Below are 57,001 nucleotides of genomic sequence, written 5' to 3' on the forward strand. Positions count from 1 at the left end.
GGCGTTCCCGTTCTGGTCCCTTATCGTCCCGGCGACGGTACCTTCGTCCTTGAGGGTGCTGAACGACCACTCCTGGTCGATCGAGTTACCTGCCAGGTCCTTGCCGCTCACCACGACCGTGTACGTCGTGTTGAACGTCAGCGCCGCCGAGGGCGTTATTGTTGCTACCTCACCGCTCCATGATAAGGTGCCAGGGATGCCGTTGACGGTGATGAGCACCGAGGTGATGTTCATCGTCTCGGAGAAGGTGACGCTCATCGTGACGTTCAGGGCCAACGCGCTTCCGGTCGGCGTGAAGGTGATGGTCGGAGCGACCGTGTCGACCATGAATGAGACCGTGGTCTCGTTGGAGTTACCGGCCAGATCGTAGGCCTGAACCATGACGGTGTGGTTACCGTTCTCGAGGCCATTGAACACCTGGCTCGTTCCGCTCACGGTGGTCCAAGCGGCATTGTCGATGCTGACATTGTAGTAGGCGATGCCCACGTTGTCACTGGCGGCCCATTGCACCGTCACGTTGCCGGTGTTGTTATACGAGCCGTTAGCAGGCGAGGTTATGGTCAGCGTCGGAGCGGTAGTGTCGACGACGAAGGCCACCGTGGTCTCGTTGAAGTTACCGGCCAAATCGTAGGCCTGAACGAGGACGGTGTGATCGCCGTCATCGAGACCGATGAACTCATAGCTCGTTCCGCTCACGGTGGTCCAAGCGGCATTGTCGATGCTGACATTGTAGTAGGCGATGCCCACGTTGTCACTGGCGGCCCATTGCACCGTCACGTTGCCGGTGTTGTTGTATGCACCATCGGCGGGTGAGACGATATCAAGGGCCGGAGCAGTGGTATCGTACACGACCGTCACGTTCATTATGGAACATCGACCGGTCGAATCGGTGGCCGTCAGGATGATATCGTTCACACCGAGGGCGAGATCGAAGGTGGCGGTCCAGGAATAAGTGCCGTCACATATCCCAGACCCACCCGTTCGCTCATTAGACCAGGTGATGACGTTCCCCCCGAAGCCGCCATAGGCGGTTCCGGAGATGGTGATGCTGGCCGCATTGGTATAGAACGGCGAGGATACCGGGCAGGTCATTTCTAGCGTCAGCAACGATGCGACCGGGAAGAGGTCCGAATTGCTCCCGCCATCGATCGCGTATGGCGTATCGACGATGCCGTCGCCATCGGCGTCCGGCGCGGTCCAGTCGCTCCAATGGTTGCCGTACGATGACGAGTTCCAATAGTTCGTGCATTCATCGTATGCCTGCACCTGCGATGAGTTGTACATTGAAGAAGCGCCATTGTTGTTCGTCAGCACATTATAGAAAATATGGTTGAAATTGCTCGATCCATACAGGTAGATGCCGTAGTCGGTGCAGGCGTTGCAGGTGTTGTTGGATATGATGTTGTTGCTCGATCCTTCCAGGACGATGCCATAGGAATTTTCGCTGCAGGTGTTGTTGGATATGAGGTTGTTGCTCGATCCGTCCGGGAAGATGCCTACGTGATCGTTGTTGCAATCGTTGTTAAAGATGGTGTTGTAGTTGCTCTGCATGAAGAGATAGATGCCGAAGCGACCATCATCGCTACAATCGTTGTTGGATATCGTGTTGTTGCTCGATCGGTACAGGTTGATGCCGCAGTCTGAATTTTCGGTGCAGTCGTTGTTAATTATAGTGTTGTTGCTCGATTTGTACAGGTAGAATCCGTAATAGTTACCATTGCAGTCGTTGTTAGATATGGTGTTGTTGCTCGATTGGTCCAGGCAGATGCCGTATGATCCACTGTTGTCGCAGTTGTTGTTGGATACGGTGTTGCTCGATCCGCACAGGTAGATGCTTACCTGATTATCGACGCAGGTGTTGGAGGATACGGTGTTGTTGCTCGATTCGTACAGGTAGATGCCGTAGATATTGTTGCTGCAGCCGTTGTTCGCGATGGTGTTATCGCCACCATTCTGGACGAAGATGCCATATTTGTTGTTGTTGCAGTCGTTGTTCGCGACCACGTTGTTCGAGGACGTCAGGTTTATCCCGGCCTCGGTGTTGTCGTGGCATTTGTTGTTCGAGATAGCGTTGCCGCTACCATCCAGGACGGAGATGCCGTTGGTGTTATCGTAGCAGTCATTGTCAGATATGATATTGCGGTCCCCTATCAGGAAAATACCGAAGAAATTGTTGCTGCAGGTGTTGTTGGACACGTTATTATCGTTGCTGCCGTTCGATAATGAGATGCCGCGGCCGCCACTATCGCTGCAGGTGTTGTTGGAAACGGTATTGTTGCAACCGCTCGATATTCTGATGTTGCTACAGGTGTTGTTCGATATCGTGTTGAAGTCGCACAACCCCTCCAGATCGATGCCATTACCGGTGCAGTTGTTGTTCACTAAGGTGTTATTGCTCGAAGAGGACAAGAAAATGCCATAGCTGCCACCGGTGCAGGTGTTGCTCACCAATGTATTGTTGCTCGATGAATCCAACCGGATACCGCTATCGCCATTGCCAGTGTCGGTGTTGTTGGATATGGTGTTGCTGTCCGATTGGTATAGGAAGATGCCGTTGGAGCTGCAGTCGTCGCAGGCATTGTTAGATATGACGTTGCTGCTCGACACGTACAGGTAGATGCCTATTTCATTTTCGCTGCAGGTGTTGTTCTTTAAACGGTTAGATTCACAGTGTTCGATCAGGTAGATGCCGTACGCGGTGTTGTCGTTGAGATCGTTGTACTCGATAACGTTGTTGTTAGAGCTGAAAGCCAGATGGATGCCGTTGGAGTTGTTGCCGCAGGTGTTGTTCGATATCGTGTTGAAGTTGCTGGAGGATGCCAGACAGATGCCGTGGTAGGGCGTGTCGTTGCAGACGTTATTATCTAACACGTTGTTGCTTGATGTATCCAACCGGATACCGTTTTCGCCATTGCCAGTGCAGGTGTTGTTGGCAATATCATTGTTCGAGCTTGATTGTATCAGGTTGATGCCGCTCACTAGGTTGTCATCGCAGTAATTGGAGGAGACCATTATGTTTGTAGAGGACCGAAGTAAGATCCCGTTGATGTTATTATTGCAGTCGTTGCTGGTGACCGCACTGCCGATGGATTGGCGGAGGAATATTCCCCCAGAATAGGTGAAAGTAGAATGATTGCTAAAGGTGCACGTGTTGTTCGTCAGCTGGTTATTATTGCTCAACAGAACATAAATGCCACCTTCGGTGTTATTGATACAGTCGTTGTTGGTTATGACGGTGCCATCCGAATACCATATGTAAATGCCCCTATAGACGTTATCACTGCAGACGTTGCTCGATATGGTATTGCCCCATGATTGTTCTAAATAGATACCTTCGTTAAGATTTCCATTACAATTGTTTCCCGAAATGGTGTTAACCGACGAGCGGGTTAAATAAATCCCATTGATATTGTCATTGCAGACGTTGTTCATTATCAAGTTGCCGTTGCAAGATGATATGATAATACCAACAGCGTTGCCGTTACAGGTGTTGTTGATCAGTTTAACGTTTTCACATGCGCCGAGATAGATTCCAGCTTTGCCCCCACCGGTCGCCCCGTAAAGGTGGCAGTCGCGGATGGTCAGGTAAGCGTTCGTGTTGTGAATGTAGATGGCATAGCTACCATTGCCGTTGATCTCGTAGCCTTGGATGAGATAGGGATTGTCCACCGTACCATTGCCAGGAAATCCCGCTGACGCCAGCGCGCCATTACCATCAATGGATATGGGATCGTGCACCTCAAAGGCGGCGGCCGTTCCCACCATTCCGGAAGAAAGGAATATTGCGGTGATCAACAACGCTATTAAAAGCCCAACCGATCTAGCTAACACTTTACTCAAGAGAATGCTCCCCCAATCGAGATGAAAGGGGGGAACAGTGACCAATGTCCTAATGCTTTCCTTTGTTCTTTCCAAACTGAGAATTCTATGGATCATTAGATCGGTCGGCTTGGAGACGGCTTTCAACGAACCTACGTCCATCGCCCCATTGCTCACTAAAGCTCTTCTATGACAATTCTTTAATAGTAATTTAGCCAACGGTGGAACGCATGCGATTGAAGTTGCCATATGGGGAGAAGGGGACCATCGAGGCAGAGGTGCCAGATGTCAATCTGGCCAGGATAGCCGGGCCCAATGAGGTCTGTGGGTCTGCCAAGAAGATCGACCATGCGCTTTCCCACCCCTGCGGCGAGCGCTCCCTGGAATCGTTCCTTGAAGGGGGAGAGGACGTCGTCTTCATCGTCAACGACGGTACTCGCCCCACGCCCACCGCCAAGGTCCTGGACGCCCTGGCCGATCACATGAACCTGCACCAGGCACGTTACCTCATCGCCACCGGCGCCCACCGCGGCCCAACGGAGGAGGAGCTGCGATTCATATTCGGAGATCGTTTGGAGATCTTGCGCGATCGCATCTTGGTCCATGACGCCCATCTTTCTCCGACCGTACATCTGGGCATCTCCAAGAACGGCACGGACATGGACGTGAACCAGGTAGCGGTGGATGCTGACCGCCTCATCATAATCACCAGTGTGGAACCTCATTACTTCGCCGGTTACACCGGAGGAAGAAAATCGTTCCTGCCGGGCGTGGCCTCGTTCAAGACCATTGAACAGAACCATAAGTTGGCCATGAGACCGGAGGCAAAAGCGCTCGTCCTGGAGGGAAATCCAGTGCACGAGGACATGATGGACGCCTTATCGGTGGTAAAGAAGGACATCTTCTCTATCCAGGTAGTGCTGGACCGTCATCAGGAGATCTACCGGGCGGCGGCCGGTGAACTGCATGATGCGTTCCACCAGGCCATCGTCTGGGCCGATCAAGTGTTCTCGATCGATATTCCGAAAAGATACGACGCGGTGATCACCGTAGCGCCGTATCCAATGGACGTGGACCTGTACCAATCACAGAAGGCCATCGACAATGCCAAGTGGGCCTTGAAGGAGAGCGGAACGCTCATCCTGGTCTCCAAGTGCCGAGAAGGTGTGGGAGACGATACTTTCGTGAAACAGCTCAGCCGTTCCCCGGACCCTCGGACCATCCTGCAAGCTCTGACCGAGGAGTACAGATTGGGATATCATAAGGCGGCCAAGATGGCCGAGATCATGTGCCAGGCGGAGGTGTGGGCGGTCACCGATCTGCCGACCGGAGTGCTGGAGAGAATGAACGTCACTCCCTTTCCCAGTCTGCAGGAGGCGGTGGACCGATTGCTTTCAAATAAGCCTGACGCAGAGATACTGGTCCTGTTGGACGGCAGCGTGACCGTACCGAAGGTGCGTGAACATGAGTGATACCATCGATGCCAAGAACCTGCAGAAGGTGAAGAAGGAACTGATGACCTGTACCTATTGCGGGTTCTGCAAGAGCGTATGTCCGACGTTCAAGATTATAGGCTGGGATGCCAGCGTGGCTCGGGGAAGGATGGTGTTGGCCTATGGGCTGCTGCAGAAGGAGGTGCCGGCCGACCCTTCAGTATTGGAATACCTTTACCAGTGCACCACCTGCAAGGATTGTGAGCGCCGCTGTCCCTCCAACATTTCCGTGGTGAACGTGGTGGAGAGCGCCCGCCGTGACCTGGTGGCCGCCGGACACATGCTGCCCCGCCATCGCGCCATCGTCGAGAAGGTGGTGAGGACCGGCAACCCGTATGGAGAGACGGATAGCGTGCCGGAGACCTTGGGACGCCATCCAAGGAAAGCCAAGATAGGCTATTTTGTCGGCTGCACTGCCACCTACCGGGACAGGGAGCTGGCCGAAGCCACCATATCCATACTGGACAAGCTGGATGAGGACTATACCCTGCTGGACGAGGTCTGCTGCGGTAGCGTACTGCAGCGCATCGGAGTTCCCGAGGAAGAGGTGGAAAGACTATGGGAAAGGAATCTGGAGAAGATCCGTTCTCTGGGGGTAGAGAAGGTCATCTACTCCTGCGCTGGCTGCTACCGCATGTTCAAGGAGGAATATCCTAAGCGCTTCGATCTTGGGTTCGAGGTGCAGCATATCACCGAATATCTGGCGGAGAAAGAATTGAAACTTCGTCCGATGAAAGGGGTGATCACCTATCACGACCCATGCCATCTGGGTCGGCACTGCGGTGTCTACGACGCTCCCCGAAAGATACTGTCCAGCATACCGGAGGCGGAGTTCAAGGAGATGGGTCGGAACCGGGAGACGGCGGTCTGCTGCGGTGGAGGGGGTGGCGTTCGTTCCGCTTACCCTGAACTATCAAAGGCCATCGCCGGCCACCGCGTGGACGATGCCTCGTTCGCCGACCTGCTGGTGACCACCTGCCCGTTCTGTGTGAACAACCTCAAGGCCGGAGCGGAAGGTCGCCCCGCACCTGAGATCGTGGACCTGGTCCAGCTGGTGGACCGACTCTTGTGAGAGGTGGACATGGCCAGAGTTCGTACCTATGGCGGCATCACCGAGGCCCTGGCGGAATGGCGGCGCCTGGGGGTTCCAGAAGGTACCTTTGGCCGTAGTGACCTGACGAGCAAGCGGTTCATCTTCTTGGACGACATCGTCCGGAATGACGCCTTGACGCTGGTGCAGGAAGTGAAGGTTCGGGGAGGGCAGGGATGCCTGTGCAAAGGGGAGAGGGCGCTCATAGCCATCACCCCAGTGGTACTGGAAGCGATGCTTATGGGGGGAGCGACCCCGGAGAAGGTTCAGGAGATGACCTTGGCCTGGAAGCGTCGTGATCAGGAGGAGGCGCCGGTCTTCGAATGGTCCGGTGGGTCAATGGACCTCTCCCGACCAAGAATAATGGGCATTTTGAACGTGACACCTGACTCTTTTTCCGATGGGGGGAAACATTTTGATGTCGAAGCGGCAGTGGCGCGAGCGGAGCAGATGAGGTCCGAGGGAGCCGACCTGATCGATGTCGGCGGAGAGTCCACCAGGCCCGGTGCGTCGGTCGTTCCGGCCGATGAGGAATGGGCGCGCATATCCAAGGTCATCGCCAGGGTGAGCGAGGAGGTCGGCCTCCCTGTATCGGTGGATACCAGGAGACCGGAGGTAGCCCGGAAGGCCTTGCGCGCCGGGGCTTCCTTGGTCAATGACGTATCAGGGCTAGGCGAGGAGATGACGACAGTCGTACGGGATGCTGGTGCCGGAGCCTTCATCATGCACATGAGGGGAGAACCGGCCAACATGCAGTCTGACACTCAATACGTGGATGTGGTAGGGGACACCTATGCTTTCCTCGAGAAGCGTGTGGAGCAAGCTGTCCGCAAAGGGGTTCGATGGGAAAGCCTGGCGGTCGATCCCGGGCTGGGTTTCGGCAAGGACCTTAAGGGCAACCTGCAAATAATGCGACGACTGGACGAATATCGCTCCCTAGGGAGACCTGTCCTGTTGGGTGCGTCGCGCAAATCCTTCGTGGCCCGGGTCCTGGATGGGGAATCTACCGATCGTTTGGAAGGTAGCCTGGCCTCGGCAGCGGTGGCATGCTGGCAAGGCGTTCGATTGTTCAGGGTGCATGACGTCAAGGAGACGGTTAGGACCGTTAAGATGGTCCATTCGATAATGGAAGGTCGTTAACCGAAGCTCACTAAGAGCGTTATGGCGATCAGCACCACCGCGACGATGGCGAACATGAACATGTTCCTATTGCGCTCCTTTTGTTGCTCGCCTTTCATTATGGCTTTACATTCTTCGGAGCAGTATTCCTGACCCTCGTCCACTGGTTCATCGCAATTCAGACAGTGGGAATGCTCTGGTAGAAGGGACAACTCGATCTCCTCGTACTTGGAAAGGAAAGGGGGGAGATAAGGGTTTAGGCTGAACGAGGTCGCAGAAAGAGCATAGCGATGCTCGATGCCATTACGACCTTCAGAGCGTCGACCAGCAAAAAGGGCAGTACGCCTAGGGCGAGAGCCTCCCAAAAGTTAAGGCCGAGCAGTAGGGCCAGCTGCCCTGCTCCCAGAGCATAGATGACCACCATGCCCAAGGTCATGACCGCTAGGACCTGTCCACCGCTCCAATGCTGCCTCCTCTCCACTAGTTCACCCATTATGCCGGCGGCCAATACAAAACCGAGCAGGTATCCCCCGGTGACCCCTAACAGGGCGGCCGTCCCCATCATCCCGGTGAACCAGCCGAAGGACGCACCCATGCCCAGGTACATCACCTGGCTCAAGGTTCCGAAACGTCCCAGGACCGCGGCCCCAAGCAACACCATCAGGATCTGGCCAGTAAGCGGCACCGGTGTGAAAGGGAGAACGAAACGCACCTGAGCGGCCAAGGCCGTCAGCAAAGCGAAGAGCAGGGCCGCGCTCAGCTTGGTGATCAAGCTGGACTCCTCCCTCCAGCGGTATAGCGGAGCAGAGGCCGATAGGCGGAATCTCATGACCGTTTCGTTAATATGCATCGGGGAAAGGGAATGACCGTGGCGTTCATAAAGATTTGCTGCGTCATACCTGGTCCAGTTGGTGATTGTGGAGGACAATTAGGCGATAATCTGTGTTATTCGCATAGAAATTACGAAAAATAGATAATGTCAACATAGTACAGCGGAGCTTTCATGTGAAGGTCGACGGAAAGTTGGATGGCAAGGTTTAATTGCCATCAGGGGGTTTTTGGGGAACATGTGGAAGGTGTTCGGCGAAGAAGGTGTCATGGTCCAATTCGGGTCCATATGGGCAGAAAGGATGAGGGAACTGTCCAAGAGACGCAAGGACCGACCGCGCTTCCTAGAATTACTGGAACAGGCCGAATTCAGCCATTACCTGGACATTCACCAGAAGTTGCATGTCTTCAAGATGAAACTGCCCGAGACCTGTAACGCCGATGATGTGCAATTCCTTAAATCATTCATACAGAGGATCATCAAGAGCGTGGAATATCCCATGGTCGAACTAGATGACGAGGAGCAGATGGCGGCCCTGATCATCACTGCCGTGGAACCGGAGGACGAGCACCGGCAACGCATGTCTGAATGGTATAAAATGAAAAAGGCAGAGGATAAGAAGATGAAAAAGGATTGATGGGTTAGACGGCGTAGGCCGCCCCCACCATGATCTCCAGTTTTTCCAGCTTAATTCCGGGGTCCTCGGAGTTCTGGACCCGGACCCAGTCCCTCAGTTTTTCCAAGGCCTTGCCACTATCCATGATGTCCATGGCCCGGGCGACGCCCTCGTTCAGACTGGAAACGTTGCCATTGAGGTATAGTATCGGAGCCGTGTTCAGGGCCACGATGTCCCGACGGGCTCCCTTCTCCTCTCCGGACAACACCCTGATGAATCGAATGGCTTCCTCTTCCCTGTCCAAACTGCTGAGGATGACCTTCTCCTCCCCCGTGGACAGCCCCATCTTCTGCGGGGTGATCTCGTAGTTGGTGATCTCCCCATCCTGGTGGAACTCGGCCATGATGGTTCGGCCCAAAGTTGATAGCTCGTCCATTCCCCGTTGGCCGCTGCCGTCCAGACCGTGGGCCACTATGCCCTTCTTGTACCCCATCTCTCGCATGGTCTTAGCCAATGGCCGCACCAGGTCAACGGAGTACACTCCGCGCACCCCGATCTCAGGTGAGGCGGGGTTGGCCAGAGAACCGGCCACGTTGAGGATGGTGCCGAAACGTATCTGCGATAGAATGCGGTAAAGCGCCTGGGGATGCACCTTGGCGCTCATGCCGTTGAAGAGCCCGATACCGGCCACTTCCACGCTGCGCTTAACTACTGACGGGTCGCATTCCACGTCCACGCCCAGGGTCTCGGCGATGTCGACTATGCCGCATTTGGATGTGATCGCTCTGGCTCCATGCTTGGCCATGAAGACCCCGTCGGCAGCCGCGACCACCGATGCCAAGGTGCTGATGTTGAAGGTCTTAATGCGGTCCATACCGGTGCCGCAGTTCTCAACCAGCGGTCCGGAGACCTCCGGTCTGACCTTGACAGTGTCTATCTCGTATATCGCTTCCCAACTACCGGCGATCTCCTCCGGCGTGGCGCCTATGGCGGTCAGAGCGGCTAAGAAGGCGCCTTGCTGCAGATCGGGCTGCTTGTTGAGCAACACCTCACGGAACATATCTCGGGCATGGCTTCGCCCGATGTGCTCTCCTTTGATCAGCGCGTCGACCTTCGCTCCGAAATCCCTCAGATCATTTTCCATTTGTAGCACCTTTCTTCAGATCGTTATCACTGCCTTCATACCCTTACGGACCGAGGCGTATGCGAAGGCTTCCCTCGCACCTTCAAGTGAGAATCGCCCGGTCAGTAGCCAGTTAAGATCCAGTTCGCCTTGGCGCAGTATCTCCACCGCCTTACGGTTATGCCGGCTGGAATTGCCGTAGCTGCCGATCAGGGTCTGCTCTCGATAATGGATCTCACGCACGTTCACCGGCAGAGGTGAGTTCTCCTTTCGGGGACCGGAGAACACACATATCCTTCCGCCTGAAGCCAGTAGAGCGAACGTATCATGGTCCAAGCGGACGTTGGGTGTGCATGGGATGATCACGTCCACCCCCTCTCCCGAGGTCTCTTCCATGATCATCTGCCTTAGGATCGTGGGATCGGGAACCGACAAACGGTCGTAGAGCCCTTTCGGCGCCGCTTTGAGACGCTGCGGCTCCATTTCAGTGACAAGTACTTTTTTTGCCCCCATTAGCCTGGCCAATTGGGCGTTGATGCATCCAAGCGGTCCAGCTCCCATGATCAAGACCGTGCCCCCTTCGCCGACAACGAGCTTTTCTTGGGCATTGATGCAGCACGCTAGAGGCTCGGCCAGGGTGAGATGTACCGGATCCGCTCCGCCTATGGGTACCAGGCGGGAAACGTCCTTGACCGCCAGTTCCTCTGCCATGCCCCCGTCCTGATTAAAACCCATGATACCGATCTTGAGACACAGATGGTCGTTGCCTGAGAGGCAGTGACGACAATGGCCGCACGATTCTCCGGGCCAGACCTGCACCCTGTCCCCTTCTCTGAGAAGAGAGCTAGGATCGCGCATCTCCATTATCTCAGCGGTGACCTCGTGGCCTGGTATCCGGGGGTACCTTAGGTCGCGGTGGCCGTTCTCCAACATCTTGACGTCGGTCCCGCAGACCGCGCATGCCAGGACCCTTAGCAATGCCCCTCCGGACGGACAGACTGGGTCTTCCGTATCAGTGATCTTCAGATCACCCGGGGAACACATAATGGCCGCCTTCATACACCCACCTTAAGTTGAGTTGGATATATCATCCAATTATTTAATTGATATGAACGTTCAAGGATTCGATAGATATCGGACGGCCATTGCGTTCATTATCTGCCATGACCGCTCAGTGAAGTGATTTAAACATGGAGCATCCTAGGTCGTGGCATGGGTTCCGCCACGCGCAGGGCATTGGTCGTGACGTTGATATTGCTGACGCTCACCGTATGGTCATCCAGCTACTTCGATGGTTCAATGACGAATGGAACGCCACAATTCAATTTCGAAACCTTTGACCTGAATACTGCGGTGGATTCGGAACCATATACCGACCTTTTCCCTCTTGCGGATGTGGAAATGCACGCGGAGGGAGCGTTGTATACTGTGACGGTCACCTTCCGCTTCAATTTGCTCGACACGACCGAGATGGATGTCTGTGATGGCGCATCGGTTGACCTGAAGAGGATGGTCATCAACTCCTACCAGACCATCCAATCGGGCTACACTGACGATCAGGGTACGATCGTTTTCAACAATGTCAGCGGGGGCACATATCTGGTGCGGATCGAGTCTGATGACGACCGCTGGGTACGGGTAGCGGATGGCAGCAAAGCCCTGGACCCCAATTACTATTGGAACACACAGCAGTTCACATTGGTTGGAGACCGACAGCTCGAATACAGCATCTCTGACCAGACCAGGGGGGCCTGGGCCATCTACCACGACCTTCGGGAAGGAGCGGACTGGTTATGGGAGCAGACCGGTTGGCAGCGTTCATCGGTCACGGTGGTGTGGCCGGAAGGGGATTGGCCCCACTCCCATGGGGATGTCATTCACATACCATCGGACGAGGACGTCGCGGGAGCGATCTGGAGGAGCGAGATATCGTTGCATGAATATGCCCATTGCATCCATTACGAGCTTAGGGGAGGTAATTTTCCGTCCGGGGACGGTCCCGATCCCCATTATATTGACAGTGAGTCCTCACCAGGCTTCGCCTTCAGCGAGGGTTGGGCGCAGTTCTTCGAACGGGCGGTAGGGAACGATCCGGAGCGTAGTGACGGAAGCTCGCTCGAGAGCACCTTGTTCGCGGATGGCCCCTTCGGGAACGGCGACGAAGGGGACATGGATGGTGCTGTGGTGGAGGGAGCGGTGGCCAACCTGTTCTGGGACATCTACGACGGTGTGGACTCGGAGGACCGGGCTCCAGAAAGTGAACGGGGCGATCAGGTCGACAGGGAGTTCAGCGTTCTCTGGGACATCATGTATCGAGAACAACCTAACGATGTAAATGACATCAAGAGAGCGTGGCCACTGCGTGATGCGGACGTTCAGGCCATATTCCAAAACGCTCGTATACCCATGGAGCTGGACCCGCCCTCGAACCCCACGTCCTTCTTCTCCAGCCATGAAGTGGATGTGGGTTCCCTCGACAGCACCCTCTACCTACGATGGCTGGGGGCGGCGGACGATGGGAGCGGTGTATTGGGGTATTCGATCATCATCGATGGACAGCCCCATTCCGCCCCGGACAAGGTCATGGACCAGAACAGCGATCATCTGACCACCGTGTCCCTGACCCCGGGGGTGTACTACATACACATCAGGACCGTTGACCAGGACGGCAATTGGGCGGAGGACGTCTACAGCATCGGGCCGTTCGTCATCTCCGAAGGGGCGGTCCCGATCGACGAACCGCTAATTCCCGAGGGCAACGATCTCAATGCCCTGCTAGGGCTGGTGGCAGTAGTGAGCATGGTCGGCTTGGGACTGTTAATGATATTTTCGTTGGATAAAAGAAGGGGGCGATCGGCACCCCCGGCGAGGATCAATCACCTGGCAGGCAACTGTCCATACTGTGGGCGCCTTGACCAGGGAGGATCGTTCTGCCCTTACTGCGGCGGACGTTTGAGGTGATCAAGTGAGAAAGTCGGAGAGGGAGATCACGGACCTGGACGAGCTGGATCAAGTGATAATGAGGGCGGAGGTCTGCAGACTTGGAATGGTGGACGACGGTGAACCATACATCGTGCCCATGAACTTTGGATATAGGCGAGGTGTTTTTTTCTTCCATTGCGCCCAGGAGGGTAGGAAGCTGGACATCATTCGCCGCAACCCTGGAGTATGCTTTGAGCTGGAGAGCGATGTTCGTTTGATCGGCGGTGACCGACCATGTCAATGGACCAGCAGTTTCCGCAGCGTCATTGGTATGGGAAATGCCACCGTGGTGTTGGATGATATAGGGAAGAGGGAAGGTTTGGAAGCGATCATGGATCACTACGCCAAGGGACCGTTCGACTTCGACGAGCACCCGCTTTCCTTGACCGCGGTGATCCGCGTGGTGGTGGAAAGAATGAGCGGCAAGCGTTCTAAGCACTGACCTTGACCACTTTACCACCGTAGCGCTCCACGATGTATTCCTGCAGAGGCAGCTCTTTACCACTGTGCTTGAGCGCTTCGTGCACCAGATGCTGAAGCCCGCCGCAGCATGGCACGTCCATGCGGATCAGGGTGATATCCTTGATATCGTTGCCTTTGAATATCCTGGTCAACTTTTCTACGTAGGCCTGGAAATCGTCCAGCTTTGGGCAGCCGATTATGGCCACCCGTCCAGCGATGAAATCTCTCTGAACGTTTCCGCAGGAGAAGCCGGTGCAATCGGCCGCAATGAGCAAGGACGCGCCCTTGTATGCCGACGTTACCTCCGGGGCAAGGTTCAATTGGATGGGCCAGTTCTGTAACTGAGAGGTAATCTCACTGGCCTCGGCAGGTTTTGATGGCATGATCACCATGGGGCGGGAGCTGTTGCAGGAGTGCGCCTCCTGATCACGAGTGGATGCCACCCACTCCTTGGCCGCTTCCTCGTTGAAGGGTTCGGCCTCTCTCTCCTCGATGGAGAGCGCTCCTTCCGGACAATGTCCTAGGCAAGCTCCGAGGCCATCGCAGTACATGTCCTTGACCACCTTGGCCTTGCCGTCCTTTATGACAATGGCGCCCTCGGCGCAGGAAAGTATGCACTCTCCGCAACCGGTGCACTTCTCCTCGTCGATCTTGATCATCTTCCGTTTAATCTTTGACATTACCTTTATTCAAACACATTGTCCATTTAAGGGGTTTACCATCCTCGGTCCTGAACGCACTAATGAAACCCCTTAACCGGCGGCTTATCTGTGGTCTAAATGAGACCGCCCCATACTTTTACCCCAGGCTCCAGAACTTATGAGGCCGGGATATCAACCGCTGGTTAGGATCGGGGAGCGTCCGACACGGCTTCTGTAGTGCTATTACATTGTGTAAAGACAGGATGTTGAGGACTTGGGCCAAGTCGATAAAAGAAAGAATGCGGGGGTGGCAACATGGAGATATTGCCTTTTACACATACCTCTCCCTGTAGCGCATTAGCTCTTTCCAGAAGACCGGTGTGAACAATACGAGGACGGCTATAAATTCAAGACGTCCAGCCCACATGGTGAATATCAGAACCAATTTGGCCGGGTCCGGAAGCAACCCGTAGGTTCCAAAGGGACCGATCATCCCTATTCCCGGACCGCCGTTGGAGAGCGTGGCGACCGCTGCGCTCATGGATGTGGCAGGGTCAACTCCAAGAATGATCAGGGTTACTACCGCCACCAAGGCGGTGGCGAAATAGCACATGACCATGGCCATTACCGAGGACATGGCTTCTTGGCTCAGTGGTCGGCCGTCGATTTTTACATTGAACACGGAACGGGGATGCACAGTCTTGTGCAGAGCTGACGCGATGAACTCTCGAGACAGATAGAAACGGGCGGTCTTAATACCACCAGCCGTAGAACCGGTGGAGCCACCGATGACCATAAGGGCGAACAGCAGGAACACCACGGCCTTGTCCCAGATCGCAAAGTTGGACGTGGCAAAGCCGGTTGAGGTGAGCACGGAGACCACTTGGAACATAGAAATGCGCACCGTGGTCTCAAGATCGTGTAGCGCCCCTCCCCACATGACGAATGTGATTATGGCCGTGGCGGCCAGAATAAGAAATACATAGATCTTGAACTCGGAGCTCTTCCAGTATCTTTTTGGGTCCCGGGTGGTCATTGCCTGGAAGTGCAGATAGAAGTTCGTCCCTGCCAGGAACATGAAGGCTATGACGATCCACTCTACTTCCGCCGAGGCGTAATATGCGATACTGGTGGAGTGGGGTGAGAAGCCCCCGGTGGACATGCTGGAGAACATCACACAAAGTGAATCGAAAGCACCGATGCCGGCCAGCAGAAGCAGGCCCAGCTGCGCGGCTGAAAGTAATATGTAGATGTAATGGAACTTCCGCGCCTCCTCCTGAATGCGCATAGAGAAGTTCTGGACGTCCAAACCGGGAAATTCGTTCTTGAAAAGGTTGCGGCCTCCCACACCCAGCATGGGGAAGATGGTTACGAATATCATGATAACCCCTGCGCCGCCAAGCCACTGGGTGAAGCTCCTCCAGAAGAGTATGCTCTTCGGCCAGGCCTCAATGATCGCCGCGTTGTCATAGCCCATGATGGTGGAGCCGGTGGTAGTGAACCCGCTCATGGTCTCGAAAAGGGCATCAACAATGCCCATGCCGTGAAGAACGAAAGGTATGGAACCCATTACTGTTAAGGCCAGCCAACCGGTCGCCACTACGAACATCGCCTCCGTCGGCCGAGTGTTCTCCGGTGCCCGGTAACGCATGAGCAGGAGTATCCCGGAGATGAGAGATAGTAGGAGGGGGAATATCCAAGGACGGGGATCCTCGTGGTATATCATGGAAACAATGTAGGGAAATATCAGGGCGATCCCCATGTAGACCAGCAATATACCGAAAATGTGTGGGATGGCGCTCTCCTTACGCGCGATCTTGTTGAAGAGGTCGCCCACGTCCAGGTCGAGACGGTCGAATAAATATGCCAGACGACCGAAGCCCCTTCTCAACTTCTCATAATTGCTGGCCATAGTTTTTCCTCTACGGACCGACCGGAATATTGGCCTTGAACATCCACTCCAGCTTGGCGATGGCTGATTGAAGGGCGTAGATGAAGACCTTGTCACCTTCTTCGATGACCATCTCGGCTTTAGGTATGACAGCGACCTTATCCCTGACCAGCAGGGCGATGGAGGACATCTTGGGCATGTCGATCTCGCTCAACTTCTTGCCGATTATGCGACATCCAGGAGTGACCTTCAGATCGAAGAACTCCTCGGAGAACTTTTCCAACAATAGCATGACCTCGTAGTTGTGCACCGTCTCCTTGATGATCTCGTTGGCCACCACGTGATAGTAACCGACCGAGGCGTCGATACCGGTCATACTGAATATCTCCTCGTACTCTCTCTTGGAATACCTGGATATGACCTTGGAGACCCCCAGGTGCTTCCCGATCAGGGAGGCCAATAGATTCTGCTCCTCATTGTCCGTGGCACAGATCAGAACGTCGGCCATGCTTACGTTCTCGTTACGCAGAACGGAAGGGTCAGAGCCGTTGTCATTGATGATCACCGTTCGATTCAGCCTCTTAGCCAGTACCCGGCAGCGGTCCTCGGAGTTCTCAATGAGCTTAACCGACAGTTTCTCCTTCTCCAACATGGTGGCCAGGTGTTCGCCCACTATGCCGCCGCCCACTATCACCACGTCCTTGGGATCGCGTACGATGCCTAACATTTTATTGAACTGGATAACGGCGTTCTCCTTTCCGATGATGGTGACCTCGTCCCCCTTCATCAGCACGTCGTGGCCATTAGGAACGATCACTTGTTTCCCGCGGTGAATGACCAATATCTTACACTCTTCGGGCAATGGCAATTCTCGCAGCGGAACCATGACCACCCCTTCCTTCCTGCCCGTCACCCTGAACTTAGCCAGTTCAACGCCTAACGAGGGGATGCTCTCACAACCGATGGCGTTTTCGAACATGGCGATGCGCTTGAGCTTGACCGCCGTTAGGTACTCAGGGGAGATTATGTGATCGACATTAAGGAACTTGGAGGTCAGAGTGCCATCTATGTAGTCGGGATTTCGCACTCTAGCCACAGTGATGATCTTTGAGTTGATCTGTTTGGCCATCATGCATGTGAAGATGTTGGTCTCGTCCCTTTCGGTCACGGCCAGTAGAAGGTTGGTGTCCTCGTTGATTATGCTTTTTAGCACCTTCGGACTGGCTCCGTTGGCGTTGAGTGCGCCTACATTGAGGTGGTTCACCACATAATCATAGCGTTTTAGGTCGTCCTCTATGACCATTACAGAATGTTGTTTGGAAAGCATCCTGGCGATAGTATAACCAACATTTCCCGCCCCTACCACAATGACATGCATCCATCAACGCTCCGAACCCTAGAGATGTACCTAAAACGGATACTGAATAAAGAAAGTATTCCCCTTTATGAAGTATTTGGTTTGAAAAAAGACTATGCGGCCACACGCCGCCTTCCCATTAAGTTTGAAAGATTTTCAGGATCGATCCTTAAGACAGGTTCATTCCTTCTCGATGGTCCATTCGCAATATGGATCGCCCTTTGTCGGCTAGGGCTTAAATCTTTGTGTCGGTGCCGCTTCGTTGTTCAAGTGCCTTCTTTTGAAGTGCAAGCATTGTCCATGCCCCCATTTTAGGCATGGCCTAGGATCGACCCAATAGCTCGATCTTGCCGATCAACGCTTGGGTAAGCTCGCTTGTGGTGGCCTTCCCACCCAGGTCCGGGGTCAACATCTTCCGATCGGCCAACATTTCGATGACGGCACTTTCTATCTTCTCTGCGACCTTGCCTTCCCCCAGATATCGCATCATGTTCACCGAGGAAAGGATGACCGCTAACGGGTTGGCCATGTTCTTACCGGCGATGTCCGGGGCGCTACCATGGGCGGCCTCGAACACAGCTAGGTTCACCCCATAGTTCGCCCCAGGGACCAGTCCTAATCCTCCAACCAGCCCTGCCCCGAGATCGCTGATGATGTCACCATAGAGGTTAGTGAGCACCAACACATCGAACTGCTGAGGTCGGATGACCATCTGCATGGCGCAATTATCCACGATGATCTCCCCGTACTCGATCTCTGGATATCTACTGGCAACATCCTGGCAGCTTCTTAGGAACATTCCATCGCTCTTCTTCATGATGTTGGCCTTGTGCACTGCCTGCACCTTCTTCCGGCCATTATTTCGGGCGAACTCGAACGCGAATTCAGCGATTCGGTCCGATGCCTCCTTGGTGATGATCTTAAGACATTGTGCCACGCCTGGCGCGATGTCCTGTTCCAGGCCTGAATATACGTCCTCGGTGTTCTCTCGGAATATCACCATGTCCACACCAGAGAACTTATCGCTGATCCCGAACCGGGAGTTGATCGGGCGTACGTTAGCATAGAGGTTCAGTCCCTTCCTCAATGCCACGTTCACGCTGCTGAAACCTTTCCCGATCGGAGTGGTGATCGGCCCTTTCAGTGCGATACCGACATCCCTGATGGTTTCCAGGACATGCTCGGGCAGCGGTGTGCCGAACTCTTTAATCGCCCCCTTCCCAGCCTCTACCTCGACCCAGTCGATATTGACCTCGCAGGAGCACAACACTTGTTTCGCTGAATCAATCACTTCAGGACCTATGCCGTCACCTGGAATTACCACTATTCTATGCTTCATTGACGGTGTATGATTAGATCACGAGCATTATAACCCTTTACCGGACCGACAAATGAGATGTTCCGTTGGTTCTAGAGAATAAAAAATAGAAAAGTGTGGTGGGTCCGTCCGAATTTGAATCGGAGTTACCTGCACCCCAAGCAGGAAGGATACCAAGCTACCCCACGGACCCATTTGTAAAGGGGTTTTTAAATGGTTTAACCCAGGGGGATCAGCTCACCGAGCAGGTCCGAGTGGGAGATTATCATACGGCGGCAACAGTACCGTTTGATGCCCAGTTCGTCAAGCACTACCTGGGGGTCCTCCCCCATCTGCACTCTTTTAACGAAGGGTTGGTAGGAGCTTCCTACAACCTTGCCGCACGTGAAGCATCTAACCGGCATTATCATTTCTGCTCACCTGTACGATTTCTGCCTCTTCTTCCTAGCACCGCGACCTAGCGGTTTCTTCGGGAGCTTACGGCGGATGTCGCTGATCAGCAAGGACCTATCAAAGTGCTTGAAGGCCAGCTCCATTTCGTCGTTCTTGAAATACTCCACGATTGCTTTGGCGATGGCGGTCCTGGTAGCCTCGGCCTGACCCATTACACCGCCGCCAGCCACGCTGACATCGATATCAATCTTGGCCGCCATCTCCGGCACCAAGGTCAAAGGCTCGGCCATCTTCAGCCGGGCCAGCTCAGGAGTGATGATACCCAAGGGCACGCTGTTGATGCGCACCATGCCGGTGCCTTCGCGGGCAACCGCGCGGGCCACTGCCGTCTTCCTCTTTCCACTGGTATTGACTATCTCGGACATATCACTTCACCCTCGAGCCTAGGAATTCGGCGATCTGACTGAGCGTGACGAACTGTGTCAGCCCGGTCTTGATGGCGACGTCCACTTTCTCCTTATCCTGTTCCACGAACTCCTTGGGCACTCCTACGTATACCGTTAATCTTCTGTAGGCTTCCCTTCCAGAAGTGGTATACCAGGGGAGCATGCCTCTGACGGTCCTCTTCATTATGAGGTCCGCACGGCGTGGGAAGAAGGGGCCGCTCTTCATGTTTCCGCGGTCCCTCTTTACTTTGTAATGGTTCAGGACAGCGTCGCGGTCGCCGGTGATTATGATCTTCTCAGCATTGACGATAACTATCTGCTCGCCCTTCAAGAGCCTCTTGGCGATAACAGTGCCAAGTCTTCCTGCGATGTGGTTCTCAGCGTCGATTATAGCCATCGAAATCACCTCATTATCCTGACCCCGGTCCCCTGAGGCATCTCTTTGGCCAAATCCAGAATGGTCAAGTTCCTGCCCCCGGCAGCCTCGATCTTGTTCTTGGCAGACTCGGAGAAGCCGTAGGCGGCTACGGTCAATTTCTTATTCAACGCTCCAGACCCCAACACCTTACCGGGCACGACCACTATGTCGCCCTCGGAGGCGTATCGCTCCAACTTGCTCAGATTGACCTCGGCCCAATTGACCTTGGCCTTTTCCAACCTTAGAGCAATGTCTCGCCAGATCCCTACCCCACTGGCTCTCGTCTCCGCTTTCAGCGAATCGATGGTGGCCACGAGGTTAGGGTCAGTCTTTTTAGTTGTCATTTTCTGACTCTCCCGACATTGGTAAGCCCCTCTAATATGGAAGGGTATTATATACCTTTGCCATCCAAAAGCTTCATTAAAACGACATCCAAAAGAGCGTCTGGCTTGAACAAGTTGAACAGTTCAAGCCCTTGGTCATTCGTTAAGGTTTATTTAAGAGAAAGTACATACTTTAAGGGACGAAATAGATATTGAGATGTGTATTTTAAGATAACATGTGCATATATTAATTAATTTTAACAGTACTTATATACACTATTAGACTTACGGTATAGTTTGCTCGGGGTTATTGATGATTCGATTTGGTCCAGCTGGTATTCCACTTTCTTGTAAGGGTCGCACTTTGAAGGATGGCATCGAGGATGTCCATAATCTTGGTCTTAACGCCATGGAGGTTCAGATGGTCAGGGTGAATGTTATGCCCCGCTCTCCTGATGATGAGGAGGTGGGGATGACACCACGCGACCTAGAGGGTGACCTGATCGTGGAGATCCACCGACGGAAAGGTAAGAAAGAGGTGCAGATCACGAATCTGGACGAGAAGATCAAGGAGGACGACACCTTGATCAGCCTTTCCTCAGGATTGGTGCAGAACTATAACGAATTGGCCGAGCTGGGGTTGATGGGAAGTGAACTCGATGTGCAATTATCGATGCACACTCCTTATTACATAGATCTTACCAGCAGTACCGATCTCGCCCGCAAGAGCATGGATTCCATAAGGTGGGCAGGTCTGATGACCCAGGAGATGGGGGGCAGCGTGGTCGTCACCCATCTCGGACTCTATGGCAATGATAGCCCGAGGGTGGCCTCCGCAGCCATAAAGGATAAGCTTGAGGAGATCGTGGGCTGGTGGGACAAGAACGGCCTGGAACCCGTGCTAGGACTGGAGACCTCTGGCAGGAAGGAGGTCTTCGGAAGTTTGGAAGAGATAATGAACATCTGCGATGATATGGACCATGTCGTTCCTGTGGTCAACTTCGCTCACCTACACGCTCGTACCAATGGTATGCTCCGGGAACCAGAAGATTTCAGCGAGGTCTTCGACCGGGTCAAGAGCTATGTCGGCGACCTGTATTACACACATTTCTCAGGGGTAGAACACGACGGAGGCAACGAACGCCGGGTGACCCCCATCAAGAAAGGTGACCTGAGATTCGAACCAATGGCCGAGTTCTTGGCCGATGCCAATCCCAATTCGGTCATCATCTCCAGCTCCCCTCTGCTGGAACATGATGCCATGTACATGAAGGTCATCTATGAAAGGGTGCTGACCAAGAAGATATCCAAGGACAGCAAGGTCAAGAAGGCCAAGGGTGGCAAGGACGATGATGATGATTGAAGGACACGACCGTCTATATCCTTGACGAGGTCAGGCGGACCATTGAGAGGGTGGAAGAGACCGTGGTATCAGAGATCGTCGAGACCTTGGCGGCCTCACCCAAGATATTCATTTACGGCGTTGGACGATCGGGATTAGTCGGAAAGGCCTTTGCCGTTCGCCTGGTTCAAATGGGTCTAAGCGTGCATTTTGTCGGCGACACCACCACCCCCATAGTCAAGAAGGGCGATCTTGTTTTCATCATATCCAATACCGGGGAGACCATGTCCGCGGTGCAGACCGCGAACATCGTCCGGAGGATAGGTGCCATCGTAATCTCGATCACCGGCAGCACTAACTCCAAATTGGGCATCGCCAGTAACATCGTCCTGGAGCTGGTCCAGCCCCGTGACGATCAAAAGAAGCGCATGGCCCCCTTAGGGACCATATTCGAGCTGGCCAGCATGGTGATGTTGGATTCGATGATCCCTTTGTTGATGACCCGCCTTAATCAGGATGAGACCTCATTGAGGCGAAGGCACGCCATCTGGGTCTGAGTCACTCGCTAAGCTTGCGCGACCTCACGCTCTCCCCATAGTAAGGGTTCTGATACTCATCCCAATAGACCAGGAACTTACGCCGTTGGACTTCCCCATTGCGCAAACAGAACGCCTCCATCTCTTTGCGGACCGGGTCCACGACCAAGGCGGTGTGATAGGGACGATCGAACATGCCCTTCTGAGTGGCTATGTCAGTGGACGAGAGGAAACACCCGTGACCAGGGTGGGAATGGTACCAGCCCACCAGCACGTAGCGGAAGCGAGTGGATTCAAGAGAGGTGAACAGCGATTCAAAACCTTCGGGATCGAATCTAACGCTGACAGGAGTGGCTTCAAGATCGGTCGTAGCGACATCCCTCACCACCGTGTATTCACGACCTTGATGAGTGAACACCTCCCCCAGCAGCAGACCCATGACCTCCAGTCCGTCCTTGGTGCGGCTGAGGGCGTGGTTGCGCACCTTCTCTTCGGCCATCTTGAACAAGTACATCTCCGTTCCGTCATTTTCGGAGTATAGGCGACGAGCATCCTTGGACAGCCATTTATGCGGTAATGTACGCTCGGGAGAAGGAGGGTCCCTCTCTTCCACCTCCATGTCCTGGCCCCCGAGTATTACTGGAGGGCGCCTCAAGATCGCACCACCTTAGGGGGAGGGGCGGTAATGATGGGGATGGGTTTCTTTTTTCCAGAATTATAATACTGGGCGGCCGAAGTGCAACTATCTGTTCCGAACGGACTTCCCCCATTGGGCGCGATCAACATGGATTCCAGACCTTTGATGAACGTTGAAAGGGTGGAATTAAAGGACCATTCGGAGAGCAGCTTGATGCAGACATGGCCCCCGTCCTCCGGCATCATGATATTGGGATGAAAGATGGGCGTCCTCCAGATCACCAAAGGCTTCTCAAAGGGATATTCCCGACCAATGATCAGTTGCAAGCGGTGAGAATATCGATAGGTTACCTTGTCGTTCTCCATTATCGGACCGGGCGTGTGCTCCAGACTGATGTCAACTTTAAGTGGGAAGGATGTTAGATGCTCCTCTCCAAGATCGAACTCGGCCGGAAGGTAGTTACTGCAAACCTCGAGCTCGTTCCTCAAACGAATGTAGAGTATCTCCAAGGGCAAGGTCATCTGCTTCCGCCTTCGGGGTCGGGTATCAGTTCCAGCTCTTCACTGGACGTAAGGTCCAGGTCCTGGACCTTCTGTTGCCCGCGTAAAAGACGGCGCCCCCTGCGTATCACATATGCACCGGGATCCTTTTCCCAATAGGCCGAGACACCTTCGATTATCTCCTCCACGCTGTTCTCGCCCTCTAGTTCCATGTCCACCGTGGCCCCGGTCTCCGCGTTCCTGATTCTTACTCTTACCACCATGATATCGAACTGGTCAATCTTGAGGTAGGGCGTATAATCCTTTCCATTAGAATCAGCATAATGATAATGCCTATACCAGATGATTGGGGCACCCAGGGTCCTTTTCCAACAGGAGCACGTCGGAAGTGCCTTTCAATCCATCGTAATACATGACATGTTGAACGACATCCATGCCTGAGAGCGATTTCACCGCCTCCCGGACCTGTATGGCGGCCACTACGCTAGTCGTTGTTATCTCCGCGGCCATCTTGGGCTGGTAGAAGACGGTGTCCTGACCAGTACAACTGAACCTGTGCTCCATCACCCTGAAGTGGCTGCGATTCATGGTGCATTGCAAACATGGTGTCACCGGAGGTATGATCACCTGGACCTTACCCCGGAAACCATCGGTCCCGCCGTCGATATACGGCACTTTGGAGTAATAGGAATTAGCATTGAGATGCAGGCGAGCGGCAATGTTATCCAAGCACCCCAGGACCATATCGTAACTGGTCAGTTCCTTCGGACCCAGCGATTGCACCTTTCCTTGTAGAGGTTTGATCTCCACGTCGGGATTGAGCATGCGAGCCCTCTCGGCCACCAGATCGGATTTGCCTTTTCCGGATAACTGGTCCCCTTCTCTGAAAAGTACACATCGGTTGAGATTAGAACGGACCACCTGATCCATGTCCAGAACGTCCAGGTGCTTGAACCCGAACAAGACCAGGTCCTTCACCACCTCATTGCCCAACGCTCCGGCGCCGACCACCAATATCTTGGACCTCTGAACCGCATCCAGGTCCACCCAGCCTATGCGCCTTGTCCTATCCAACCGGTCAAGGTCCGGTTCGCCAGGGCGGATCACGTCTTCCATGCCTTGGAAATATTTGCCCAGCATATAATAATTGAACAGTACTAGTACATAATATGATAATGAAATAAATCAGTCTGGACTGCTAACTTCATATATCCTGCGGTCAGTTATAATATGGATAATCATGCCCTCTGGGAAGAGCAAAGAAGGTAAAAAGGGAACGGCCAAGCGAAGCACTGGAGTCGAATCCCTGAAACCAGATTCCACAGGGTCGTTCCTGAACAGGGAGATCAGCTGGGTGAAGTTCCATCGTCGCATCCTGGAGGAGGCACTGGACGAGGAGCACCCTCTCCTGGAAAGGGTCAAGTTCTTGGCCATCTGCGGCAGCAATCTGGATGAATTCTTCATGGTCCGTGTCTCCGGGCTGAAACGACAGTTGAAAAAGGGGGCGTTGGAAGCACCCCCGGACGGACTGACACCTTTGGAGCAGATGGAGATCATAAACCATGACCTGCTACCGTTGCTGGAGCTGCACGGCAAGTGCTGGTATGACGACATTCTACCTAAGCTCAAGGCCCAAGGCATCAGCATTCGTCGCATAAAGGACCTTGACCCGCAACAGCGGGAGGGTCTGCGAGACTTCTTCGAAAGAATGGTGTTCCCCGCGATGACGCCTTTGGCCTTGGACTTCAATCAGCCATTTCCTTTCATTTCCAATCTCAGTATCAATCTGGCAGTGGTCGTTCACCATCCCCAGAGAGGCGAACGTTATGCCAGGGTGAAGGTCCCGGTGGACCTTTTCCCCCGCTTCGTTTCTTTACCTGGAACCAACCCGGGCCGCTCACAGGACTTCGTATTGCTCGAAGACCTTGTGACTGACAATCTGGACCTGCTCTTTCCGGGCATGAAGATCAAGGAAGTTCATACTTTCCGCATCACTCGGGACGCGGACATCGAGATAACCATGGACGAGGCTGAAGACCTGCTGACCGCCATCGAGGAAAGCGTGGAGACCAGGAGGATCGGTTCACCGGCCAGGCTAGAGGTGGACAAGGACATGCCCGAGAGGATGGTCGATCTCTTCAGTAATAAGTTGGGGCTTCACCCGTTGGCCGTATTTCGCTCGTTCGCCCCCCTGGCCCTCGGCGGTTTCTGGGACCTCCTTTCCATCAATCGCCCGGACTTGAAGGACCCGCCCTTCCTACCTTATGTTCACCCGGACCTCGCGCCGGAAAAGGATATCATGACAGCCGTGGACCGACGTGACCGGCTGTTCTACCATCCCTACGATAGCTTCGTGCCCTTGGTCACCTTCCTGAAGCAAGCAGCTCACGACCCCCATGTGCTTGCCATTAAGATAACCCTCTATCGTATTGACAAGCACTCCCCCATCATCGACGCCCTGATGGAGGCCAGAGAGAATGGCAAGGCGGTGGCCGCCGTGGTGGAATTGAAGGCTCGCTTCGATGAAGAGAACAACATCGTCTGGGCCCGGGCCTTGGAACGAGCAGGTGTCCATGTGGTGTATGGTCTGCTGGACCTCAAGGTGCATGCCAAGGTGTTGCTGGTGGTCAAGAAGAAGGGCAATGACATCGTACGATACACGCACATGGGCTCGGGTAACTACAACGCACAGACGGCCAGGGTATACGGGGACATCGGATATCTGACCAGCGATCCGGACATTGGGGCGGACGCTGCCGATCTGTTCAACTCGTTGACGGGGTATGCGCAAAAGGAGAGCTACCGCAAACTGCTGGTTGCCCCGGCGACCTTGAAGAGGGAACTGATATTCAGAATAGACCGGGAGGCCCAGAGACATAAAGATCATGGCGACGGCTACATAGCCTTCAAGTTGAACGGGTTGCTGGACAAGGAGGTCATATCGGCCTTGTACCGAGCGTCCAATGCCGGGGTCACGATCGATCTGAACGTGCGCGGGCTCTGTGCGCTGAGACCCGGTATCAAAGGCATTAGCGAGAACATCAAGGTCAGTAGCATCGTCGGCCGGTTCCTGGAGCATGCCCGCATATTATATTTCCGAAATGGGGGGGAGGAAGAGGTGTTCCTGGGCAGCTCTGACCTTATGCCGCGCAACCTCCACCGTCGAGTGGAGGTGCTATTCCCGGTCCTGGACGAACAGTACCGACGAATGCTGGTGGACAAGATCTTACCCATTCATCTTCGGGACAACGTGAAATCGCGCGACCTGCTACCGGACGGAAGCTATGTCAAAAAAAGACCTAAGAAGGGAGAGGAAAGGGTCGATTCTCAAGAATGGCTGATCAAGAATCGTGGTATCTGGCACAAGGAGGAGTGAGAATGAGGCAGGAGGAACTGTGCCATTTCGGCCAAGAGGTGACGAAAGAGCGATTGACCGCCCTACTGGCGGAGGTTGACGGTGTTCGCAAAGGTGAGGATATCGAATGCGTACATCGCATGCGCGTGGCCAGCCGACGTCTGCGCTCGGCATTGCGCCTGTTCCAGGAATGCTTCAAGGAAAGGAAGGCCAAACGTTGGCGACAAGCGGTCAAAGAGATCACCTCCGCCCTAGGCGAAGCGAGGGACCTGGACGTCCAGATAGATTTTCTTGAGGAACTCGGTAAGAATTGGGAAGGAGCGGAGAGAGACGGACTGCGGGAGATCGTCCGTACCTTCAGGGACAGGAGGGCGACGTTGCAGCCTGACATCGTAGCGCTCATGGACCGTATGACCGCTGAGAACCCCCTCAGGGAAATGGAACGGGAGCTGATGGGTGTGGAGAAGTGGCAGGGAGACCTTTCCGCGATCAGCTCCCACGCCTACGCTCATTCGGCCATTGCCGTGGAGGAACTTATGGCCCATTCGTATTCGGTGCCGGTCTACGAGGACTGGGAGGGCCATCATGCCCTTCGAATCGCTGGGAAGCGCCTGCGCTATGCCCTGGAGGCGTTCCGAGGGGCCTACTCCGACGGTCTGACCGAAGAGATACGCACCCTCAAGGGATTGCAGGACGTCGTAGGGGACCTGCATGACTGCGACATATGGTTACAGCGCCTACCGGAAATGCGGGAAAGGATGCCGGAAGCGGAAAAGGCATTGGACCGTCTGCAAAGTGACCGCGAACTGCGTCGAAGGAAGCTGCATGGGAAGCTGATGGAGAGCTGGAACGTCCTGTTGCAGGAAAGGTTCTTCTACCGCGTATTGGACAAGCTAAAAGAACATGGGACGGAGGAGGTCTGCCCTATGAACGTGGCGCTGATCTCGGACGTGCACGGGAACGAGTTGGCATTGAGGGCGGTCATGTCTCACGCGCGCGAAAGGGGAGTGTCGGCGATACTCCACGCGGGTGACGCCGTCGGTGCTCCGAGGCCCAACCAGGTCATCGATCTGCTCAGGGGTGCGGACGTGCTCAGCGTCGCTGGGAACATAGACAGGACCGTTCTGGAGGCCCACCATAGGCGCGGCAGATGCTTCGACGCCTCCCTCGAATTCCTGGTCAATGATCTGAATGATAAGGGCTGGGAATGGTTATCTTCCCTGCCCACGGAGGTACGGTTAGACATTTGCGGCCGGACGGTTCTCATGACCCACGGTTCCCCTGGCAATGATCGGGAGAAACTGCTCCCCGCCACACCCGAATCGCGATTGAAGTGTGTAGCCCAGGATGCCAAGGCGGACGTGGTGATCACTGGACATTCCCATATCCCTATGCACCGGGAGGTGTCGCACACCCTATTTGTCAATCCGGGGAGCGTAGGGCGGCCGAGGGGTGGGACTCGGGCCTGCTACGCCATACTGACATTTCCGATGATGGAAATACAGCACTATCAGGTCAAGTACGACTCCCAAAAGATGGCCGATGAGGTGCTGGCACAGGGATTCCAGGACCAGGCCAAGGATATTGGCGAGGGGAGGAAGGAGGATAGGGTGGAGGCCGTAGGTCAGTGGGCCATGTTGCTCCAACCAGACCAGGGGCATATAGAACAGGTGCGGACCCTGGCACTTCAGCTCTTTGACCAAACGAAAGGATTACACCGATCGAAAGAAGGTGACCGCGAGCTGCTGGAGATGGCCGCCCTGGCCCATGATGTAGGATTATATCAGGGCGGGGAGGGACACCAGCGGAGAGCCTTGGACCTGATCATGGAGGCCGAACTACCCCTGGACCGGAGAGATCAGATGATGGTGGCTTGCATCTCCCGCTACCATGGTTGCCGCTCACCGCGGGAGAACGACCGCGTCTTCAGAGACCTTAAGCAGAGGGACCGTAGACGTGTGCGAAAGCTCGCTGCCTTGCTGGCCATCGCTGATGCCCTGGACCGGGGACACGATTCCCGGGTGACCGGCGTGACCGCCGTGGTGTCGAAAAAGGAGGTCCGCCTTCAACTGGCAGGTAGTGGACCGTTCATACTGGAACGGGAATGGGTCGGGTATAAACAATGCCAGTTCGAAAGTGTGTTCAGTAGGAGGGTCTGCCTTGAACAATGAGGCGGACAAAGGGAAGGTCACATCCTTCCTCGACGTGGGCACCAATTCCGTGAGGCTGCTGGTAGTGCGCATCAACGCCAATCGTTCCTACACGGTCATCAGCGAACAGAAGGAGATAGTAAGGCTTGGGGACACCGAGTTCGGGGAAGGTGTGTTGTCAGAGGAGGCCATCGATAGGACGATCAGGGTGGTAAAGAACTTCTGTGATCTCTCCCGGACATATGGCGCCACGGAGTTCGTGGCCATGGCAACCTCCGCCACTCGTGAGGCCATCAACCGGATGGACCTTGTTGACCGGTTAAAGGATGTCACTGGACTGGAACTGGAGATCATCTCCGGAATGGAAGAGGCACGTCTGATATACCTAGGAGTATCCAGCGGACATCACATTGGACGGAAGACCTCCTTGTTCATTGACATCGGAGGGGGAAGCACGGAACTGGTGCTGGGTGACCAGCTTAACTACTCGTACCTGGAGAGCTTGAAGGTCGGGGCCATCCGCCTCACCACCATGTTCGTGAAGAAGGTCGAGGGACCGGTATCGGAAGACATACTGAACAAAATGCGCAAGTACGTGAAGAGCGCGCTGGTCCGTGGGAAGAGAGAGATCGTGCAGAGCAAGGTGAGTCTGGCCTTCGGCAGTTCCGGTACCATCGTCAATCTCTCGGAGATCTTAGCAAAACATGACAGTTCCGCCCATCTAGGCATTATCCGTCATTCGCAGTTGAAGAAAATTCTTCCCTACCTGTCCAACATGGACCTGAATACCAGGCGAAAGGTGCCAGGGATCAATCCTGAAAGGGCGGACATCATCGTGGCCGGTGCGGTGATACTGGAGATGATCATGGAGGAACTGAAGCTGAGCGAGATCGCCGTAAGCTCACGCAGCCTTCGTGATGGGATGCTCCTGGACTATCTCGGAGGTTTGCAGGAGTTCCCTGGATATCGCGAGCTATCGGTGAGGGAAAGAAGTGCGATACAGCTCGGACGGACGTGCTCTGTGGACGAGGAGCATGCCCGAAGAGTGATGACCATTGCCCTAGAGCTGTTCGACAGCGCCGCCAAGAAAGGGCTTCATGGTTTCGGTAAGGAGGAACGGGAGCTACTGCATCATGCCGCGTTCCTGCACGATGTGGGGGATTTCATCTCCTTCAACGATCATCATCTTCATTCGCATTACATCATCTGCCACGCCGAGCTCTTGGGATTTTCGAGCCGCGAGGTGCTTATCATGGCCAATGTGGCCAAGTATCATAGGAAGCGCACCCCCAAGGTCCGGTCGGTGGACCTGAAGGACCTGGATGACATCGATAAGCGAGTGGTGCTGCACCTTTCCACGTTTCTGCGGATGGCCGAGAGCCTGGACAGGTCTCACTCCAACCTGGTGCAGAGCGTGCACTTCAGCAAGGTAATGAAAAATTCGGTGAGGCTGATCGTGACCGCCAGCGGGGACCCGCAGCTTGAGATGTGGCGTTTGGAGGAGGACCGCAAGGCTTTCGTGAAAGCTTTTGGAAAAGAATTACAAGTGATACTGAACCGCATCGAAAGTTAAAGAATAAAAGGTAAAATCGAATTTAAAGGGTTTGGCTGGGTAATAAAAAAAACCTACTTGGTCTTCTTCATTATTTTCATCCAGCCGCCACTCTCGAACACCGCGAGACTTCTCTTTCCCAAGGTCTTTTCGAACTCGTCCCAGGAAACGATCTCTAGCCTTGCGTTGTTGCCCTTCGTGAACTGAATTCCGTTAGTGCCCTTCACGCGACCGGGCTTGAGACCCTTTTTCTTCGCGATGTCCTTGGCCTTGTCTAAACTAATCTTCTCCATCACCAAAGAATTACCTCCTCGATAATCGACCACTCTGGCCTATTACCCAGTAAGTAATGGAAATATTCTATATATAAAATTTATCGTATAAAGAATTAAATCCAGCGTTCATTTACTTATATAATATGCCCTGTTAATTCTCAGGTAACCCAGATAATTATACACACTGTATGAATTTGAAAACCATGCTGGGTCGATGACTGGCTAGTGCTGGAGGGAGCAAGGTTATATGCCCCGGTTGGGATAACCTCGGGAGCATTATGAGCCTCTTCGGTTCTTCTGGTATACGAGGTTTGGTCGGAAAGGACATAAACGTCGAGCTTTGCGTCAAGATCGGTCGTGCAGTTGGAGAAATGGCCGGCATTGTCGTACTAGGAAAGGACCCGCGGACCAGCGGGGATATGGTGATGAACGCGCTTATGGCCGGACTTATCGAGGCAGGGGCTGAACCATACCGAGCGGGAATGATCCCCACACCAACACTGGCCTACGCCGCTTCCCATTTCGACTGTGGGCTAATGGTCACCGCCTCACACAATCCCCCGGAGTACAACGGGGTGAAGATGTGGAACCAGGATGGCAGTGCCTTCGATGGAGATCAGACCGCAGAGGTTGAACGGCTCATAACTAGCGGAGGCAAGAGGACCGCATGGAATTCCATGTTCCAGGAGCAGAGATGGGAGGGAGCAGTCGATGAGCACATCAACGCCATCCTCGAAGAGGTGGGTCAGGCCGATCGCCCTTTGGTGCTTGACTGCGGTTGTGGGGCTACTGGAACGGTCAGTCCCCGCACGTTCAGTGAGATGGGCTGCGAGGTCTTGACCCTCAACGCCAATCCAGATGGTATGTTCCCTGGTCGGCCCTCGGAGCCTTCTGAGGAGAACTTGAAGGACCTTATGAACTTGGCCAAGGCCAAGGGCGTGATGGGCATCGCACACGATGGCGACGGGGATCGCATGGTGGCTGTGGACGAAAAAGGTCACTACGTCAGCGGAGATCGTCTTTTGGCCTTGTTCGCCTCCTTGATGGAGATCGACGATATGGCCGCACCGGTCGATGCCTCCATGGTATTGGATGATATCGTAGGACGAACGATAACGCGCACCAAGGTGGGGGATGCGTTCGTATCTGAGGTTATGAAGAAGAAGGGGCTGCCTTTCGGAGGAGAACCTTCTGGTACGTTCATCTTCCCCCGGATCAGCTACTGTCCCGATGGTATCCTGGCCGGAGCCACCTTGATAAAGCTCCTTGAAGGGAGACCGCTCTATGAAATGGTAAATGCTCTGCCCAGTTATTGTTCGGCACGCTCATCTTTCTCTTTCAATTCCGAGGATAGGGAGAGAGTGCATACCAGGCTGGCAGAGGAGATGGGGTCCGTGGAAGGGGACCTGAGCACTGTGGACGGATTCCGAGTCGACCTCGGCCACGGTTGGATGCTGGTCCGCCTCTCCGGCACAGAACCTAAGATCAGGCTCACCGCCGAGGCCCGGGACCAGAAGGACCTGGAAGCGATCGTGGACCTGGCTAGCACGCGAGTGAGGAAGGCTTTGGGCTAAGCAGACATTTAATAGATAGCACCTATTGACAAGTGGAAGGAGAGAAATGAAAGCCCTCATCCTAGCCGCCGGCGATGGCACCCGACTCAGACCCCTTACCAGCAACAAACCCAAGCCTCTGCTCACTGTGGCGGGGAAACCTTACCTGGCACACCTTGTACAAGCTCTGAAGGACGCGGGTATCAAGGACCAGACCATCCTGGTCGGCTGGAAGAGCAATAAGGTGAGGGAGTTTTTTGGCGACGGACAGCATATGGGGGTGGACCTAACATACCTGGAACAGAAGGAAAGGTTAGGCACCGCCAACGCTATCGGCGTGGCCGAAGGGATCATCCAGGAAGATTTTGTATGCGTCAACGGGGATGTCGTCATGGCCCCGGAATCGATAGCAGAGCTGGTAACCGCGTTCCAAAAGGACCGGCGGCCTATCATGGGGACGGTGGAGGTCCCCGACCCCTCCCGCTTCGGAGTGGTCGAGCAAAAAGATGGGAAACTGGTACGTGTCTGGGAGAAGCCGTCGAACCCTCCGTCCAACCTTATCAACGGCGGTATCTTCGGTCTCACTCCCGAGGTCTTCGATCTGATCCATAGGACAGAACGGTCCTCCCGGGGCGAGTACGAGTTCACAGACACCTTGAACATGATGTCCGCTGAGATGGACGTGAGGGTCCATCGCATCGTGGGGGAATGGATAGACGTAGGTTATCCTTGGGAATTACTACGAGCCAATGAATACCTCATGGGGCGTTTGAAACGGAATGTCCGTGGCACGGTGGAGGAAGGCGCTGTGATCAAAGGCAACGTCGTCGTCGAGGAAGGCGCTGTGATCCGCAGCGGGAGCTACATCGAAGGACCGGTCTACATCTCCAAGGGATGCGATGTCGGACCGAACTGTTACATCCGCCCTTCCACCTGCCTCGGTGAGGGGGTCAAGGTAGGGAACGCGGTTGAGGTGAAGAACTCCATCATCATGCAAAGGACCAACGTACCGCACCACAATTACATAGGGGACAGCGTGATCGGTGAACGGTGCAATTTCGGCTCAGGGACCAAGGTGGCCAACCTGCGTTTTGACGACCGCGCTGTCAGGGTATCGACCAGGGGGCAGCTCATAAACTCCGGAAGAAGGAAGTTAGGCGCCATCATCGGTGATGATGTGAAGACCGGAATAAACGCCATGATAGAGCCCGGGGCCGTCATCTGGGAAGGTACCATCATCGGGATGGGGGCGTTGGCCCGGGGGAACATAGGGCCGAACAGCAGGGTCCTTTAAAGGTCCACGACTGGAAGCTCTATACTACTACCTTGATGATCGTAGGCCTGCCAACTATTTTCATCGTACGGCAAGCATGTGATGATGTGGACCATACCATAGCGACGGAAAAGTTCCAGGTCCTGCCTGGAAGGTCGGTTGCTGTAACCGGGGTGAGAATGGATGGTGCCGACCACCGTATGATCGATGGGCAGCATGTGCAGCATCACCAGCGCGGAGTCCTTCCCCTGAAGTGTTCCAGGCACCAGCAACAGTTCCGAGATAACGCCTTCCTCGACCCTCAGCATAGCCATGAACTCGTTCGGCAGGCTGTCCCTTGACGCTTGGTTCACCATTTCCATGAGGGAGCGGTCGATACTTTTGACCCTCTTCAGCACAACGCCCCCATGAGCTTTTCACGTGTGCGGGCGTAAAAACCTTTGCCGAAATTGACGAAACGAGCCTTATCGGGCGCTGCCTGGAACTCCACGGTCTCATTCCCGGCCATCATCATCTCCTGTTGCCCATCGACCACGACCACGCACTCCTTCGGCCGGACTATCTGCACTGATATACGACTACTGGCCGGTACCACCAATGGGCGAGCGGCGAACTTGAACGGGGCCATAGGGGCGATGACAAGCGCCTCCACCCGTGGGTCGATGAGGGGAGCCCCCAGGCTCATGGCGTAACAGGTGGAGCCGGTCGGGGTCGCCACCACGATCCCGTCCGCTCGCACGTTGACAGCCATCTCCCCGTCCACGAACACCTGGAAGTGGCGGATCTTGGCCACATGGGCCGTGTGCAGCACCGCCTCGTTCATTGCGTCGAGCATGCGTCTGCCCCCGACCACGGTCTGCAGCTTTGTCCTCCACTCCAATTCGTAATTGTCGTTCAGGAGGTTGTCGATCCCCTCTTCCATCTCTTCCTCCGAAACCACCGTCAGAAATCCTAGATCACCAGCGTTGATACCGAACATCGGTGCCTTATTGTGCTGCAGTGCACGCAGGATGGTGCCGTCACCGCCCACGGTGACCATTATGTCAACGTCCATATCATCGATGCGGTGCCCTTTGACCTTGAATCGCTGGGCCATCTCATTTTCCAGCAGCACCTCGTGTCCTTCAAGGAGATCGATCGCTTTCCTTGCAATGCGCGGGGCATCGGGAATGTCCATGTTCACGCTCATACCGAACTTCATAGTAACCACCTCAGAGCCTCGGGGTCGCCAACTGCCAGCGTGTTCGCTCTGGACTTGAGGTCCAACGGCATATCCAGCACGGACCCGTTCATATCGTAGAGCTCCCCACCGGCCTCCCTAAGGATCAATGCACTGGCGGCTATGTCCACCACTCGCAAGGACCTCGCATAGATCTCGGAATTGAGATAGAAGCCGTCAGCCAGGCCGGCAGCCACCAGGCACATCTCCAAAGAGGAGCACCCCATCGAACGGGTCCGCCGTGCCTTATGGACCACAGCGTTGGTGGCCTTGGAAGAAAATTTTCCTAGATAGACCATGAGCACCGATCCGTCCTGTTGGAATGGGCGAGCGTGGATGGTACGCCCGTTCCAAGTGGCCCCTTTCCCCTTCTCCGCGTAGAAAGTATCCTCGGTGACCAGGTTGCGTACGATGCCGTGGGTCACATCGTTCATGCTCTTTGTCCCCACGGCCAAGGAAACGCTGTAGAACGGTATGCCCATCAAGGCGTTGTATGTGCCATCGACAGGGTCCATGATCAATGTTCGATCAAAACCACGATCGATGAAGCCAGCCTCCTCGCTAAGCACATTGAGGGGGACATTCCTCTCGTCCATCATCCTAAGAAGAGCTTCTTCGGCCACCTGGTCGATACGGCAGGTGGGGGTGCCATCCGCCCCCATGCTCACCTCTTCTGCCCTTTCTTCGAACTCGCAGTGGCCATCGATCTCACCGGCCACCTTCTCGGCCAGCCAATACAATGTCTCCTTCATCGCTTTGGATATTGACGGAGGATTATACATAATTGCACCAGTGGAAATAGCTAATACATTGCAGGGCGTTGCCTCAATGCCTCAGGGGGCTTGAGGGATCTTTTGAGCGAGGACATCATTTCATTATCTGGAAAAGGGGAGGTCAAGGACATCGGCGGGAAAGCTCGCAACCTGACGGACCTAATGGCCGACGGGTTCCCGGTCCCTGAGGGGATCGTCATCGGTACCGCAGCCTACGAACGGTTCCTGAACGCCAATGGACTAAGGCCGCGCATCGAAGAGATACTACGGACCCTGGATCACAGCGACGGTCTGAAGGTGGCACGCTGTGCGGAATCGATCCGCGGATGGGTGCTATCGACGAAAATGGAAAAAGGGTTGGTGGACAACCTTCACATGGAGATGTCAACCCTTGGACCAGAGGGCCTATGGGCGGTTCGTTCGTCGGCCATCGCAGAGGACCTGGAGCAGGCATCCTTCGCCGGCCAGCAGGACACCTTTCTGAACGTTTCCCTTGAACTTGTAAGCGACCATATCAAAAAGTGCTGGGCCTCATATTGGAACGACCGGGCGATCAACTACCGTCACGACAATAAGATAGGACATCTGGACTCCGGTATGGCCGTCATAGTCCAACGCATGGTCAATGCTGACTCCTCGGGCATCATGTTCACATCAGACCCTGTCAGCGGAGAGGAGCGCATCATCATAGAATCGAGCTGGGGATTGGGAGAGTCGATCGCCTCCGGCCTGGTGACGCCGGACCGTTTCGTCTGCGACCCTCGAACCGGCGAGCTTAGGGAATCCGTCATCGGCAGTAAGGCCAAGGCCATTTTCCTCTCCCCCGAAGGGGAGAAGGTGGTGGACGTTCCTGCCGCTGAGCAGAAGCGAGCCTCCCTGAGCCGAGCGAACGTGGAGAAGGTCGCCAAACTGGGGCGTGCCCTTCAGGAACATATGGGGAGCCCACAGGACATCGAATGGGCGGCCGAGGGGGATAAGATATATCTGCTACAGTCCCGCCCGATCACCACCATCGGCGGGGACCACACCTTGTGGACCCGAGCCTATGGTGATGAGTATTGGGCGGACGTTACCTCGCCCTTGTTCTTTTCCGTTTTGGGACCATGGTTGACCAAGTACGTCAATTGGGAAGGCAGCGCCATCATGGGCTATTACGAGCTGACCGATAAAGAACTACTACACATCCACAAAGGACACGTTTATTTCAACGCCGAGGTACTGGAGGGAATGCTGGTCTACAACCCTAAGTTCTCACGCACCAAAGAACTGCTCAATTACTTCCCGGAAAAGGATCAGGCTCGCATAGCTAACGCCAAGACCAGGACGTTCAGGAGGTTGCTGGCGGAGGTCAGGATCGCCCTGCTGGACCGGGATGGCGTCATACTTAGCACCGACAAGGCCTATAAGAAATGGGCCTCTGGCTTCTTGGAATGGGCCGAGACCTTCGATGCCATGGACCTAACGGAGATACCGGACGAGAAGCTGGAAGACCTTGTGTGGGAAATGGAACGGCGGATCGTAAAGCATTATCGCCTTATTCGTTACGGAATGGTGACCCACTCCATAGGCACCAACATGATGGTCAAACGCTGGCTGCAGGATTGGCTAAATGATAGCTCAGGTGCTCTCTACTCCAGGGTGATCAGCGGCCTTAAGGGCAATAAGACCATCGAGACCAATATAGCGCTCAATAAACTAGCCGATGTGGCAAGGGATGACCCATACGTTCGAGGCAACGTCCTTGGTCTGAGCTCCAGGGAGATGACGGCCAAGATGAATGATGACCCCAAGATGAGCGGTTATCGGGAAGAGTTCGTTTCTTTCCTCACAGATTACGGTCATCGCTCGCATACCAGGGAGCTGTACTTTCCTCGCTGGGGCGACGATCCTCGATTGGTCGCGGACATCGTACGTTCGCTGGTGTCCTCATCCCGCTTGGACCTGAAGGAAATGGAAAGACGCAGGATCAAGGAGAGGGAGGAAGCGGAGAAGGACATCCTTGCCAAGATAAGGGACCTCGATAAGGGCTACTTCAAGGCCGGCATATTCCGCATCGTCATGCATTTCGCTCAGACCTACCTTATATTCCGGGAGAACCAGCGCTACTTCCTTGACCATATTTTGTACAGAGAGCGGAGGATATACATGGAATTCTCCCGAAGGTTCTTGTCCAAGGGCTGGATAGGAGAAGGAGAGGACATATTCTTCCTGAGCAAAGAGGAGATATTCGCCCTGGCCAAAGGGATCGGTAAGGAAGCGTTGGCGATGATACCGGAGCGCAAGAATGTGTTCCATCAGTGGAAGGGAGAGCTTCCGCCCAAGTTCCTGAAGGGGAGTGTAGAGTTCGACGATACCGTTGTGGTGACCGGGAGCGCGGTCAGGCTCACGGGGACATCTGCAAGTCCGGGGATAGCCTCCGGCCCGGTGCGGGTGGTTGAGTCGATAGAACAGCTCTCCGAGGTGAAAGAGGGGGAGATCCTCATCACTTCCAACACAGACCCCGGATGGACCGCGGTCTTTTCCAAGATCGGGGGGCTCATTACAGAGACTGGCGGTATCCTTTCCCATGGAGCTGTGGTTTCCAGGGAATACGGAATTCCGGCAGTGACCGCGGTCAAGAGCGCCACAAAAATATTCATAACAGGTCAGTGGATAACCCTTGACGGCAACGAAGGCTTGATCTATATCAGGGAAGGATGATTCCAGTGGAAACGGATATAATTCACGAGCATGGCGAACAGAAGAACTGGAACGAAAGTTTCTATTTCAGCTTCTATGACCGCGGAAACGACATTTGCGGCTTCATGCGCCTGGGCTTAATGCCCAACAAGAACGAGAAGATGCTGTTCTGCTTCTTCATGATGCCCGACGGCTCCATAGTGGGGACCAAGGACAACGTGGAGTTCGATGGCAGCGAACTGAACGCCAAAGGCCTGACCTTTACCAAGGTGGAGGATGAAAAGGTCTGGAACTTAAAATTCGAAGGTGAACTGCCCACGCATATGAAGGGCGAGGAAACCGTCTCGAAGGTCGTGTTCGATCTGAGGTTCGAAGGTGTAAATCCTATGTTCAACTATCGCGAGTGCGTCACCGGCGACAAGGAAGCCATGGCGGCGTCGGTAGCCTCTGAGCATCTGGAGCAGATGGGCAAGGTCCTAGGACAATTGACCATCGACGACAAGGATTATTACATCAAGGGACTGGGCGAAAGGGACCACTCCTGGGGCGAGCGCGATTGGACCGCTCCCAGGGCATGGGTATGGCTGACCTGTCAGTTCAACGATGGCTATGGCTTCAACGTGACCAAGATGTACATGGACAAGGGCGACATCGACGCCGGCTTCATCTATGTGGACGGAGAGACCCTGCCCATCGTCAAGGTGGACATGGTGACCGAATATGACGCTGACGGAAGCCCCAACACGCTGTACATGGCCATGTACGACAAAGATGGCGTTGTTTACGGTGTAAAAGGCGAGGTCAAGAGGAAGGTCGTCATGGAGTTCAAGGGCGAAGACAACCGCGGCTCCATAATGTTCGAGAATCTGGCCCGCTATCGCATCGACGACGGCAGCGACGAGGTCGGTTTCGGCATAGCCGAGTATCTGTTCAGAAAGTGAACCGGCCCATCCCCTCCCTGATCAGCCTGACCAGGGAGAGGTTGGAGGAGTATTCGTCGGCTAGCTCCCTAGCATGGTCCTTGGGAATACCGTCCCGGACCAGTGCCAGGTAGAATTGTCGACCCTCCTTGTTGGCCCGTCGCCTCATGCGCAGGTACGCTATCGTCAAATGCCACATCAATACTGGTATCGCCGCGGCCGCGACTATCACGGCCTGGCGGTCGCCAGTTTTTTTATTTTTTTTCGATGACATCGGCTTGGCGCCTCATTCATCTTTTTTGCTCGCCCCGCCCACTATGTTCTTGAGCATTCCACCCAGGCTCAGATTGGACATGTACTCCTTGGTCAGTTCGAACGCTTGATCCTTGCTCATTCCCGCATCGTTTAAGGCCTTGTAGAAGGCTGCCACAGACTCTCCGAACTTGGTACCTTCCTGAGCTCCGTAAAGGACCTTGGTCACACTGTCGAGCAGCTTCGGCACATGCTCCGACAGCACAGCGAATATCTGCCCTAACTGTTCCGCATCTGGCATTTCTTTGTCCGTCATCTTTCTCACCTCATCGATATCGTGATCTGCACTTGTTTCTGTATCTCGGCCCTATCTTGTTCTCGCTTGTGCCATGTTTTCATACATCTTCGTATGAGTGGTCACTTTACTTGGAGAGACCGAGCACCTGTGACCACTTCCTGACCACCTCTTCCGATAGCCGATAGGTCTTTTCCTGCCTACCAGCTTCCTCGATCACCAGCTTCTGCCTCACCAGATCGCTAAGTTTTCCTCTGACGATCCGCCTTGAGGAGCTTCCGCGCCGCGCCTTGAGCTCTTCTGTCAGCTGAGATATGTTCAGACCCGGGTGGTCCAGCAGTAAACGAAGAAGGTCCTTGGATATGGGGTCCTTGACCTCTGGAACGATCGTTTCGACCGAGACCACTCCGAATTTCTGGTACAGGTCCATGAGACGGAAGTACTTTCCAACCGTTTCCTGGAAATTTGCAAGCTGAGACACCAGCTCGCTGTAGGGCACGGAAACCTGACGGACGGCGTCCTCCAGATGAGCGATACGCTCGGTCAGCTCCTCGATCCGCTTGGATTCGTCCGTTCCCGCCACGGTGCATCATGCCACTGAAACGCTTAATAATTTGTCAGTTATGGCGAGAACATGAGCGAGGCTAAACTGCCCATCGAGACCACCGCGTTCCCTGGAGTGTTCCGTTCCGGCGAGATGCTGTTGACCCGGAACCTGACCCCTGGACGGAGGGTTTACGGGGAGAGGCTCTTCTCTCAGGATGACCTTGAATATAGGGAATGGGTGCCGGACCGAAGCAAACTGTCCGCCTATCTTAGGAAGGGGGGTAAGTGCTTTCCTTTCTTGCATGATTCCCACGTCCTTTACCTGGGGGCTGCTAGCGGCACCACCTCCAGCCATGTCTCCGATCTAGTGCCTGAAGGACGGGTCTATTGCGTGGAGATATCCCCCAGGTCCTTCCGAGACCTGGTCGGGGTCTGCGAAGGACGACCTAACATGATGCCCATACTTGGGGACGCCACCAAACCGGACGATCTGGCATTCCTGGTGGAAAGGGCGGACGTGGTCTACCAGGACGTAGCCCAGAAGAACCAAGCCGGCATCTTCGCCAAGGCCATGAAGCGGTTCCCAGCGAAATGGGGCATGTTGGCAGTGAAGTCTCGTTCGGAGGACATGAGACGGGAACCGCGCGAGATCTTTCAAGAGAGCGCCGAACTGCTCATACGAGAAGGTCTGAAAGTCAGGGAAATGGTGGAGCTAGCTCCTTTCGAAAAGGACCATGCCATGATCGTTGTGGAAAGACCGTGATCCCGGTTCACAGCCATTTCTCGAAACATATGCTCCATGGTGACCATTTCTTTCGTTCTTCGCAAGGAAAGCGCCGATAACCGAGCGATGAGTACAGTTCGATGGCTTTCCTCTCCAACCCGTTCATGATGAGACGCGCTATCCCCTTGCGCCCCATCCTCGGGGTCACGAACAAACGCTTGAACTCGGCGGTGGTCTCATCCCAAGGTTTTATCGCTCCGCACCCCACCGCCTTACCGTTCAACGATACCAATAGGAATCCCGCCAAGGGCGAACGGAATTGATCCGAAGGGGGAGGGTCGATGGTCGTCTCTCCATAGAGCCAGTCGAGATCTCTTCGCATCTCCCACATCAGATCGATCATCTCTGATAGTCCTGGATTCCCTATACTTATCTTTACGACCCCTCCCCCGAAAATGCTTCCGAAGGGCCGACCATTTCGTCCATCTGATCGATGAATCAGGATTCAGATAAATATCGATAACCCCTCCCGGCTATCATACATGATGCAACGGTGATGAAACTGCCCAATGTCTACGGTATCGGTTTCAAGGGCGACCTCTTCCTGATGGTCTACAATCCCAAGAGGGTAGGGTGGGAAATGCCAGGAGGAAAATTGGAAGATATGGAGACCCCGTTGGAGGGGGTGCGGAGGGAGTTCCTCGAGGAATGCGGATTTGACTTTCAGGTCCTGGACTGCCGACCCATGGGACCGGTGGTGGTCTTCGCTGGTCTGTTGGGAGAGCATAGAGGGGACAGTGAAATGGGCTGGGAGCTGATGGACGAGCTGCCAGACAATCTGGCTTTCCCGGAATGCGAATATCGGGAGCAGATTGCTTGGGCCAGGAAGGCGGTGTTTTCCAAGCTGGGCATGAGTCGAACTCTTAAATAGTATGAGTGAAATAGACGGTCACTTCGCCGCCACCAACGAAGTTAAATCATTTAGATAACAAAATAGGATGATGTTCACATGGCAAGAATGCACGCCAGGAGAAGGGGCTCTTCCCGTTCCCGAAGACCTTTGATCACGGAGAACCCAGAATGGGTACCTCTGTCCAAGGACGAGGTAATGGAGATGGTGGTCAAACTAGGAAAGGAAGGTATGACCAGTTCCAAGATCGGATTGGTATTGAGGGACCAGCACGCTGTGCCCAGCGTCAAGCTGTCTACCGACAAGTCGGTGATGGAGATCCTCCACGAGAACGACCTGTCCCCGAAGCTTCCCGAGGACCTTATGGCTCTGATGAGAAAGGCCATAAATCTGAACATTCACGTTCAGAACGGCAACCGCGGTGACATCGCAAACCGCCGGGGCCTGCAGCTGGTGGAGTCCAAGATCAGAAGGCTTGTGAAGTACTACAAGCGCTTGGACATCCTGCCCAAGGATTGGAACTACTCCTTGAAGAAAGCTGAGCTGCTCATCGAGTGAGTGGGACATGGACGGCTCCGTCCAATTGCCCGAAAACCTCTTAACCCGCTTTTCCAACGCGGCCAATGCAGTGCGTAAGTGCACCGAGGCCCGCGTATTTTCTCATAACGACGCCGATGGCATTGGTGCCGCTAGCGTGCTCACGTCCATGCTCGCACGTTCGGGCAAGGGATGTCAGACCTCCATGCTCAAAGGGTTTGATTTTAAGACGATCGAGGAGGGGGTAGTGTCCGGGGTCGACCTGCTGATCGTGGCCGATATGGGCTCCGGCAACTTGAGCCAGCTGGAATCACTAGGTTTACAGACGATCGTACTGGATCACCACCGGCAAGAGAGGGACTCCGACAAGTTGCATCACCTGAACCCTTCGGTGTTCAAGGTGGATGGAGCCCGGTACGCCTGCGCCAGCACCCTTTCCATGCTTTTGGCGGTGACGGTAGATGAAATGAACTGGGACTTGCTGCCATTGGCCTTCACGGGCATGGTGGGGGACCGACAGCACCAACAGGGATTGAGCGGGGTCAACGCCCACCTCTATGCAGGAGGTAGCGCAAAAGGACTGGTGCAGGAAAAGAAGGGTTCCCTATTGCTTCCCGGTCCGGTGGGTGAAAGCCTAGCGCGCTCCACACATCCTTTCATCAGAGGGGTCAGTGGAGATCCCCAAGGGGTCGCACAGCTGCTGAATGAGGCAGGACTGCACGGTGAGACGACCTGGGATGCTTTGGACGAGGGGGGACGACGCAAACTGTCATCGCTGGTGTCACTCAAACTCCTGGAACAGGGAGGAACCCTAGGAGGTCTGGAGGATACCTTAGCCCCGGACTACTTCTTTCCCAATGACAACTCCCGGGCCGGCCATATGACCAGATTGGTCAACGCCTGCGGGCGGGTGGGTGAGACCGCCCTTGGACTGGCCGTCCTGTTGGGCGAGGAAGAGGCCCAGGATAAAGCTGGGTCCTTGGCCCACGATTACGACGAGATGCTGCTGTCCTCGGTCAAGAGGACGGTGGAGAGGGGTTTGTCCAAGGAAACCGCCATCCAATACTTCGAATCACCGCATAAGGAGGTCTCCAGCGAACTGTGCGGCATTATCATGCAGTGGGTAGGGGACCAGGATAAGGCCACCATATGCCTGACCAGAATAGACAATGAGTTCAAGGTCTCGTCGAGGGGGACCAGGAAGTTGGTGGACAAGGACGGTCTGGACCTTTCGGTCGCTATGCGGGACGCGGCGGCGACGGTCGGAGGGGTCGGTGGCGGACATAATATCGCCAGTGGGGCCACGTTCCCCTTGGGGAAGGAGATCGATTTCATTCAGGCCTTGGATGATATCGTCTCAAAACAGATGGGGCGGACTACCGCCAAGTGACATTGACCTGATCGGTACGGAATCGTTGGTCAACCACGGTCGACTCCAATGAATGCCTTATGCCAGATCGATGCATCATTATTCCGGTCCAAGCGATCATAGCCCCATTGTCCATGCACAAGGTGCGGTCGGGAACGTACATACGGGCTCCACGAGCCTCGGCCATTTCCTGGACCATTTTCTGCAGGCGCTTGTTCTGCACCACGCCTCCGCCCAGCAGGACCTCATCCTTCTCGATGTGGGCCATAGCGCGTTCCGTCACCTCGGTGAGCATGGCGAAGCAGGTCTCTTGCACGCTGTAGCAGACATCCTCCACACGCTCACCACGGTTACGATGAGCGACCGCCGCCGTTAAAATGCCGGAAAATGCCATGTCCATACCCTTTACTGAATAGGGCAGGTCCAGCAACTTGCTCCCTTGAGCAGCGGCCTTTTCGATCTTTGGACCGGCGTAGTAGCCCAGACCGATCTCGCGACCGAGTTTGTCCAGCATATTTCCGATGCCGATGTCCAACGTCTCTCCGAATATGCGGTAACGGCCGTTGGCGAAAGCGATCACCTGAGTGTTGCCACCGGAGGCGTACAACAGAACCGGGTCCTGGGCCAGCGTCTTTATTCTTCCGATCTCCAGGTGTGAGATGCAGTGGTTGACGCCCATTATCGGGACACCTAGACTTAGAGAGAGGGCCCTGGCACCCGTTGCCACGGTACGTAGACAGGGACCGAGCCCCGGACCTTTGGAGAAACATACCAGGTCGATGTCCTTGAAGGACAATCCAGAACGTTCGATTGCCAGGTGGACAAGGGGCACTAAACGTTCGGCATGATGGTTGGCCGCTTCCCGGGGATGAATACCGCCCTCGACCGGACGATACATCTCCATCTCGTTCGCCAGCACATTTCCGTTCTGGTCCACGATACCCACCCCCACTGTGTGGGCGGTGCCCTCTATCCCCAGGCAGTACATCTTCTTCTTACTGGCCCTCGGCCAGTCCCTTAAGTTTGTTCAGGATTATGATGGCCCCCTCGAACACCTCATCGTCCACCACTAGTATGGGAAGGTTGCGATCGAGCAGTTCGTAATAGGCGGCCTCGGCCAATCCTTCGGCCTCCGAGGTATTCACTATACGCATATCTAGACCATCTGGCAATCGAGCCTTGATGTAATCACATTTCTGGCAGTCGGGCTTAGTGAAAAGAATGATCTCCGTCATTTCGCTCAGAGCATGCAAGAAACTGCTACTAATAAAATTTGCTCGGACCAACCATTGTTCCAGTCCGATTATTTTATAGGCTGTACTACGAAAGGCATATACATTAGAACATCTTACGGCAAAATCCTAAGGGCTCATGGTCTAGCGGTTATGACGTCTCCCTGACATCCCTTCCCCGGAAGGGTCAGAGCGGAGGAGGTCTCCGGTTCAAATCCGGATGGGCCCACCATCTTCTTCTCCTTTGATGAATTACGGCCATTTTCAATATTATTTCAATGTATTATTATTGAATATAAAATAATACTAATGATGGGGTAATATTGATCAGATGTCTCTATGTTGATGACGAACTTAGGTTGTTGGAGATCACTAAGGAATTCCTTGAATTGAAGAACGATATCAGTATCACAATTCATGATTCTCCGATCCATGTGAATAAGACATTAAATGAGATGGAGTGCAACATTATTATCTCAGATTATCAGATGCCTGAGATGAATGGGATAGAGTTCTATAAAGCGATCAGAGCGACGGTTCGATCACGTACTTGCACATGTTGAAACCAACACCGAAGGTGTCCTTCTCAACCACCCTGAGGGGCATGTTCAGCCTCTCTTCGAAGATGGCCTCAAGCATACCCTCGTTCAACAGACACAGCGTTCTGCCCACGTCCGGTGCCTTGGAACAATCGTACTCATCCCTGATGATCAGAGTAACTGGGTGTAGGGAGAACACGACCAACTCGCCAAGCTCGTGAGCTAAATAAAAGTCCTTGATCTCGTGTATGAGCCCCTCGACATCGGTGGCCTTCATACGCGTTGATATCTCAGCCCCCATCTGCCGTCCGATGTCCTTTAAGATAGGGTCCATGTTGAACCCGATGGCCTCCATCCCTATGACGATGGACCGTATGGTGCCCTTGAGGAATGTGCTGGGTGTACCGATGGATCGGCCTATGGTGTTGGACACCGCCTTCTTGAGCTCCTCCCTGGGGACCACCGAACTGCCCACGGGGCGGGAGATGACATAGAATATCTTGCGGCGGTTGTCGTTGGGATCGTCCCGATATCCGATCAACCCTTCCTTGACCATCTTATCCAGGTGGACGGAAAGAGTGCTTTGGGCCTTACTAGTAAGAACTGCGATCTCGCTCAAGCTCAGGTCCCTTCGTTGCAGTTCGCTCAATATCTTCTGCCGGACCGGGTTTGATATCTGCCGGAGACCGGTGGTTGTAGAATAAACGTCAAAATCGGAGGACCTGCTGGGCAAAATAATCGTCAAGGTACAGATTAATGGTTTCTGTAAATAAACCTATCGTAATGATACGAAACATCGCCTTCCACATAACTTAATTAGATTGGCGGTCCTCCAGTTGATTAGAGAAAATGAAGATCGTCATAGATGGTGCGGTTCGCGAGATGCGAGCGGTCTGGTATGAGGAGGGTGCTGTGCACATGTTGGATCAAAAGCTCCTCCCCCATAAGGTCCAAGTGGTCAAGATGACCACCCACCACCAGGTAGCTGAGGCCATCCGGGACATGACCGTCCGGGGCGCCCCGGCCATTGGTGTGGCAGCGGCCTACGGAATGCTCTTGGCATCAAACAATCGAGAGGACCTAGAGGCGGCTACCAAAGAGCTCAAAGGGACCCGACCGACGGCCTTCGATCTGTTCTTCGCCGTCGATCATATGAAAGCTAAGATCGCTGCTGGCATCGATCCTATCAGGGCCGCGGATGATTATGCTGACACAATAGTGGAACGCTGCAGGCGCATCGGTGAACATGGTGAGCGCCTCATTAAGGACGGCGACCGCATCATGACCCACTGCAACGCCGGAGCCCTAGCCACAGTGGATTGGGGAACCGCCCTGGCACCGATACGTGAAGCGTGGCGCAAGGGCAAAGAGATATTCGTCTACGTTTCGGAGACTAGACCGAGGCTCCAGGGAATGAAGCTCACGGCCTTCGAACTAATGAACGAAGGTATACCCCACGCCATAATCCCTGACGGTGCCTCTGGCCACTTCATGCGGGAAGGTGTCGACCTTATCATAGTCGGTGCGGACCGCATAGCGGCCAATGGCGATTTCGCCAATAAGATAGGGACATACGAGAAAGCGGTGCTGGCCAAGGAACTAGGAGTGCCGTTCTACACTGCCGCCCCTCTCTCGACCTTCGACCTTTCAATAGAAAGGGGGGAGGACATCCCCATCGAGTACCGTGGCGAGGAAGAGGTGACGATGATCGACGGAGTGAGGATAGCTCCCATAGGCTCCAGGGCATTGAACCCCGGGTTCGATGTGACCCCAAGTAAATATCTGAGCGGGATAATCACTGAGAACGGGGTGCTTGATCCCAAGGACATACGAGAGAGTTTGAAGGGTGCACGGCTATGAAACAGGCTGCCATGCATGTGGTCCGTTACGGACGCTTGCTGTACGAGAAGGGTCTGACCAACGGCACGGGGGGGAACATCAGCGCCCGGGTCGGTGAAATGATGGTCATAACACCGTCAGGTACCTGCAAGGGGATGCTGGACCCAACAGAACTGGTCACGGTCGACATCGCAAGCGGCAAGGCCGTCAGCGGAACACCCTCCATGGAGACGCCATTTCACCTTACCATATACCAGGAGAGAAAGGACGTGAACGGCGTAGTGCACGTCCACCCCCGATTCTGCACACTAATGGCCTGTGCCGGTATCGAGATCACCCCGGGATTGACTCCGGAAGGATTGATGGTCCTGGGAAGGCATGTTCCCACGGTGCCATACGCCACCCCGGGTTCGCAAGACCTGGCATCGGCCTTGCGCCAGAAGATCAAAAACGCTGACGCATTTCTGATGGAGAGCCATGGGGCCATTTCTGTGGGCAAGGACCTAAAGGACGCCTTCCATCGATTGGAAACGCTGGAGTTTCACGCCGAACTACAGTATCGCTGCCTGATGTTGAACAAGGGGGGTCCGCTCCCTGAAGCGGAGATAAAACGCATTCTAAGGAATTGATATCATGATACTGATCACCAAATGGTTCGGGGTCTTCTTGTGTGAGGACACAGAGGTCCGCCAGTTCAAATTGTTCGAGAAGGAGCCGAAAATGGTCGCTATGAAGCTGGCAGCCATCCAGCGGGGAGAGATATTGCCAGAGGAACGAGAGCTGGCGGTGAGGCGCATGAAGGTGGCCGATCCGCGCCTCAAACCCCTGGGTAAGCCCATGGTCTTCGACTCCTCGTTCATCAAGCCGGAGAAGTACGGACTGACGTCGGACCTGATGCAGAAGGTCATGGTGGAACTTGGCAAGATAAGGGTGCGGGAGCCGTTGAGCGAGGACCGGTCCATAGCACAGGCGATCCGGGCGACCGATGATCTGATAGAAGATATCAATCTGCTCAGTGAACGTTTGCACGAATGGTATGGTGTCTACTTTCCGGAGCTGGCCGACCACGCCGTGGACGCGGAGTACGCCCGCTTCATCCATGAGATGGGTGACCGGCAGGTCATCATGGAGCATCTGGGCATCTCCCTAGAGTCAGTAGGCACAGACCTCGTGGACAGGGACCTGAATGTCATTCGAGGAATGGGAGGCACTCTGTACGAGCTGTACCGGCGAAAGGAGGCCTTGGACGCTTACATCCTGGAAGGAATGAACAGGGTGGCCCCTAACCTCACTTCGTTACTCAACCCCAATCTAGCAGCGCGCCTCATATCCTTGGCCGGAGGGTTGCAACGGCTGGCCAAGCTGCCTTCCAGCACCACCCAGTTATTAGGAGCGGAGAAGGCGTTGTTCTTGCACCTTCGTTCCGGAAAGAACCCGCCCAAGCACGGGGTCATCTTTCAGCATCCCTGGATAAACCGTTCGCCATTCTGGCAGAGAGGGAAGGTGGCGAGAAGTCTAGGGGGCAAGATCAGCATTGCCGCCAAGGTTGACGCCTACCACGGTGAGTTCATAGCCGACAAGTTGAAGGAGCAGATGGAGAAGAGGGTGGCTGAGATCAGAGAGAAATACCCCAACCCGCCCCAAAGGCAGCAGCGCCCGCAGAACAGGGGACAAAACCAACGGCATGGCCAGGGTCAGCGATATGGCCAAGGTCGCCGGCGATAAGCAAACTATATAAACGCTCCATCATTTCCCTCCAGAGGTAGCTATGTCGTGGACTCAACAGGAAGTCAGGGAGCTCAAAGAGGGGCGTTACATGCTGATCGATGGGGAACCCTGCAAGATCACTAACATTTCCACCTCCAAGCCCGGGAAGCACGGAGAAGCAAAAGCCAATATCGATGCTGTGGGCGTCTTTGATAATAAGAAACGCAACATCGTTCACCCGGTCAAACACAAGATCCAGGTGCCGATGATAGATAAGCGTAAGGCGCAGGTCCTATCGATCATGGGCGAGGAGGTCCAGTTGATGGACCTCGAGACCTATGAGACCTTTCAATTGCCCATACCCGAAGAGTACGTGGGGCAACTAAATTCCGGTGAGGAGATCATGTACATGATCGCCATGGACCGCCGTAAGATCACCAAGGTGTGATCGGAAATAGGAGGCCTCATGGCCCGCAGTGACCTTTTTGCCATGGCCAATTCCACCTTCGAGGAGGCGGAGTTCGTCATCGTGGGGGTGCCTTATGATGGTACCACCCGGCTACGTTCCGGGACCCGGAAGGCGCCAGCAGCGATCCGAAAGGCATCGAACATCTTCGACCCTTATCTTTTTGAGCATAAGTTAGATCTTTCCAAGGTCAGAGTGCACGATGCCGGGGACGTGGATTGCGGGTCCTCCTGTGACGACATGTTCAAGGCGGTGGAGGAGAAGGCTAGGAGGATCATCAATACTGGCAAGTTCCCCATACTCATAGGCGGAGAGCGCAGTATCACCTATCCTCTGGTAAAGGCATATGATGAGGTCGGCGTCATCAGCATCGACGCTCACCTGGACTTCAGGTCTGAATGCAACATGAAGTTCAACCACGCTTGCACGATGAAGCGGGTGGCGGAGATCGTGGGCATCGAGAACATCGTCCCTTTCGGCGTGCGCTCCATCTCTAAAGAGGAGCTTTTCGGAGAGCTGCCCAATTACGTTGATGCTTACCAGATCAGGGAAGGAGGATTGGACAACTCCTGGAAGAAAGCGCTCAACATGATGCGCAGAGAGAACGTCCTGCTCAGTTTGGACATGGACGGTATCGATCCCGGGTTCGCCCCTGGAACGTCCCGTCCCGAACCGTTCGGCCTGACCGGTTACGAGGTGAAGCGGTGCATAGACATGGTGGGAGACCGCCTAGTAGGCTTCGATATATCCGAGGTGCTACCCTCGCACGACCCAGGTGCCACCGCGGCATTGGCAGCGCGCCTCATCATGGAGGTCATAGCCATAGTCCATACCCGCCGTGGAGAGAAGTAGATGGATTGGTCACCCCTGATCTCAGCTTTCATACTGATATCGTTGACCGAACTGGGGGACAAGACCATGGTGGCGGTCATCACCCTTTCATCGAAGTACCCCAAGCGAACGGTGTTCTTCGGGTCCTTCCTTGGGTTGGCTGCGGTCACCGCAGTAGGAGTGCTCATCGGCGAGGTCCTGTTCCAGTTCGTTCCTTCGTGGATAGTTGGTCTAGCTGCAGGATCGGTCTTTATCATCTTCGGGGTCCTGACGCTGATACGAGAGGAAAAGGATGAAGGGGAGATCAAAGACAGAGGACGCTGGGGAGGGTTCATCACCGCTTTTGGTTTCGTCGCCCTCATGGAATTGGGAGATAAGACCCAGCTTTCTGTGATCACCCTATCCGCGGAGTCCGGAGCGGCCTTGATGGTGTTCATCGGAGCGGCGCTTGGATTCCTATGGCTGACGATCCTGGAGGTATCCCTTGGCAAGGCCATCGGTGAGAAGGTGCCCAAGGATTACATCCGTAAGGGGAGCGGAGCGGTCTTCATCATCTTTGGGATAATATTTCTGATCCAGCAGCTGTTGTGATCACTCTTCGAGCAGCTCCCGCAGCACTTTCTCGCACTCGTCCCCGCAGCGCTTGGCGGTAGCTTCGTCCTTGCCCTCGGAGTACACCCGGAATATCGGTTCGGTTCCAGAAGGCCTTACCAGGCTCCACCCGCCCTCGAAGTATATCTTGACCCCGTCGGTAAGGTCGATCTTCTCTTCGGCGAAGTGGACCTCCACCTGCTCCAGCACCCACTCCTTCTTTTCATCGGGACAGGTCAACTTCCTTTTGTCCAGACTGTAGCGGGGCACCTCCTTGAGCAGTTCAGAGAGCGGCCCCTTCTTGGCGATGATCTCCAGCATCTTGGCCATTGTCATGGCCGCGTCGCGGCAATGCTGATGTTCCGGGAAGATAAGCCCCCCGTTCTCCTCTCCACCGAAGACCGCACCGATCTCCATCATCTTACGTGCGACGATGGGGGCGCCTACCTTGGTGTAAAGAACTTGTCCGTTATGACGCTTGACCACCTCTTCCAGGCAGGAAGAGGTGCTGACCGGGGTCACGACTATTCCGCCGTCGTTCTCCTGGACCATGTAGGAGGCCACGACGGTCAGGGACTGGTCACCATAGACGTAGTTCCCTTGGTCGTCCACGAATATCGTACGGTCAGCATCGCCATCGTGGGCTATGCCCAGGTCAGCCCCGGTGGCCTTGACCACGGCCATGAGGTCCTTGAGATTTTCAGGTGTTGGCTCGCTGGGATGCCCAGGGAAAGTGCCCTGAGGGTTCCCGTTAAGAGTGATGGCCCTAACACCCAGCGAATCCAGCAGACCAGGGGAGGTCACCGAACCGGCGCCGTTGGCGCAATCCAAGACCACGGTGAGGTTCGCTTCGGCGATGGCTGATCGATCGACCGAGCGCCGAATGGCGTTGGTGTAGGAGGTCCCCACTCCCTCCAAACGAGAAATGGAACCGACATCCTTCCACCCAGGGAGACCAAAGCTGCGCTCAAAATAGATGCGCTCGATACCTTCCTCCTTGACCCTTGGCATCTCAGTGCCGTCGTGGTCCACACATTTGATGCCGTTGTACTCCGGCGGGTTGTGGGAGGCGGTGATCATGACCCCACCCTTGACCCCGGAGTGTTTCACGTAATATTGCAGGGCGGGCGTGGGCAACATGCCCAGGTCCACCACGCTGCTTCCAGCGGAAATCATTCCGGCGGTCACAGCTGAACGCAACATGTCCGCGGATGTCCGAGAATCTGTGGCGATGGCCACCCTCCCCATCATGAAGGTGCCGATGGCCCTCCCTACATCCAATGCCATCTCAACCGTCATGTCCTGATTGATTATCCCTCGCACTCCGTTGGTTCCAAATAGCTTTGACAAAAAATCACCTGGGCCGGTCGCGTTGGGATATGATGATGATATTAATTATGTCCGCGGAGTCCTTGAAATTGTCCGCTGAGTTCTCGATGCCGTGAAGCAGGTCGCGCATAAGATAGAGGGCACGGGCGTCCATGTTGGACATGAAGAACTCCTTCTTCATCATGAAGTACAGATCATCCATTATGTGCTCGGATTCCTCGATCTCCTTGCGTATCTTGATGACCAGGTCGTTGTTGGAGCCTAAGTTGTCCACACATACCTTGAGCCCCTTTGCCATGCGCTCCAGCTCCCGGGTCATGATGCTGAACTTGGTCCAAATGCCTGACGACACCGGAATACCGATCTCCAGCACCAGCTGCAGGTTCATGCCTGCCTCTTTGCACCAATCGGCGGCGTAGTCCATCCTTCGTACCAGATGCAGAAGGTCCTCCCGGTTCTTCTCCTCCAGGTCCCCACGGGACAGCTCCTCGGATATGAACTGCTCGTGGGCGTCCGCTCCCTTCTCTGCCAGGAAAGAACGTTTCAGAGCGTCAATGGCTTTGTCCTTATCCCCCTGACAAAGGAAGGACATAGCCCGATTGAATTCCAATATCGTGTCCCCAACATCCTGAGCATGGCTCCTCAGTTCTTTGGAGACCATTGATTCCCGCCTCGAATAGAACCATTCTAGCAACGATGTTCTGTCACTCAAGCCTTATCGCCTCTTCAATTCCATTTTTCGGTTTGGGGTAAAGCACCGCGGTCTTGGGATTGACCGCTAAATAGAGTTCCTTACCAATAGTTAATAGATTCCCATCAAGGGAGGCAACATCAAATCCTACCTCCTCTTCGTCCTCAGTAATAGCTGTGATATGCGAGTAGGTACCCATGAAGGTGATGTTGGTCACCGTGGCCTTCATGCCTTCCGGGGCTACGAACATGAACTCTGGCCGTACGGAGATCACCGTGGCATCCCCTACTTCCATGTCCGTTTGGGCGACCTTTATCAGACCACCGTTCCTCAGCTCCACCAACGACACCCCGTCCTTGACCTCCCTGATCCAACCCTCCAACAGGTTGGTCTCGCCGATGAAGTTGGCACTGAACAGGTTCCTTGGACGAGCGTACAGTTCTTCGGGGGTCCCGGTCTCCACTACCGTGCCAGCCCGCATGAGCACGATGCGGTCGGAGACCGATTGAGCCTCCTCCTGGTCGTGGGTCACGTGAACGGTGGTGATGCCCAGCTCCTTGGACAGGCGCCGCAGTTCGTATCGCAGGTCCACGCGCACCCGGGAATCCAGGGCGGAAAGCGGTTCATCCAGCAATAGTAGTTTGGACCCGGAGGCCAATGCTCTGGCCAATGATGTCTTCTGTTGTTCACCACCGCACAGCTCGGAGGGGAACATGCCCATCTTATCCAGCAACTTGACCATGCCCAGATATTTCCTTGATATCTCATTCTGCACATCTGGGGAGAGGTCCTTGGCACGAGGACCGTAGGAAACGTTGTTCTGTACGGACAGATGCGGAAACAGAGCGATGTTCTGGAAGACGTACCCAATGTCGCGGTCCTCGATGGGCACGCCGGTCATATCCTTTCCCCCTATGAACACCTTGCCATCGCTAGGCTCGATGATCCCGGCGATCATGCGTATCAATGTGGTCTTTCCGCAGCCCGACGGCCCGAGAATGGTCACGTACTCTCCGTCCTCCACCGTGAGGTAGACCTGATTGACGGCGATGACGCTGCCATACTCCTTTCTCAACCCCACCAACCGTACTTCGGGCATTCACTCCACCTTCAGTTCGTTCTCCAATCCACCGGGGGGTATGGGGAACACGGTACCCTTTATCTCTTCCCAGTGCACGTTCAGTAGATCGCCCTCGGTCACCTTTCCCCTCCTCCAGGAGGGGATCTTAGAGGATATCATCTGGCCATTCTCCATCCTAAGGTCTACGTGCAGGTTGCGTCCCTCGAATATCACCCTCTCTACCCTGGCAGTGAAATAGCCGGGCTTGTCGCGTGAGACATCGGTATTACCGATCTTGACCCCCAGCACCGCCTTGGTCCCCGGCGCCATTTCCGTAGGGCGGGCCTTGAGCACCACCCCATCGTCCGTCCGCAAGGACGCCACCGACCCTGATTTCAATATCTCCCCGGTGAAGAAGTTGGACTGGCCCACGAAATTGGCAACGAAAGGAGTGATCGGTCTATCCCATACGTCCGCCGGAGTACCCACCTGCAATATCCGCCCCTGACGAATGATGGCCACCCGGTCGGCCATGACCAAGGCCTCATCGTGATCGTGAGTCACATGGATGGCGGTCATTTTCAACGATTTGATCAAAGAGCGCAGTTCCTTTCGTAAGGATATGCGCAGGCGGGCGTCAAGCGCACGCAACGGTTCGTCCAGCAGCAATAGGTCAGCTCCGGATGCCAAAGCTCTTGCCAGTGCGGTGCGCTGCTGCATACCTCCGCTCAGTTCGGCGGGATAGGCATCCGAACGTCCGGACAAGCGGACGAGGTCCAGCATGCTGATGAGCACCTGCTCCTTGGTCTTCTCGTCAGTTCCCCGAATGTTGAGCCCGAACAGAATGTTCTCCTCTACGGTCAGTTGAGGGAAAAGGGCATACGTCTGGGAGAGCAGGGCGGCCTTGCGGTCCTCAACCTCCAATTCAGCGCAGTCCTCGTCGTTCAACAGCACCATTCCCTCGTCGGGCTTCAGCAATCCGGATATTATGCGGAGGGTGGTGGTCTTTCCGGCACCGGTAGGTCCCAGCAGACATAGGTACTCCCCATCATATATCTCCAGGTCCAGTCCGTCCGCGGCCTTGATGTCCCCATAGCTTTTCTTCAGGCCGATCAATTTGATGGAGGGCATCAGCGGGACCTCCTGCCGTTGGTGATGTAACGGAGGGTAAGCATAGCTATGTAAGAAACAACTATGAGCACTATGCACGCAAGTCCAGCGGTGTAATATCCTCCAGCATAGATCAGGTTGACGATGTAGACCGGTGCGGTGTTGGCATTGCTGACCACTGCCAAGGTGGCACCTGTTTCCCCTAGACTACGGGTGAATGCCATTATCGCCCCGGCCAGTATGGAACCTTTTATCATTGGGTAGAGCACCCGGCGAAAGGCCTGGACCGGTTTGGCGCCAAGGGTCCTAGCGGTCTCCTCGAAAGTGGGGTCGACCTCCTCCACCGCTCCGGCGACGTTGCGCACGACCAAAGGATAGGTGAAGGCCACGTGGGCCAGGATGATGAGCAGGACGTCGTAGGTAGGTATCAGGCTCTGGCTGGTCCAGAAGACCCCGAGGGAATATCCCAGAGCGGCGGTGGGTACGATAAGGGGGACGTTGACCAGCACATCCAATATGGGCGATATTCTGCCAGTGTGGTTCTTGGCGATGTACAGCGCCAATGGGACCCCCAGGGCGATGTCTATCACTGTAACCACTCCCGCAATGAGGAAGGAGAACAGCAGGCTGTCGGTGAAAGGCCCCCAGTCCAGGGAGGTAGGGGTGGCCACCATTACATAGGAGAAGATGAAGAAAGAAGGAACGAGAACGAAGATTATCAGGAACAGAATGGCCAAGCCGTCCTTGGCTTTGGGGACCAATCCCCGAGATAGGAAACGCTCAGGGTATGGCCAGATGCGCCCCATAGGCAGACGGACCTTCATGATGACGAGCTTTAGCACCACCAAGAGCACTAAGGCCAGTAATATCAGGAGTATGCTAACGAAGGCCAGTGGCGCGGCCAGGTCCGGATGTGTCCCCAGCATGCCCTTCCACTGGCCGATGATGGTGGGACCGGTCTGAAAGCCCTGCGAGTTGGCCATGGTGGCCAAGGCGATCATGGTACCACCGGTCTCGCTCAAACTTCGAGCGAAGCAGAGGATGATCCCGGTGACCAGACCTGCACGGAACAGTGGGAGGGTGATGGTACGGGCCGCCGTAAGGGCACTGGCGCCGAGTGTGCGTCCGGCGGTCTCATAGGTTTGATCGATCTGGACCAGGATGGCCGAGAGCGATCGTACCATGTAAGGATATGAGAACACCACGTGCAGCAGGATTATCAACAGGTAGGGTGAACTGATGGCGTTGAGGGCGAAAGAGGGAGCCTGAAGGCTCTCTGGGGTCAGGGCGAAGAATATGGCGGCGCTGAAGCCCAAGGCGGCGGTTGGAACTGCCAAGGGCATATCTATCAGCGTATCCAGGAACCTCTTCCCCCGGAACTGCTTTCGTACCAGCATCCAGGCTACGGGCAGCCCCACCAGGATGTCGATCACGGTAACGATCCCGGCGATCTGGAAGGAGGCGACGATGGAATCCATTATCACCTTCATGGTGGCCGGATCGTCCAGTACGAAGGTCTGGATGGAACCCCAGCTGGTGAAGGCGTAACTGAGGATGTAGACCGTAGGAAGGATGACGAAGAATAGGAAAAAGACCACTATGAAAGCGGTCCATCCAGAACGAAACCTCTTCCGGCTAATAGCAGTGATGAGGGAATCCCATTTGATGTCCGCCAGACCTACACCCCGAATGGGTTCGAGAAAAGTCTGATGCCATATATACCTAGTGGACAGGGTTTATGTGCACTCGTCTGCACCCGCCACCAATATCTTCCCCTGGACCGTCTTACCGTCGGGGATCGTTGCTCCAGGACCGAGAATGCAGTCGTGCACCTGACAATCCCGGCCGATCGCTGCCCCCTCCATGAGGATGGAGTTCACCACCGATGA

59 protein-coding genes and 2 tRNA genes (1 of these 61 cut by a window edge) are annotated in these 57,001 nt (G+C 54.8%); 26 read left to right on the forward strand and 35 right to left on the reverse strand.

Annotated features, from left to right (window positions below; all coding sequences use genetic code 11):
• On the reverse strand, window positions 1-3,765 hold a 3,765-nt coding region (locus VMW85_01320), incomplete at its 3' end, for a NosD domain-containing protein (protein ID HUT26676.1).
• A 284-nt stretch (window positions 3,766-4,049) separates the two neighbouring features.
• Between VMW85_01320 and larA the strand changes: the two genes are divergently transcribed.
• From larA to folP, 3 genes are read left to right on the forward strand one after another with little or no spacing between them, the layout of a single operon-like run.
• A complete protein-coding gene (gene larA / locus VMW85_01325) occupies window positions 4,050-5,291 on the forward strand; it encodes a nickel-dependent lactate racemase (protein ID HUT26677.1) in 1,242 nt (413 codons plus the stop codon).
• Window positions 5,284-6,384: a (Fe-S)-binding protein gene (locus tag VMW85_01330; protein ID HUT26678.1), complete on the forward strand. Its 1,101-nt coding sequence runs from the start codon at window positions 5,284-5,286 to the stop codon at window positions 6,382-6,384. The genes larA and VMW85_01330 overlap by 8 nt, the downstream gene beginning before the upstream one ends.
• A gap of 9 nt (window positions 6,385-6,393) precedes the next feature.
• Window positions 6,394-7,542, forward strand: a complete 1,149-nt coding sequence (gene folP, locus VMW85_01335; protein HUT26679.1) for a dihydropteroate synthase — start codon at window positions 6,394-6,396, stop codon at window positions 7,540-7,542.
• Here folP and VMW85_01340 read toward each other — a convergent pair.
• The gene (locus VMW85_01340; GenBank protein HUT26680.1) at window positions 7,539-7,733 is read right to left on the reverse strand and encodes a DUF2116 family Zn-ribbon domain-containing protein; all 195 of its coding nucleotides are present in this window, start codon (window positions 7,731-7,733) and stop codon (window positions 7,539-7,541) included. The two genes, folP and VMW85_01340, sit on opposite strands and share 4 nt — an antisense overlap.
• A gap of 44 nt (window positions 7,734-7,777) precedes the next feature.
• Window positions 7,778-8,371 (reverse strand): biotin transporter BioY, encoded by a 594-nt coding sequence (locus tag VMW85_01345; protein ID HUT26681.1) that lies wholly within the window; start codon window positions 8,369-8,371, stop codon window positions 7,778-7,780.
• A gap of 217 nt (window positions 8,372-8,588) precedes the next feature.
• Between VMW85_01345 and VMW85_01350 the strand changes: the two genes are divergently transcribed.
• Window positions 8,589-8,987 carry a hypothetical protein gene (locus tag VMW85_01350; GenBank protein ID HUT26682.1) on the forward strand — a complete coding sequence of 133 codons (399 nt, stop codon included), beginning with the start codon at window positions 8,589-8,591 and terminating at the stop codon, window positions 8,985-8,987.
• Window positions 8,988-8,991: 4 nt separating this feature from the next.
• Here the strand turns inward: VMW85_01350 and trpD are convergent, their stop codons facing one another.
• Together trpD and VMW85_01360 are read right to left on the reverse strand one after the other, a co-directional pair.
• Window positions 8,992-10,110 carry an anthranilate phosphoribosyltransferase gene (gene trpD, locus VMW85_01355; GenBank protein ID HUT26683.1) on the reverse strand — a complete coding sequence of 373 codons (1,119 nt, stop codon included), beginning with the start codon at window positions 10,108-10,110 and terminating at the stop codon, window positions 8,992-8,994.
• A 15-nt stretch (window positions 10,111-10,125) separates the two neighbouring features.
• Window positions 10,126-11,148, reverse strand: a complete 1,023-nt coding sequence (locus VMW85_01360) for an alcohol dehydrogenase catalytic domain-containing protein (protein ID HUT26684.1) — start codon at window positions 11,146-11,148, stop codon at window positions 10,126-10,128.
• A 153-nt stretch (window positions 11,149-11,301) separates the two neighbouring features.
• On the opposite strand from VMW85_01360, the gene VMW85_01365 reads away from it, so the two are divergent.
• Both VMW85_01365 and VMW85_01370 read left to right on the forward strand, forming a co-directional pair.
• Window positions 11,302-13,050, forward strand: a complete 1,749-nt coding sequence (locus VMW85_01365; GenBank protein HUT26685.1) for a zinc ribbon domain-containing protein — start codon at window positions 11,302-11,304, stop codon at window positions 13,048-13,050.
• Window positions 13,051-13,054: 4 nt separating this feature from the next.
• Complete coding sequence (locus tag VMW85_01370) at window positions 13,055-13,513, forward strand: pyridoxamine 5'-phosphate oxidase family protein (protein ID HUT26686.1); 459 nt, start codon at window positions 13,055-13,057, stop codon at window positions 13,511-13,513.
• Here the strand turns inward: VMW85_01370 and VMW85_01375 are convergent.
• The 9 genes from VMW85_01375 to VMW85_01415 all read right to left on the reverse strand — a co-directional run bounded on the left by VMW85_01375 (window position 13,503) and on the right by VMW85_01415 (window position 20,341).
• The gene (locus tag VMW85_01375; GenBank protein HUT26687.1) at window positions 13,503-14,213 is read right to left on the reverse strand and encodes a 4Fe-4S binding protein; all 711 of its coding nucleotides are present in this window, start codon (window positions 14,211-14,213) and stop codon (window positions 13,503-13,505) included. The genes VMW85_01370 and VMW85_01375 overlap by 11 nt on opposite strands.
• Before the next feature lie 292 nt (window positions 14,214-14,505).
• Entirely contained in the window at window positions 14,506-16,086 is a 1,581-nt protein-coding gene (locus VMW85_01380) for a TrkH family potassium uptake protein (protein HUT26688.1), read from the reverse strand.
• 10 nt (window positions 16,087-16,096) lie between these two features.
• Complete coding sequence (gene trkA / locus VMW85_01385) at window positions 16,097-17,443, reverse strand: Trk system potassium transporter TrkA (GenBank protein HUT26689.1); 1,347 nt, start codon at window positions 17,441-17,443, stop codon at window positions 16,097-16,099.
• 301 nt (window positions 17,444-17,744) lie between these two features.
• The gene (locus VMW85_01390) at window positions 17,745-18,761 is read right to left on the reverse strand and encodes an isocitrate/isopropylmalate dehydrogenase family protein (GenBank protein ID HUT26690.1); all 1,017 of its coding nucleotides are present in this window, start codon (window positions 18,759-18,761) and stop codon (window positions 17,745-17,747) included.
• Window positions 18,762-18,857: 96 nt separating this feature from the next.
• Window positions 18,858-18,933, reverse strand: a tRNA-Pro gene (locus VMW85_01395).
• 25 nt (window positions 18,934-18,958) lie between these two features.
• A complete protein-coding gene (locus tag VMW85_01400; protein HUT26691.1) occupies window positions 18,959-19,144 on the reverse strand; it encodes a DNA-directed RNA polymerase subunit N in 186 nt (61 codons plus the stop codon).
• 12 nt (window positions 19,145-19,156) lie between these two features.
• Window positions 19,157-19,558 carry a 30S ribosomal protein S9 gene (locus VMW85_01405; protein HUT26692.1) on the reverse strand — a complete coding sequence of 134 codons (402 nt, stop codon included), beginning with the start codon at window positions 19,556-19,558 and terminating at the stop codon, window positions 19,157-19,159.
• A 1-nt stretch (window position 19,559) separates the two neighbouring features.
• Window positions 19,560-19,976: a 50S ribosomal protein L13 gene (locus VMW85_01410; GenBank protein ID HUT26693.1), complete on the reverse strand. Its 417-nt coding sequence runs from the start codon at window positions 19,974-19,976 to the stop codon at window positions 19,560-19,562.
• 5 nt (window positions 19,977-19,981) lie between these two features.
• A complete protein-coding gene (locus VMW85_01415; protein ID HUT26694.1) occupies window positions 19,982-20,341 on the reverse strand; it encodes a 50S ribosomal protein L18e in 360 nt (119 codons plus the stop codon).
• 343 nt (window positions 20,342-20,684) lie between these two features.
• Here VMW85_01415 and VMW85_01420 point away from each other — a divergent pair, with 343 nt between their 5' ends.
• Window positions 20,685-21,683, forward strand: a complete 999-nt coding sequence (locus VMW85_01420; protein HUT26695.1) for a TIM barrel protein — start codon at window positions 20,685-20,687, stop codon at window positions 21,681-21,683.
• Window positions 21,680-22,219, forward strand: a complete 540-nt coding sequence (locus VMW85_01425) for an SIS domain-containing protein (protein ID HUT26696.1) — start codon at window positions 21,680-21,682, stop codon at window positions 22,217-22,219. Before VMW85_01420 ends, VMW85_01425 begins: the two co-directional genes overlap by 4 nt.
• 1 nt (window position 22,220) lies before the next feature.
• Here VMW85_01425 and VMW85_01430 read toward each other — a convergent pair whose 3' ends face one another.
• The 4 genes from VMW85_01430 to VMW85_01445 form a co-directional block, all read right to left on the reverse strand.
• Window positions 22,221-22,853 (reverse strand): Mov34/MPN/PAD-1 family protein, encoded by a 633-nt coding sequence (locus tag VMW85_01430; protein HUT26697.1) that lies wholly within the window; start codon window positions 22,851-22,853, stop codon window positions 22,221-22,223.
• Window positions 22,850-23,356 (reverse strand): ubiquitin-conjugating enzyme E2, encoded by a 507-nt coding sequence (locus VMW85_01435; protein ID HUT26698.1) that lies wholly within the window; start codon window positions 23,354-23,356, stop codon window positions 22,850-22,852. The genes VMW85_01430 and VMW85_01435 overlap by 4 nt, the downstream gene beginning before the upstream one ends.
• On the reverse strand, window positions 23,353-23,598 hold the full coding sequence (locus VMW85_01440) for a hypothetical protein (protein ID HUT26699.1): 246 nt from the start codon (window positions 23,596-23,598) through the stop codon (window positions 23,353-23,355). Before VMW85_01440 ends, VMW85_01435 begins: the two co-directional genes overlap by 4 nt.
• A gap of 70 nt (window positions 23,599-23,668) precedes the next feature.
• Complete coding sequence (locus VMW85_01445; protein HUT26700.1) at window positions 23,669-24,451, reverse strand: ThiF family adenylyltransferase; 783 nt, start codon at window positions 24,449-24,451, stop codon at window positions 23,669-23,671.
• A gap of 124 nt (window positions 24,452-24,575) precedes the next feature.
• Here VMW85_01445 and ppk1 point away from each other — a divergent pair, with 124 nt between their 5' ends.
• The 3 genes from ppk1 to VMW85_01460 are packed head-to-tail and all read left to right on the forward strand — an operon-like array spanning window position 24,576 to window position 30,413.
• Window positions 24,576-26,711, forward strand: coding sequence for a polyphosphate kinase 1 (gene ppk1, locus VMW85_01450; protein HUT26701.1), 2,136 nt, complete (start codon window positions 24,576-24,578; stop codon window positions 26,709-26,711).
• Window positions 26,712-26,713: 2 nt separating this feature from the next.
• Window positions 26,714-28,861, forward strand: a complete 2,148-nt coding sequence (locus VMW85_01455; GenBank protein ID HUT26702.1) for a YfcE family phosphodiesterase — start codon at window positions 26,714-26,716, stop codon at window positions 28,859-28,861.
• Complete coding sequence (locus tag VMW85_01460) at window positions 28,851-30,413, forward strand: Ppx/GppA phosphatase family protein (GenBank protein ID HUT26703.1); 1,563 nt, start codon at window positions 28,851-28,853, stop codon at window positions 30,411-30,413. The genes VMW85_01455 and VMW85_01460 overlap by 11 nt, the downstream gene beginning before the upstream one ends.
• Window positions 30,414-30,466: 53 nt before the next feature.
• On the opposite strand, the gene VMW85_01465 is transcribed toward VMW85_01460, so the two are convergent.
• Window positions 30,467-30,685 carry a hypothetical protein gene (locus tag VMW85_01465; protein ID HUT26704.1) on the reverse strand — a complete coding sequence of 73 codons (219 nt, stop codon included), beginning with the start codon at window positions 30,683-30,685 and terminating at the stop codon, window positions 30,467-30,469.
• 260 nt (window positions 30,686-30,945) lie between these two features.
• Between VMW85_01465 and glmM (VMW85_01470) the strand changes: the two genes are divergently transcribed.
• Together glmM (VMW85_01470) and glmU are read left to right on the forward strand one after the other, a co-directional pair.
• Complete coding sequence (gene glmM, locus VMW85_01470) at window positions 30,946-32,241, forward strand: phosphoglucosamine mutase (GenBank protein HUT26705.1); 1,296 nt, start codon at window positions 30,946-30,948, stop codon at window positions 32,239-32,241.
• 46 nt (window positions 32,242-32,287) lie between these two features.
• Window positions 32,288-33,514, forward strand: coding sequence for a bifunctional sugar-1-phosphate nucleotidylyltransferase/acetyltransferase (gene glmU / locus VMW85_01475; protein ID HUT26706.1), 1,227 nt, complete (start codon window positions 32,288-32,290; stop codon window positions 33,512-33,514).
• Here the strand turns inward: glmU and VMW85_01480 are convergent.
• From VMW85_01480 to VMW85_01490, 3 genes are read right to left on the reverse strand one after another with little or no spacing between them, the layout of a single operon-like run.
• On the reverse strand, window positions 33,511-33,891 hold the full coding sequence (locus tag VMW85_01480; GenBank protein HUT26707.1) for a Mov34/MPN/PAD-1 family protein: 381 nt from the start codon (window positions 33,889-33,891) through the stop codon (window positions 33,511-33,513). The genes glmU and VMW85_01480 overlap by 4 nt on opposite strands.
• Window positions 33,885-34,694: an NAD(+)/NADH kinase gene (locus tag VMW85_01485; protein ID HUT26708.1), complete on the reverse strand. Its 810-nt coding sequence runs from the start codon at window positions 34,692-34,694 to the stop codon at window positions 33,885-33,887. The genes VMW85_01480 and VMW85_01485 overlap by 7 nt, the downstream gene beginning before the upstream one ends.
• Window positions 34,691-35,464 carry an inositol monophosphatase family protein gene (locus tag VMW85_01490; GenBank protein HUT26709.1) on the reverse strand — a complete coding sequence of 258 codons (774 nt, stop codon included), beginning with the start codon at window positions 35,462-35,464 and terminating at the stop codon, window positions 34,691-34,693. Before VMW85_01490 ends, VMW85_01485 begins: the two co-directional genes overlap by 4 nt.
• A gap of 102 nt (window positions 35,465-35,566) precedes the next feature.
• Here VMW85_01490 and VMW85_01495 point away from each other — a divergent pair, with 102 nt between their 5' ends.
• Both VMW85_01495 and VMW85_01500 read left to right on the forward strand, forming a co-directional pair.
• Window positions 35,567-38,185 (forward strand): PEP/pyruvate-binding domain-containing protein, encoded by a 2,619-nt coding sequence (locus tag VMW85_01495; protein HUT26710.1) that lies wholly within the window; start codon window positions 35,567-35,569, stop codon window positions 38,183-38,185.
• Window positions 38,186-38,190: 5 nt separating this feature from the next.
• On the forward strand, window positions 38,191-39,105 hold the full coding sequence (locus tag VMW85_01500) for a hypothetical protein (GenBank protein HUT26711.1): 915 nt from the start codon (window positions 38,191-38,193) through the stop codon (window positions 39,103-39,105).
• Here the strand turns inward: VMW85_01500 and VMW85_01505 are convergent.
• The 3 genes from VMW85_01505 to VMW85_01515 all read right to left on the reverse strand — a co-directional run bounded on the left by VMW85_01505 (window position 39,095) and on the right by VMW85_01515 (window position 40,214).
• The gene (locus VMW85_01505) at window positions 39,095-39,358 is read right to left on the reverse strand and encodes a hypothetical protein (protein ID HUT26712.1); all 264 of its coding nucleotides are present in this window, start codon (window positions 39,356-39,358) and stop codon (window positions 39,095-39,097) included. The two genes, VMW85_01500 and VMW85_01505, sit on opposite strands and share 11 nt — an antisense overlap.
• Before the next feature lie 12 nt (window positions 39,359-39,370).
• Entirely contained in the window at window positions 39,371-39,652 is a 282-nt protein-coding gene (locus tag VMW85_01510; protein HUT26713.1) for a hypothetical protein, read from the reverse strand.
• Between the two features lie 106 nt (window positions 39,653-39,758).
• Window positions 39,759-40,214, reverse strand: a complete 456-nt coding sequence (locus tag VMW85_01515) for a hypothetical protein (protein ID HUT26714.1) — start codon at window positions 40,212-40,214, stop codon at window positions 39,759-39,761.
• Between the two features lie 51 nt (window positions 40,215-40,265).
• Between VMW85_01515 and VMW85_01520 the strand changes: the two genes are divergently transcribed.
• Window positions 40,266-40,940, forward strand: a complete 675-nt coding sequence (locus VMW85_01520; GenBank protein HUT26715.1) for a fibrillarin-like rRNA/tRNA 2'-O-methyltransferase — start codon at window positions 40,266-40,268, stop codon at window positions 40,938-40,940.
• 7 nt (window positions 40,941-40,947) lie between these two features.
• Here VMW85_01520 and VMW85_01525 read toward each other — a convergent pair whose 3' ends face one another.
• Entirely contained in the window at window positions 40,948-41,304 is a 357-nt protein-coding gene (locus tag VMW85_01525) for a GNAT family N-acetyltransferase (GenBank protein ID HUT26716.1), read from the reverse strand.
• 153 nt (window positions 41,305-41,457) lie between these two features.
• Between VMW85_01525 and VMW85_01530 the strand changes: the two genes are divergently transcribed.
• The 3 genes from VMW85_01530 (at window position 41,458) to VMW85_01540 (ending at window position 43,738) form a co-directional block, all read left to right on the forward strand.
• Window positions 41,458-41,832: an NUDIX domain-containing protein gene (locus VMW85_01530; protein HUT26717.1), complete on the forward strand. Its 375-nt coding sequence runs from the start codon at window positions 41,458-41,460 to the stop codon at window positions 41,830-41,832.
• A gap of 78 nt (window positions 41,833-41,910) precedes the next feature.
• Window positions 41,911-42,369, forward strand: coding sequence for a 30S ribosomal protein S15 (locus VMW85_01535; GenBank protein HUT26718.1), 459 nt, complete (start codon window positions 41,911-41,913; stop codon window positions 42,367-42,369).
• Between the two features lie 7 nt (window positions 42,370-42,376).
• Window positions 42,377-43,738, forward strand: a complete 1,362-nt coding sequence (locus tag VMW85_01540; protein HUT26719.1) for a DHH family phosphoesterase — start codon at window positions 42,377-42,379, stop codon at window positions 43,736-43,738.
• On the opposite strand, the gene VMW85_01545 is transcribed toward VMW85_01540, so the two are convergent.
• A complete protein-coding gene (locus VMW85_01545) occupies window positions 43,725-44,705 on the reverse strand; it encodes a bifunctional N(6)-L-threonylcarbamoyladenine synthase/serine/threonine protein kinase (protein HUT26720.1) in 981 nt (326 codons plus the stop codon). The two genes, VMW85_01540 and VMW85_01545, sit on opposite strands and share 14 nt — an antisense overlap.
• A 7-nt stretch (window positions 44,706-44,712) precedes the next feature.
• Window positions 44,713-44,952: a hypothetical protein gene (locus tag VMW85_01550; GenBank protein ID HUT26721.1), complete on the reverse strand. Its 240-nt coding sequence runs from the start codon at window positions 44,950-44,952 to the stop codon at window positions 44,713-44,715.
• Window positions 44,953-45,082: 130 nt separating this feature from the next.
• On the opposite strand from VMW85_01550, the gene VMW85_01555 reads away from it, so the two are divergent.
• Window positions 45,083-45,181 (forward strand) — tRNA-Val (locus tag VMW85_01555).
• Window positions 45,182-45,474: 293 nt separating this feature from the next.
• Here the strand turns inward: VMW85_01555 and VMW85_01560 are convergent.
• Window positions 45,475-46,233, reverse strand: a complete 759-nt coding sequence (locus VMW85_01560; GenBank protein HUT26722.1) for an ArsR family transcriptional regulator — start codon at window positions 46,231-46,233, stop codon at window positions 45,475-45,477.
• 104 nt (window positions 46,234-46,337) lie between these two features.
• Between VMW85_01560 and mtnA the strand changes: the two genes are divergently transcribed.
• The 6 genes from mtnA to VMW85_01590 are packed head-to-tail and all read left to right on the forward strand — an operon-like array spanning window position 46,338 to window position 50,922.
• Window positions 46,338-47,348: an S-methyl-5-thioribose-1-phosphate isomerase gene (mtnA, locus tag VMW85_01565; protein ID HUT26723.1), complete on the forward strand. Its 1,011-nt coding sequence runs from the start codon at window positions 46,338-46,340 to the stop codon at window positions 47,346-47,348.
• A complete protein-coding gene (locus VMW85_01570) occupies window positions 47,345-47,956 on the forward strand; it encodes a class II aldolase/adducin family protein (protein HUT26724.1) in 612 nt (203 codons plus the stop codon). Before mtnA ends, VMW85_01570 begins: the two co-directional genes overlap by 4 nt.
• 4 nt (window positions 47,957-47,960) lie before the next feature.
• Complete coding sequence (locus VMW85_01575; protein HUT26725.1) at window positions 47,961-49,052, forward strand: ribosomal biogenesis protein; 1,092 nt, start codon at window positions 47,961-47,963, stop codon at window positions 49,050-49,052.
• 43 nt (window positions 49,053-49,095) lie between these two features.
• The gene (locus VMW85_01580) at window positions 49,096-49,482 is read left to right on the forward strand and encodes a translation initiation factor IF-5A (GenBank protein HUT26726.1); all 387 of its coding nucleotides are present in this window, start codon (window positions 49,096-49,098) and stop codon (window positions 49,480-49,482) included.
• Window positions 49,483-49,500: 18 nt separating this feature from the next.
• Window positions 49,501-50,352: an agmatinase gene (speB, locus tag VMW85_01585; protein HUT26727.1), complete on the forward strand. Its 852-nt coding sequence runs from the start codon at window positions 49,501-49,503 to the stop codon at window positions 50,350-50,352.
• Window positions 50,353-50,922 (forward strand): TMEM165/GDT1 family protein, encoded by a 570-nt coding sequence (locus VMW85_01590; protein ID HUT26728.1) that lies wholly within the window; start codon window positions 50,353-50,355, stop codon window positions 50,920-50,922.
• Here the strand turns inward: VMW85_01590 and glmM (VMW85_01595) are convergent, their stop codons facing one another.
• The 6 genes from glmM (VMW85_01595) to VMW85_01620 form a co-directional block, all read right to left on the reverse strand.
• On the reverse strand, window positions 50,923-52,272 hold the full coding sequence (gene glmM, locus VMW85_01595; GenBank protein HUT26729.1) for a phosphoglucosamine mutase: 1,350 nt from the start codon (window positions 52,270-52,272) through the stop codon (window positions 50,923-50,925).
• Window positions 52,273-52,276: 4 nt separating this feature from the next.
• Complete coding sequence (locus VMW85_01600; GenBank protein ID HUT26730.1) at window positions 52,277-52,912, reverse strand: DUF47 family protein; 636 nt, start codon at window positions 52,910-52,912, stop codon at window positions 52,277-52,279.
• A 43-nt stretch (window positions 52,913-52,955) separates the two neighbouring features.
• Entirely contained in the window at window positions 52,956-54,041 is a 1,086-nt protein-coding gene (locus VMW85_01605; GenBank protein ID HUT26731.1) for an ABC transporter ATP-binding protein, read from the reverse strand.
• Entirely contained in the window at window positions 54,042-55,133 is a 1,092-nt protein-coding gene (locus VMW85_01610) for an ABC transporter ATP-binding protein (GenBank protein ID HUT26732.1), read from the reverse strand.
• A complete protein-coding gene (locus VMW85_01615) occupies window positions 55,133-56,710 on the reverse strand; it encodes an ABC transporter permease subunit (GenBank protein ID HUT26733.1) in 1,578 nt (525 codons plus the stop codon). Before VMW85_01615 ends, VMW85_01610 begins: the two co-directional genes overlap by 1 nt.
• 138 nt (window positions 56,711-56,848) lie before the next feature.
• Window positions 56,849-57,001, reverse strand: the 3' portion of a protein-coding gene (locus tag VMW85_01620) for an NDP-sugar synthase (GenBank protein HUT26734.1). Its footprint extends 822 nt past the window's final position; only the last 153 of its 975 coding nucleotides appear in the window; its start codon lies off the right edge, out of view; its stop codon occupies window positions 56,849-56,851.

The organism is Methanomassiliicoccales archaeon (genome assembly GCA_035527755.1).
In the GTDB taxonomy this organism is placed as follows: Archaea; Thermoplasmatota; Thermoplasmata; order Methanomassiliicoccales; family UBA472; genus UBA472.

What these genes read in the sequence shown, in the direction of transcription:
- VMW85_01530 (HUT26717.1), top strand. Translation starts at nt 41,458, where the DNA reads ATGAAACTGCCCAATGTCTACGGTATCGGTTTCAAGGGCGACCTCTTC.
- VMW85_01440 (HUT26699.1), bottom strand. Translation starts at nt 23,598, where the DNA reads ATGGTGGTAAGAGTAAGAATCAGGAACGCGGAGACCGGGGCCACGGTG.
- VMW85_01465 (HUT26704.1), bottom strand. Translation starts at nt 30,685, where the DNA reads ATGGAGAAGATTAGTTTAGACAAGGCCAAGGACATCGCGAAGAAAAAG.
- VMW85_01350 (HUT26682.1), top strand. Translation starts at nt 8,589, where the DNA reads ATGTGGAAGGTGTTCGGCGAAGAAGGTGTCATGGTCCAATTCGGGTCC.
- VMW85_01580 (HUT26726.1), top strand. Translation starts at nt 49,096, where the DNA reads ATGTCGTGGACTCAACAGGAAGTCAGGGAGCTCAAAGAGGGGCGTTAC.
- VMW85_01490 (HUT26709.1), bottom strand. Translation starts at nt 35,464, where the DNA reads ATGAAGGAGACATTGTATTGGCTGGCCGAGAAGGTGGCCGGTGAGATC.
- VMW85_01415 (HUT26694.1), bottom strand. Translation starts at nt 20,341, where the DNA reads ATGACAACTAAAAAGACTGACCCTAACCTCGTGGCCACCATCGATTCG.
- VMW85_01445 (HUT26700.1), bottom strand. Translation starts at nt 24,451, where the DNA reads ATGGAAGACGTGATCCGCCCTGGCGAACCGGACCTTGACCGGTTGGAT.
- VMW85_01545 (HUT26720.1), bottom strand. Translation starts at nt 44,705, where the DNA reads ATGTACTGCCTGGGGATAGAGGGCACCGCCCACACAGTGGGGGTGGGT.
- VMW85_01345 (HUT26681.1), bottom strand. Translation starts at nt 8,371, where the DNA reads ATGCATATTAACGAAACGGTCATGAGATTCCGCCTATCGGCCTCTGCT.
- VMW85_01550 (HUT26721.1), bottom strand. Translation starts at nt 44,952, where the DNA reads ATGACGGAGATCATTCTTTTCACTAAGCCCGACTGCCAGAAATGTGAT.
- VMW85_01400 (HUT26691.1), bottom strand. Translation starts at nt 19,144, where the DNA reads ATGCCGGTTAGATGCTTCACGTGCGGCAAGGTTGTAGGAAGCTCCTAC.
- VMW85_01410 (HUT26693.1), bottom strand. Translation starts at nt 19,976, where the DNA reads ATGGCTATAATCGACGCTGAGAACCACATCGCAGGAAGACTTGGCACT.
- speB (HUT26727.1), top strand. Translation starts at nt 49,501, where the DNA reads ATGGCCCGCAGTGACCTTTTTGCCATGGCCAATTCCACCTTCGAGGAG.
- VMW85_01390 (HUT26690.1), bottom strand. Translation starts at nt 18,761, where the DNA reads ATGAAGCATAGAATAGTGGTAATTCCAGGTGACGGCATAGGTCCTGAA.
- ppk1 (HUT26701.1), top strand. Translation starts at nt 24,576, where the DNA reads ATGCCCTCTGGGAAGAGCAAAGAAGGTAAAAAGGGAACGGCCAAGCGA.
- VMW85_01510 (HUT26713.1), bottom strand. Translation starts at nt 39,652, where the DNA reads ATGACGGACAAAGAAATGCCAGATGCGGAACAGTTAGGGCAGATATTC.
- trpD (HUT26683.1), bottom strand. Translation starts at nt 10,110, where the DNA reads ATGGAAAATGATCTGAGGGATTTCGGAGCGAAGGTCGACGCGCTGATC.
- larA (HUT26677.1), top strand. Translation starts at nt 4,050, where the DNA reads ATGCGATTGAAGTTGCCATATGGGGAGAAGGGGACCATCGAGGCAGAG.
- VMW85_01600 (HUT26730.1), bottom strand. Translation starts at nt 52,912, where the DNA reads ATGGTCTCCAAAGAACTGAGGAGCCATGCTCAGGATGTTGGGGACACG.
- VMW85_01405 (HUT26692.1), bottom strand. Translation starts at nt 19,558, where the DNA reads ATGTCCGAGATAGTCAATACCAGTGGAAAGAGGAAGACGGCAGTGGCC.
- VMW85_01525 (HUT26716.1), bottom strand. Translation starts at nt 41,304, where the DNA reads ATGATCGATCTGATGTGGGAGATGCGAAGAGATCTCGACTGGCTCTAT.
- VMW85_01570 (HUT26724.1), top strand. Translation starts at nt 47,345, where the DNA reads ATGAAACAGGCTGCCATGCATGTGGTCCGTTACGGACGCTTGCTGTAC.
- VMW85_01455 (HUT26702.1), top strand. Translation starts at nt 26,714, where the DNA reads ATGAGGCAGGAGGAACTGTGCCATTTCGGCCAAGAGGTGACGAAAGAG.
- mtnA (HUT26723.1), top strand. Translation starts at nt 46,338, where the DNA reads ATGAAGATCGTCATAGATGGTGCGGTTCGCGAGATGCGAGCGGTCTGG.
- VMW85_01360 (HUT26684.1), bottom strand. Translation starts at nt 11,148, where the DNA reads ATGAAGGCGGCCATTATGTGTTCCCCGGGTGATCTGAAGATCACTGAT.
- VMW85_01505 (HUT26712.1), bottom strand. Translation starts at nt 39,358, where the DNA reads ATGTCATCGAAAAAAAATAAAAAAACTGGCGACCGCCAGGCCGTGATA.
- glmU (HUT26706.1), top strand. Translation starts at nt 32,288, where the DNA reads ATGAAAGCCCTCATCCTAGCCGCCGGCGATGGCACCCGACTCAGACCC.
- VMW85_01375 (HUT26687.1), bottom strand. Translation starts at nt 14,213, where the DNA reads ATGTCAAAGATTAAACGGAAGATGATCAAGATCGACGAGGAGAAGTGC.
- VMW85_01610 (HUT26732.1), bottom strand. Translation starts at nt 55,133, where the DNA reads ATGCCCTCCATCAAATTGATCGGCCTGAAGAAAAGCTATGGGGACATC.
- folP (HUT26679.1), top strand. Translation starts at nt 6,394, where the DNA reads ATGGCCAGAGTTCGTACCTATGGCGGCATCACCGAGGCCCTGGCGGAA.
- VMW85_01605 (HUT26731.1), bottom strand. Translation starts at nt 54,041, where the DNA reads ATGCCCGAAGTACGGTTGGTGGGGTTGAGAAAGGAGTATGGCAGCGTC.
- VMW85_01365 (HUT26685.1), top strand. Translation starts at nt 11,302, where the DNA reads ATGGGTTCCGCCACGCGCAGGGCATTGGTCGTGACGTTGATATTGCTG.
- VMW85_01330 (HUT26678.1), top strand. Translation starts at nt 5,284, where the DNA reads ATGAGTGATACCATCGATGCCAAGAACCTGCAGAAGGTGAAGAAGGAA.
- VMW85_01520 (HUT26715.1), top strand. Translation starts at nt 40,266, where the DNA reads ATGAGCGAGGCTAAACTGCCCATCGAGACCACCGCGTTCCCTGGAGTG.
- VMW85_01485 (HUT26708.1), bottom strand. Translation starts at nt 34,694, where the DNA reads ATGAAGTTCGGTATGAGCGTGAACATGGACATTCCCGATGCCCCGCGC.
- VMW85_01380 (HUT26688.1), bottom strand. Translation starts at nt 16,086, where the DNA reads ATGGCCAGCAATTATGAGAAGTTGAGAAGGGGCTTCGGTCGTCTGGCA.
- VMW85_01435 (HUT26698.1), bottom strand. Translation starts at nt 23,356, where the DNA reads ATGACCTTGCCCTTGGAGATACTCTACATTCGTTTGAGGAACGAGCTC.
- trkA (HUT26689.1), bottom strand. Translation starts at nt 17,443, where the DNA reads ATGCATGTCATTGTGGTAGGGGCGGGAAATGTTGGTTATACTATCGCC.
- VMW85_01535 (HUT26718.1), top strand. Translation starts at nt 41,911, where the DNA reads ATGGCAAGAATGCACGCCAGGAGAAGGGGCTCTTCCCGTTCCCGAAGA.
- glmM (HUT26705.1), top strand. Translation starts at nt 30,946, where the DNA reads ATGAGCCTCTTCGGTTCTTCTGGTATACGAGGTTTGGTCGGAAAGGAC.
- VMW85_01590 (HUT26728.1), top strand. Translation starts at nt 50,353, where the DNA reads ATGGATTGGTCACCCCTGATCTCAGCTTTCATACTGATATCGTTGACC.
- VMW85_01575 (HUT26725.1), top strand. Translation starts at nt 47,961, where the DNA reads ATGATACTGATCACCAAATGGTTCGGGGTCTTCTTGTGTGAGGACACA.
- VMW85_01540 (HUT26719.1), top strand. Translation starts at nt 42,377, where the DNA reads ATGGACGGCTCCGTCCAATTGCCCGAAAACCTCTTAACCCGCTTTTCC.